Origin of the sequence: Comamonas testosteroni ATCC 11996 (assembly GCF_000241525.1) — a bacterium.
GTDB lineage: Bacteria > Pseudomonadota > Gammaproteobacteria > Burkholderiales > Burkholderiaceae_C > Comamonas > Comamonas testosteroni.
In genome coordinates, this window is the sequence record NZ_AHIL01000008.1 from 1 (window position 1) to 57,671 (window position 57,671).

General features: G+C 63.2%; 44 protein-coding genes and 1 riboswitch (1 of these 45 running past the window's edge). Of the genes, 12 read left to right on the forward strand and 32 right to left on the reverse strand.

Annotated elements, in window-relative coordinates:
* The first annotated feature begins 37 nt into the window (after positions 1–37).
* On the forward strand, positions 38–160 hold the full coding sequence (locus tag CTATCC11996_RS26450) for a hypothetical protein (protein ID WP_003058957.1): 123 nt from the start codon (positions 38–40) through the stop codon (positions 158–160).
* A gap of 87 nt (positions 161–247) precedes the next feature.
* Here the strand turns inward: CTATCC11996_RS26450 and glmS are convergent, their stop codons facing one another.
* On the reverse strand, positions 248–2,164 hold the full coding sequence (glmS, locus tag CTATCC11996_RS03185; RefSeq protein WP_003073006.1) for a glutamine--fructose-6-phosphate transaminase (isomerizing): 1,917 nt from the start codon (positions 2,162–2,164) through the stop codon (positions 248–250).
* A gap of 136 nt (positions 2,165–2,300) precedes the next feature.
* Here glmS and CTATCC11996_RS03190 point away from each other — a divergent pair, with 136 nt between their 5' ends.
* A complete protein-coding gene (locus CTATCC11996_RS03190) occupies positions 2,301–2,801 on the forward strand; it encodes an Lrp/AsnC family transcriptional regulator (protein ID WP_003073008.1) in 501 nt (166 codons plus the stop codon).
* Between the two features lie 127 nt (positions 2,802–2,928).
* A complete protein-coding gene (locus CTATCC11996_RS03195; RefSeq protein WP_034348140.1) occupies positions 2,929–4,062 on the forward strand; it encodes a sensor domain-containing diguanylate cyclase in 1,134 nt (377 codons plus the stop codon).
* Between the two features lie 4 nt (positions 4,063–4,066).
* On the opposite strand, the gene CTATCC11996_RS03200 is transcribed toward CTATCC11996_RS03195, so the two are convergent.
* Both CTATCC11996_RS03200 and glmU read right to left on the reverse strand, forming a co-directional pair.
* A complete protein-coding gene (locus CTATCC11996_RS03200; protein WP_003073014.1) occupies positions 4,067–4,864 on the reverse strand; it encodes a sensor histidine kinase in 798 nt (265 codons plus the stop codon).
* Positions 4,864–6,312 carry a bifunctional UDP-N-acetylglucosamine diphosphorylase/glucosamine-1-phosphate N-acetyltransferase GlmU gene (glmU, locus tag CTATCC11996_RS03205; protein ID WP_003073016.1) on the reverse strand — a complete coding sequence of 483 codons (1,449 nt, stop codon included), beginning with the start codon at positions 6,310–6,312 and terminating at the stop codon, positions 4,864–4,866. Before glmU ends, CTATCC11996_RS03200 begins: the two co-directional genes overlap by 1 nt.
* 104 nt (positions 6,313–6,416) lie before the next feature.
* On the opposite strand from glmU, the gene CTATCC11996_RS03210 reads away from it, so the two are divergent.
* Positions 6,417–7,397, forward strand: a complete 981-nt coding sequence (locus CTATCC11996_RS03210; RefSeq protein ID WP_034348161.1) for a LysR substrate-binding domain-containing protein — start codon at positions 6,417–6,419, stop codon at positions 7,395–7,397.
* Between the two features lie 187 nt (positions 7,398–7,584).
* Here CTATCC11996_RS03210 and tyrS read toward each other — a convergent pair whose 3' ends face one another.
* Positions 7,585–8,817 (reverse strand): tyrosine--tRNA ligase, encoded by a 1,233-nt coding sequence (tyrS, locus tag CTATCC11996_RS03215; RefSeq protein WP_003073020.1) that lies wholly within the window; start codon positions 8,815–8,817, stop codon positions 7,585–7,587.
* A 191-nt stretch (positions 8,818–9,008) separates the two neighbouring features.
* Between tyrS and CTATCC11996_RS03220 the strand changes: the two genes are divergently transcribed.
* Together CTATCC11996_RS03220 and CTATCC11996_RS03225 are read left to right on the forward strand one after the other, a co-directional pair.
* Positions 9,009–10,367 (forward strand): M23 family metallopeptidase, encoded by a 1,359-nt coding sequence (locus CTATCC11996_RS03220; protein WP_003073022.1) that lies wholly within the window; start codon positions 9,009–9,011, stop codon positions 10,365–10,367.
* Positions 10,368–10,509: 142 nt separating this feature from the next.
* Positions 10,510–11,649, forward strand: a complete 1,140-nt coding sequence (locus tag CTATCC11996_RS03225) for an anhydro-N-acetylmuramic acid kinase (protein ID WP_003073024.1) — start codon at positions 10,510–10,512, stop codon at positions 11,647–11,649.
* 27 nt (positions 11,650–11,676) lie between these two features.
* Here CTATCC11996_RS03225 and CTATCC11996_RS03230 read toward each other — a convergent pair whose 3' ends face one another.
* The 11 genes from CTATCC11996_RS03230 to rplM all read right to left on the reverse strand — a co-directional run bounded on the left by CTATCC11996_RS03230 (position 11,677) and on the right by rplM (position 24,802).
* On the reverse strand, positions 11,677–13,029 hold the full coding sequence (locus CTATCC11996_RS03230) for an LLM class flavin-dependent oxidoreductase (protein WP_003073026.1): 1,353 nt from the start codon (positions 13,027–13,029) through the stop codon (positions 11,677–11,679).
* 12 nt (positions 13,030–13,041) lie between these two features.
* Entirely contained in the window at positions 13,042–13,767 is a 726-nt protein-coding gene (locus CTATCC11996_RS03235) for an ABC transporter ATP-binding protein (protein WP_034348142.1), read from the reverse strand.
* Positions 13,764–14,621, reverse strand: a complete 858-nt coding sequence (locus CTATCC11996_RS03240; RefSeq protein WP_003073030.1) for an ABC transporter permease — start codon at positions 14,619–14,621, stop codon at positions 13,764–13,766. Before CTATCC11996_RS03240 ends, CTATCC11996_RS03235 begins: the two co-directional genes overlap by 4 nt.
* Positions 14,622–14,633: 12 nt before the next feature.
* Positions 14,634–15,617 (reverse strand): ABC transporter substrate-binding protein, encoded by a 984-nt coding sequence (locus CTATCC11996_RS03245; RefSeq protein ID WP_003073032.1) that lies wholly within the window; start codon positions 15,615–15,617, stop codon positions 14,634–14,636.
* Between the two features lie 423 nt (positions 15,618–16,040).
* Complete coding sequence (locus CTATCC11996_RS03250; RefSeq protein WP_003058992.1) at positions 16,041–17,342, reverse strand: NCS2 family permease; 1,302 nt, start codon at positions 17,340–17,342, stop codon at positions 16,041–16,043.
* 162 nt (positions 17,343–17,504) lie between these two features.
* On the reverse strand, positions 17,505–19,931 hold the full coding sequence (xdhB, locus tag CTATCC11996_RS03255; RefSeq protein ID WP_003073037.1) for a xanthine dehydrogenase molybdopterin binding subunit: 2,427 nt from the start codon (positions 19,929–19,931) through the stop codon (positions 17,505–17,507).
* Between the two features lies 1 nt (position 19,932).
* A complete protein-coding gene (xdhA, locus tag CTATCC11996_RS03260) occupies positions 19,933–21,537 on the reverse strand; it encodes a xanthine dehydrogenase small subunit (RefSeq protein WP_003073039.1) in 1,605 nt (534 codons plus the stop codon).
* 318 nt (positions 21,538–21,855) lie between these two features.
* A complete protein-coding gene (gene mdtD, locus CTATCC11996_RS03265) occupies positions 21,856–23,310 on the reverse strand; it encodes a multidrug transporter subunit MdtD (RefSeq protein WP_256682774.1) in 1,455 nt (484 codons plus the stop codon).
* A gap of 82 nt (positions 23,311–23,392) precedes the next feature.
* Positions 23,393–23,758 carry an iron-sulfur cluster insertion protein ErpA gene (erpA, locus tag CTATCC11996_RS03270; protein WP_003059000.1) on the reverse strand — a complete coding sequence of 122 codons (366 nt, stop codon included), beginning with the start codon at positions 23,756–23,758 and terminating at the stop codon, positions 23,393–23,395.
* 212 nt (positions 23,759–23,970) lie between these two features.
* Positions 23,971–24,363, reverse strand: a complete 393-nt coding sequence (gene rpsI / locus CTATCC11996_RS03275; protein WP_003059002.1) for a 30S ribosomal protein S9 — start codon at positions 24,361–24,363, stop codon at positions 23,971–23,973.
* A gap of 10 nt (positions 24,364–24,373) precedes the next feature.
* Complete coding sequence (gene rplM, locus CTATCC11996_RS03280) at positions 24,374–24,802, reverse strand: 50S ribosomal protein L13 (protein WP_003059004.1); 429 nt, start codon at positions 24,800–24,802, stop codon at positions 24,374–24,376.
* A gap of 332 nt (positions 24,803–25,134) precedes the next feature.
* On the opposite strand from rplM, the gene CTATCC11996_RS03285 reads away from it, so the two are divergent.
* Positions 25,135–26,001: a 23S rRNA (adenine(2030)-N(6))-methyltransferase RlmJ gene (locus tag CTATCC11996_RS03285; protein WP_003073044.1), complete on the forward strand. Its 867-nt coding sequence runs from the start codon at positions 25,135–25,137 to the stop codon at positions 25,999–26,001.
* Positions 26,002–26,107: 106 nt separating this feature from the next.
* On the opposite strand, the gene CTATCC11996_RS03290 is transcribed toward CTATCC11996_RS03285, so the two are convergent.
* The 12 genes from CTATCC11996_RS03290 to CTATCC11996_RS03345 all read right to left on the reverse strand — a co-directional run bounded on the left by CTATCC11996_RS03290 (position 26,108) and on the right by CTATCC11996_RS03345 (position 41,572).
* Complete coding sequence (locus CTATCC11996_RS03290; protein WP_407931668.1) at positions 26,108–26,851, reverse strand: septal ring lytic transglycosylase RlpA family protein; 744 nt, start codon at positions 26,849–26,851, stop codon at positions 26,108–26,110.
* Positions 26,852–26,924: 73 nt separating this feature from the next.
* The gene (gene metF, locus CTATCC11996_RS03295) at positions 26,925–27,752 is read right to left on the reverse strand and encodes a methylenetetrahydrofolate reductase [NAD(P)H] (RefSeq protein ID WP_003073048.1); all 828 of its coding nucleotides are present in this window, start codon (positions 27,750–27,752) and stop codon (positions 26,925–26,927) included.
* A 78-nt stretch (positions 27,753–27,830) separates the two neighbouring features.
* Positions 27,831–29,027 carry a TlyA family RNA methyltransferase gene (locus CTATCC11996_RS03300; protein WP_003073050.1) on the reverse strand — a complete coding sequence of 399 codons (1,197 nt, stop codon included), beginning with the start codon at positions 29,025–29,027 and terminating at the stop codon, positions 27,831–27,833.
* A 309-nt stretch (positions 29,028–29,336) separates the two neighbouring features.
* A complete protein-coding gene (gene ahcY, locus CTATCC11996_RS03305) occupies positions 29,337–30,767 on the reverse strand; it encodes an adenosylhomocysteinase (protein WP_003073052.1) in 1,431 nt (476 codons plus the stop codon).
* A gap of 75 nt (positions 30,768–30,842) precedes the next feature.
* A riboswitch (S-adenosyl-L-homocysteine riboswitch) is annotated at positions 30,843–30,940 on the reverse strand.
* Positions 30,941–30,958: 18 nt separating this feature from the next.
* Positions 30,959–31,666 (reverse strand): response regulator, encoded by a 708-nt coding sequence (locus CTATCC11996_RS03310; protein WP_003073053.1) that lies wholly within the window; start codon positions 31,664–31,666, stop codon positions 30,959–30,961.
* A 35-nt stretch (positions 31,667–31,701) separates the two neighbouring features.
* A complete protein-coding gene (locus CTATCC11996_RS03315) occupies positions 31,702–34,395 on the reverse strand; it encodes a sensor histidine kinase (protein ID WP_003073055.1) in 2,694 nt (897 codons plus the stop codon).
* A gap of 29 nt (positions 34,396–34,424) precedes the next feature.
* Complete coding sequence (locus CTATCC11996_RS03320) at positions 34,425–35,312, reverse strand: TorF family putative porin (protein ID WP_034348146.1); 888 nt, start codon at positions 35,310–35,312, stop codon at positions 34,425–34,427.
* Between the two features lie 87 nt (positions 35,313–35,399).
* A complete protein-coding gene (gene kdpB, locus CTATCC11996_RS03325; RefSeq protein WP_003073059.1) occupies positions 35,400–37,490 on the reverse strand; it encodes a potassium-transporting ATPase subunit KdpB in 2,091 nt (696 codons plus the stop codon).
* Between the two features lie 3 nt (positions 37,491–37,493).
* The gene (kdpC, locus tag CTATCC11996_RS03330; RefSeq protein ID WP_034348148.1) at positions 37,494–38,207 is read right to left on the reverse strand and encodes a K(+)-transporting ATPase subunit C; all 714 of its coding nucleotides are present in this window, start codon (positions 38,205–38,207) and stop codon (positions 37,494–37,496) included.
* Between the two features lie 64 nt (positions 38,208–38,271).
* On the reverse strand, positions 38,272–39,978 hold the full coding sequence (kdpA, locus tag CTATCC11996_RS03335; RefSeq protein WP_034348150.1) for a potassium-transporting ATPase subunit KdpA: 1,707 nt from the start codon (positions 39,976–39,978) through the stop codon (positions 38,272–38,274).
* Positions 39,979–40,093: 115 nt separating this feature from the next.
* Positions 40,094–40,189 carry a K(+)-transporting ATPase subunit F gene (gene kdpF, locus CTATCC11996_RS03340; protein ID WP_003061706.1) on the reverse strand — a complete coding sequence of 32 codons (96 nt, stop codon included), beginning with the start codon at positions 40,187–40,189 and terminating at the stop codon, positions 40,094–40,096.
* 108 nt (positions 40,190–40,297) lie between these two features.
* A complete protein-coding gene (locus CTATCC11996_RS03345) occupies positions 40,298–41,572 on the reverse strand; it encodes an MFS transporter (RefSeq protein ID WP_003073066.1) in 1,275 nt (424 codons plus the stop codon).
* 265 nt (positions 41,573–41,837) lie between these two features.
* Here CTATCC11996_RS03345 and CTATCC11996_RS03350 point away from each other — a divergent pair, with 265 nt between their 5' ends.
* From CTATCC11996_RS03350 to CTATCC11996_RS03370, 5 genes are all read left to right on the forward strand, one after another.
* Positions 41,838–43,466, forward strand: coding sequence for a peptide chain release factor 3 (locus tag CTATCC11996_RS03350; RefSeq protein ID WP_003073068.1), 1,629 nt, complete (start codon positions 41,838–41,840; stop codon positions 43,464–43,466).
* A 169-nt stretch (positions 43,467–43,635) separates the two neighbouring features.
* Positions 43,636–44,439 carry an HAD-IIB family hydrolase gene (locus CTATCC11996_RS03355; protein WP_003073069.1) on the forward strand — a complete coding sequence of 268 codons (804 nt, stop codon included), beginning with the start codon at positions 43,636–43,638 and terminating at the stop codon, positions 44,437–44,439.
* 248 nt (positions 44,440–44,687) lie between these two features.
* Positions 44,688–45,674: a TRAP transporter substrate-binding protein gene (locus CTATCC11996_RS03360; RefSeq protein WP_003073071.1), complete on the forward strand. Its 987-nt coding sequence runs from the start codon at positions 44,688–44,690 to the stop codon at positions 45,672–45,674.
* A 200-nt stretch (positions 45,675–45,874) separates the two neighbouring features.
* The gene (locus CTATCC11996_RS03365) at positions 45,875–46,390 is read left to right on the forward strand and encodes a TRAP transporter small permease (RefSeq protein WP_034348152.1); all 516 of its coding nucleotides are present in this window, start codon (positions 45,875–45,877) and stop codon (positions 46,388–46,390) included.
* A 157-nt stretch (positions 46,391–46,547) separates the two neighbouring features.
* Entirely contained in the window at positions 46,548–47,834 is a 1,287-nt protein-coding gene (locus CTATCC11996_RS03370; protein ID WP_003073074.1) for a TRAP transporter large permease, read from the forward strand.
* A gap of 202 nt (positions 47,835–48,036) precedes the next feature.
* Here CTATCC11996_RS03370 and CTATCC11996_RS03375 read toward each other — a convergent pair whose 3' ends face one another.
* The 5 genes from CTATCC11996_RS03375 to CTATCC11996_RS03390 form a co-directional block, all read right to left on the reverse strand.
* A complete protein-coding gene (locus CTATCC11996_RS03375; RefSeq protein ID WP_003073076.1) occupies positions 48,037–48,798 on the reverse strand; it encodes a hypothetical protein in 762 nt (253 codons plus the stop codon).
* 15 nt (positions 48,799–48,813) lie between these two features.
* Complete coding sequence (uvrA, locus tag CTATCC11996_RS03380) at positions 48,814–54,750, reverse strand: excinuclease ABC subunit UvrA (RefSeq protein WP_003073078.1); 5,937 nt, start codon at positions 54,748–54,750, stop codon at positions 48,814–48,816.
* Between the two features lie 148 nt (positions 54,751–54,898).
* On the reverse strand, positions 54,899–55,036 hold the full coding sequence (locus tag CTATCC11996_RS25850) for a hypothetical protein (protein ID WP_003059044.1): 138 nt from the start codon (positions 55,034–55,036) through the stop codon (positions 54,899–54,901).
* A gap of 220 nt (positions 55,037–55,256) precedes the next feature.
* The gene (locus CTATCC11996_RS03385) at positions 55,257–56,249 is read right to left on the reverse strand and encodes a porin (protein WP_003073080.1); all 993 of its coding nucleotides are present in this window, start codon (positions 56,247–56,249) and stop codon (positions 55,257–55,259) included.
* A gap of 259 nt (positions 56,250–56,508) precedes the next feature.
* A protein-coding gene (locus CTATCC11996_RS03390; RefSeq protein WP_003073082.1) for an MFS transporter crosses the window boundary here: on the reverse strand, positions 56,509–57,671 show its 3' portion. Its footprint extends 520 nt past the window's final position; only the last 1,163 of its 1,683 coding nucleotides appear in the window; its start codon lies off the right edge, out of view — the gene reads right to left on this strand; its stop codon occupies positions 56,509–56,511.

Genomic DNA, 57,671 nt, shown 5'->3' on the forward strand with positions numbered 1-57,671 from the left:
GTTAGATTAGTTGGGTTAGCCATCCAGACACATCGCAATGAAAGAAAAAATCAACTTCATTGAGAGGGAGCGCCTCTACCGACATGAACTCAAACGCCGCCGCGTTAAATTTCTGCCCATGCAGGTACTGCGCCGGGTCTTCAAGGCAGCAGGAGTCTAGCCAGCGCTGAAGCCAGCCATCCACCTGCCGTGCCCAAACCAAAAAGCGCTCCCTTGGAGCGCTTTTTTGTGGCACGAAGCAATAGGCTTATTCCACCGTGACCGACTTGGCCAGGTTGCGCGGCTTGTCCACATCGGTGCCGCGTGCCACCGCCGTGTGATAGGCCAGCAGCTGCAGCGGCACCACGTGCAGGATGGGGCTCAGGGCACCATAGTTCTCGGGCATGCGAATCACATGCATGCCTTCGCTGCTTTCGATATTGGTCTTGGCATCGGCCAGCACATAGAGAACACCGCCGCGGGCACGCACTTCCTGCATATTGCTCTTGAGCTTTTCCAGCAGTTCGTCGTTGGGCGCCACGGTGACCACAGGCATCTGGCTGTCCACCAGTGCCAGCGGGCCATGCTTGAGCTCACCGGCGGGATAGGCCTCGGCGTGGATGTAGCTGATTTCCTTGAGCTTGAGCGCACCTTCCAGTGCAATGGGGTAGTGAATGCCGCGACCCAGGAACAGCGCATTTTCCTTTTTGGCGAAGTCTTCAGCCCAGCTGATGATTTGCGGCTCCAGCGCCAGCACGGATTGCAGTGCAACGGGAAGGTGGCGCATGGCAGTCAGATATTGCTGCTCCTTCTCTTCGGTGAGACGACCCTTGGACTGAGCCAGCGCCAGCGTCAGCAGGAACAGACCTGCAAGCTGTGTCGTGAAGGCCTTGGTCGATGCCACGCCGATTTCCACGCCGGCGCGCGTGATATAGGCCAGCTCGCACTCGCGCACCATGGCGCTGGTGGCCACATTGCAGATGGTCAGGCTGTGCTTCATGCCCAGGCTCTGGGCATGGCGCAGGGCCGCCAGCGTGTCGGCCGTCTCGCCCGACTGGCTGATGGTCACGATCAGCGTCTTGGGATCGGGCACGCTGGTGCGGTAGCGGTACTCGCTGGCCACTTCCACATTGCAGGGAATACCGGCAATCGCCTCTATCCAGTACTTGGCCGTGCAGCCGCTGTAATAGCTGGTGCCGCAGGCCAGAATCAGGACCCGGTCAATCTCCTTGAATACTCGCCAGGCCGCCGCGCCGGTCTTGCCTTCCGAAGTGACCCCGTCAAACAGCTCGGGGGCAATGTTCTTGAGGCCTTCCAGCGTATCGCCCAAAGCGCGCGGCTGCTCGAAGATTTCCTTCTGCATATAGTGGCGATAAGGGCCCAGTTCGGCTGCGCCGCTGTGTGCCATCACGGTTCTGACCGGCCGCTGCTGCTCTGTCAGGCGCTCGCCGCTCTTGCTGATGACCCAGTAGCGTCCCGGCTGCAGATCGATCAGATCGCCCTCTTCCAGGTACACGATCTGGTCGGTCACACCCGCCAGCGCCATTGCATCGCTGGCCAGGAAGTGTTCTGCGCCGTCCTTGCCCACACCCAGAATCAGCGGCGAGCCGGCACGAGCACCCACCACACGGCGAGGCTCATCCCGGTGCATCACGCCAATCGCATAGGCGCCATGCAGGCGAGCCGTGGCGGCCTGCACCGCTTCGAAAAGATCGCCGTTGTAGAGGCTGTCCACCAGATGGGCAATGACCTCGGTGTCGGTCTGGCTGGCAAATACATAGCCCTTGGCCTGCAACTCGGCACGCAGGGCTTCGTAGTTCTCGATGATGCCGTTGTGCACCAGTGCCACCCGTGCCGGCGCATCGGCATCGGCCACGGGCGAGATGCCGGGGCCATGGCTGAAGTGGGGGTGGGCATTGCGCACCGCAGGCTCGCCGTGAGTCGCCCAGCGGGTATGGGCAATGCCGGTGAAACCTTCCACATGCTCGGTCTTGACCTGCTCCATCAGCTCGGCCACGCGGGCTGTGGAGCGCGCACGCTGCAAGCCCTGGCTCAAGCCATTGGCATCTGCTGCCTGTACAGCCACACCACAGGAGTCATAACCGCGATACTCAAGTCGCTGCAGACCCTGGACCAGAACCGGAACGATATTGCGATGAGACACCGCAGCAACAATGCCACACATAGAGGTACACCTTAGGTTGTTTGAGCGAGCATGCTAACGGTTGCAATAAGAAATTTTCAATCAATAAGAACAACGCAATGACTGAAAATTTCATCAAATCATAATATTGAATATTTATTCAATAAAATTCATTTAAATGAATGAAAATTCCATCAACCTGGACGACATCGACCTGCAACTGCTACGGCAATTGCAGCTGGATGCCAGCCTGAGCAACCAGGCCCTGGCCCGGCATCTCGACCTGTCTGCCCCTACCTGCCTGCGCCGGGTCAAGCGCCTGCAGGAGCTGGGCCTGATCGAGAAACAGGTCGCCATCCTCAGCAGCGAACACATCGCCCGCCTCACCGGTCATGGCCTGCAGGCCATTGTGGAAGTCTCGCTGGACCGGCAGGACAGCAGCTCACTGCTGCAATTCGAGCACAAAGCCGTGGCCGAGCCCGGCGTGCAGCAATGCTGGCGCGTCTCTCCCGGCCCCGACTTCATCCTCGTCATTGCCAGCATCGATATGCCAGCCTACCTGGCATTGAGCCAGAAGCTGTTCACGCAGGATGCCAATGTGCGCAATGTCAAAGCCTTCTTCAGCATCAAGCGGGCCAAATTCACTACCGCACTGCCCTTGCCCGTCCCCAATCACTAGTGACTTGCACGCCTTTATTTTTGAGCTGCCATGTGTGGTGCGGATGCCGCGCAAGCTCCTCAATAATTGATACAAATTGTATTAATTAGATTATTCTCGCAACCTTGACTTAAGCCAATTCCACCAGATGCCCTTGCATCGAGATATTCACCGCCGGACCTACCCTCTACGCGCCTCTTATATGGCACTGGGCGGAGCAGTGGTGGCTGCAAGCCTGTCATATCTCCCGACCAATCTCGCCTGGTGGGCATTCACGGCGGTCAGTGCGCTGCTATGGCCGCATATTGCTTTTTTGCATTCAAGCCGGCAACAGGATCAGTTCCATGCGGAGTATTTCAATTCTCTGATAGATGCGCTGATCGTCGGCTGCTGGATTTCTCTGATGCACTGGAGCCTGCTGCCCAGCATCTGCATTCTGGCCATCGGCGTGGCCGACCGCTTCTATACCGGTTTGAAGCGCCGCTGGCTGCCTTCCTTGATCGCGCTGCTGTGCGGCATGCTGTTCATGAGCATCGCCATAACGCCCACCCCGCAATGGGACGCACCACTGGCGGTGCAGCTCAGCCTGCTGCCGCTGATCATTTTGCACAGCGCCTATGCAAGCTGGTCCAACAGCCGAATGCTCAAGACTCTGGCCAGGCAGAACCTGCAGCTCAAGTTACTGGGGCGCATTGATCCGCTGACCACGGTATACAGCCGCGATTACTGGTGGAAAAAAGCCCGTGCCGCGCTGCACCAGCACCGCACCGTCAAGGAGCAGACCTGCCTGCTGGTGATTGACATTGACCGTTTCAAAAGCGTGAATGATCTGTACGGCCATATTGTGGGCGACGAAGTTTTGAAAATGATCGGGCTGGCGATTAGAAACAGCCTGCGCAGCAACGATATTGCAGGGCGCTACGGCGGCGATGAATTCACCGTGCTTTGCAAACACACCACGGCCAAGGAGGCATATTCGGTCGCCATGCGTATTTGCGAAAAAATTGCGCAGATACGCATTCGCGAATATCCACAGCTGCACATCAGCGCAAGCATCGGCGTTGCCGCAGCCGATGACAGTTTTGGCTCGGTGACCGAATGGATCAAAGCGGCCGACAGCGCGCTCTACAGCGCCAAGAGCGGCGGGCGCGACCAGGTGATGGATGCCACGCAGCAACCCGAGCGGCAGCACAGTCCCTCGACCATGCCCATGCGACCGGAATCCACGCGAATCAGCCCGGCGAGTTCCGGACAGGAAAGCCTGGACCGCGACGTGGTCTGACCACTCAGGGCAGGCAGGTGGGCCAGTGCATCTGCAACTGGCATCCCGCATTGAGCTGAGCCTGGATTTCCGCCTCGCCGCCATGGCGACGACAGACGTCGCGCACCAGCGCCAGGCCGATGCCCAGACCCTCGAACTCGGCTTCGCGATGCATGCGCTGAAAGACGCCAAACAGCTTGCCCGCGCGCGCCTGCTCGAAGCCGACTCCGTTGTCCGTCACCGAGACGCAGCAACCGCCTTGCCCGTCACGCTGCACATCGACCTGAATGCGTGCCAGCGGCATGGCGCGCGTGAACTTGATGGCATTGGCGAGAGCTGCGCTCAAAGCCTGCTCCAGCAGATGAGGATCTGCCAGCAACATGGGCGCTGCAGCAGGCAGACACCACTCGATGCTTCGGCCTTGCGAGTCCGCCTGCAAACGCTGCCCAATACCGAGCAGCAAGGCCTGCAAGTCCACGGGCTGCGGCTGCAGCACATGGCGCTGGGCCCGTGCCAGCTGCAGCAAACCGTCGAACATGGCCGCCATGCGCTGGGCGGACTGGTCCATGGTCTGCAAAAAGCTGCGCGCCTCTTCCAGGTCCTCGACACCAGGGCTGGGGGACTGCAGCAATTCCGCAATCAACGGGTTGAAAGCCAGCAGATGGCGCAGCGGGGCCCGCAGATCATGCGAAACCGCATGCACCCATTCCTGCTGGGCCGAGCGCAAGGCAGCCAGCTCGGCCTCGCGCCTCGCAAGCAGCGCCAGCGCCTCGTCCAAAGTCCGAGGCACCTTGCTTTCAACCACTGGCTGCATGGGTTCCATCAGGCTTTGGGCAGCTTCTCGGGGCGCTTCCAGTTGCGGATGCTGACCTGCCTGCCGCGTCCTACCGTCAACGCTCCTGCCTCGGTGTTCTTGGTCACGGTGGAGCCACCGCCCACCGTGCCGCCGGCGGCAATCGTCACGGGAGCCACCAGCACGCAGTTGCTGCCGATATGCACATCGGCCTCGATCACGGTGCGGTGCTTGTTCACACCGTCATAGTTGGCGGTGATGCTGCCTGCACCATAGTTCACGCGCTCGCCCACCGTGGCATCGCCCAGATAGGCCAGGTGATTGGCCTTGGCACCGTCGGCCAGGACGGAGTTCTTCACTTCCACGAAGTTGCCGATATGCACTTCGCGGCCCAGCCTGGCGCCGGGGCGCAGGCGGGCAAACGGGCCGACCAGCGCGCCCTGGCCCACTTCCACACCGGCCTTCTCGCCATCGATGTGGGTGAAGGGGTGGATCACGGCATCGTCGGCAATGCTCACATTGCTGAGGTGGCAGTTGGCGCCGATCCTGGCGCCGGCACCAATCGTCACCTTGCCGGCAAAGATGCAGTTCACGTCGATTTCCACATCCTGGCCGCAGCTCAGGCTGGCCTTGGTGCCGCGAGCATCGTCACGCAGGTCGAAGCGCGCAGGATCGGCCATGCGCACGCCCTGCTCCATCAGCCCACGCGCCTGGCGCAGCTGGTGAGCCCGCTCCAGCTCTGCCAGTTGCAGCGGACTGTTGACGCCCGCCACCTGCAGCGCATCGGCGATGCGGTGGCCCACCACGGGCACGCCGTCGGCCACGGCCATGGCGACGATATCGGTCAGGTAGTACTCGCCCTGGGCATTGTTGTTGTCGAGCTTGGCCAGCCATGCCGTCAGATGCCTGGCGGGCACGGCCATGATGCCGCTGTAGATCTCGGTGATGGCGCGCTCGGCTTCACTGGCATCCTTTTGCTCGACGATGCGCTGCACCGTGCCGGCATCGTTTCGCACGATGCGGCCGTAGCCCGTGGGATCGACCATGGTCACGGTCAGCAGCGCCATCTTGTCGCTGCCCGCAGCATCGAGCAGACCTTGCAGCGTGTCGGCCTGGGTCAGCGGCACATCACCCGACAGCACCACGACCAGGCCATCGTCCTTGAGCGCAGGCACGGCCTGCTGCACGGCATGGCCGGTGCCCAGCTGGGGCTCCTGGCGCACAAACTTCAGGTCCATTGCACCATGGGTGCCATCCGCGCCACTCGCGCCATTGGCAGCGGCGATGGCCGCTTCCACTTCCGCAGCACCATGGCCCGTCACCACCACGGCCGAGCGAGCCTTGAGCTGAGCAGCGGTATCCAGCACATGCTGCAACAGGGCGCGACCAGCCAGCTTTTGCAGCACCTTGGGATGGCGGCTTTTCATGCGGGTGCCTTTGCCGGCAGCCATGACGACGATGTCCAGAGGTGCAGTCATATTGATTTGTGGGATGAAAACCGCCTGATTATCGACCCATAGCCGTGCTCGGCAACTGCAAGCGCAGGCAACAGTGGCCGCAAACGCCTTATGCTTTGCCTGCCATGCCTCATGCAACCACCAGCCCCACTCCGCTGCTTCGCACCCGCGCCGTCGGCGCCGGCCATCTGCGCGCCTTTGTGGCCGTAGCCCGACACCTGAACTTTCGTGCCGCAGCCGACGAGCTGGCACTGACCCAATCTGCCGTCAGCCGCCAGATCCAGTCGCTGGAAGACGAGGTTGGCATCCCGCTGTTCCTGCGCCATTCGCGCGCCGTGGAACTGACGGGTGCCGGCGCCCAGCTGCTGCATGCCGTGCAACCTGCATTGGAGTCGATCGACGCCACCGTGCGCCAGATCCGCCAGACCGTGGGCCGCAAGAGCGTGGCCATCACCACCTGGGCCAGCTTTGCCGCCATGTGGCTGATTCCGCGCCTGGAGGCTTTCCAGCGCGCCTATCCCGATATCGACATTCGCATAGACACGGGCGATGCCGTGGTGGATCTGGATACCACCGATGTGGACCTGGCCATACGCTACAGCGCCGGAGTCTCCGATGCCGCGGCAAAGGCCCTGTTTGGCGAAGAGCTGGTGCTGGTCGCAAGCCCTGCCCTGCTCAGGAGCGGCCCCGCCGTGCGCAGCCCCGCCGATGCGGCCCGCTACACCTTGATTGAAACCGGCGACGTGCACCGCATGCCCCAGCTGGAGTGGCTGAGCTGGCAGCGCTGGTTTGCCGCCAACGGCTGCGACCAGCTGCAGCCGCCGCGCTGGCTGTACTTCAACTACGCCCACCAGATCGTGCAGGCCGCGCTGGCGGGCCAGGGTCTGGCCATCGCGCGCCTGCCGCTGGTGGCCGATGCGCTGGCGGCCGGCACCCTGATCGAGGTATTGCCAGAGCATCGCCTGGCATCGCCGCTGTCGTACTGGCTGCTGCAAGGCCCGCGCAGCAGCGAGCGGCCCGAAGTGCAGGCCTTCTGTCAGTGGCTGATGAACGAAGCCCTGCAGACCCGCAACGCCATGCAGGGTGCGAGCCAGCAGGCTCAATAAAAAAGAGAGCTACTCACGCATGATCTGCAACGATTTCAAATACAAAGTGATTTGAAACGTAGATGTATCAAGCGTAAACAGCTCTCATTTTTACTACCCCCACTTTGGGCCACGCCACAGCGGCAAAAGTCTTGCCCTGTGGCGCTCAGCACAAAAGAGGCGAACGAGGCGAGGCGCCCCTGGGCGCTCAGCTCAGCGTGACGCGTGCAAACTTGCGCTTGCCCACCTGCAGCACAAAAGTGCCGGCATCCAGCTTCAGTGCGCGGTCGCTGATGACGTTGCCGTCAACGCGCACACCTCCGCCATCGATCAGACGGTTGGCTTCGCCGGTCGATGCAGCCAGATTGGCCTGCTTGACCAGCGCACCGATGCCCAACGGAGCGCCGGGCAGGCTGATTTCAGGGATGTCATCGGGGATGCCGCCCTTGGAGCGATTGATGAAATCCTGCTCGGCCGCATCGGCAGCTTCGGCACTGTGAAAGCGCGCGGTGATCTCCTTGGCCAGAGCCACCTTGGCATGCTTGGGGTTGCCGCCGGCCTCGATCTCGGCCCTGAGAGCGGCGATCTCGGCCAGGCTCTTGAAGGACAGCAGCGTGTACCAGTCCCACATCAGCTCGTCCGAGATCGACAGCACCTTGGCGAACATGGTGTTGGCGTCCTCGGTGATGCCGATGTAGTTGTTCTTGGACTTGGACATCTTGTGCACACCGTCCAGGCCCACCAGCAGAGGCATTGTGAGCACACACTGCTGCTCCTGACCATACTCGGCCTGCAGATGCCTGCCCATCATCAGGTTGAACTTCTGATCGGTGCCGCCCAGCTCCAGGTCGGACTTGAGCGCCACCGAGTCATAGCCCTGCAGCAGCGGGTAGAGAAACTCGTGCAGGCTGATGGAGCTGCCGTCGGTGAAACGCGTATGGAAGTCGTTGCGCTCCATCATGCGCGCCACCGTGTACTTGGCCGACAGCTGGATCATGCCGCGCGCGCCCAGCTGGTCGCACCACTCGCTGTTGTAGCGCACCTCGGTCCTGGCCGGGTCCAGCACCTTGGCGGCCTGGGTGTAATAGGTCTCGGCGTTCACCTTGATCTGCTCGGCCGTCAGCGGCGGGCGCGTGGAGTTGCGGCCCGAAGGGTCGCCGATCAGCGTGGTGAAGTCGCCGATCAGGAAGATCACCTGATGGCCCAGATCCTGCAGCTGGCGCATCTTGTTGAGCACCACGGTATGGCCCAGGTGAATGTCGGGAGCTGTCGGATCCAGACCCAGCTTGATGCGCAGGGGCACGCCGGTGGCTTCGGACCTGGCCAGCTTCTGGACCCACTCGTCCTTGGGCAGCAGCTCATCGACTCCACGCAGAGTGACTTCCAGCGCCTGGTTCACTCTGTCGGTCACGGGAAAACTTGTAACAGCAGATTGATTCATAAGGGTTTTTCGGCAGGCGAGGTAGGACGCGGCCGATATACTTGGAGGTTTGGTGTTACGGTCAATTCTAGACTGCTCCCTCATAAAGACCTCTTTGGATGGACTTATGGCACGGTAGAGCTGCTGGAGACGTGTCAGTCGTAACAAATACCAACTCCACCGACACGCTTTCCCAAGGATTTGATGTTTTGATGACTGGCTTGAAAAATGCCGGCGGTGCTCTGCTTGCGCGGCTGACATCGGCTCTGCAAAAACACCCCAAGCGCGCCACGGCGGCGCTGGCGACTGTTTTGCTGACCGGTGGCAGCGGCGCCTTCGCAGTGGCCAGCCTGGGCCCCGACCCCGCCGACCTCCCCGTACGCACACTGACCGAACCCGTCACCTCCCTGGCCGCCGGCCAGGATCTGGCCGATCTGACGGATCTGCAGTCCTTCTCCCTGTACCGCTCCGAATACACCCGCAGCAACGACACCACCGAGTCGCTGCTGCAGCGCCTTGGCATTGCCGACCCGCAGGCTGCAGCCTTCATGCGCAGCAACGAAGCCGTGCGCCAGAACGTGCTGGGCCGCGCCGGCCGACTGGTGTCAGCGGAGACCACGCCCGACCAGCAGCTGAGCCAGCTGACCGTGCGCTGGGCCCCCAGCGAAGACGGCAGCTTTCAGCGCCTGACCGTGGAACGCGTGGACGGCAAGCTGCAGTCCAAGATCGAGACCGGCAAGCTCACGGCCAGCCCCCGCCTCGCGGGTGGCGTGATTCGCTCCTCCTTCTTTGCCGCCACGGATGCTTCTGACATTCCCGACAGTGTCTCCATGCAGATGGCCGACATCTTCCAGGGCGAGCTGGACTTCCGCCGCGGCCTGCGCAAGGGCGACCGTTTTGCCGTGGTCTATGAATCGCTGGAAGCCGACGGCGAGCCACTGCGCGCCGGCCGCGTGCTGAGCACCGAGTTCTACAACAATGGCAAGTCGCATCAGGCCATGTGGTTCCAGGAAGCCGGCAAGAAAGGCGCCTACTACACGCTGGACGGCAAGAGCCTGCGCCAGGCCTATCTGAACTACCCCGTGGAGTTCTCGCGCATCAGCAGCGGTTTTTCCATGCGCGTCCACCCCATCCAGAAAACCTGGCGCGCTCATCTGGGCACCGACTTCGCTGCCCCCACGGGCACCAAGGTGCGCACCGTGGGCGACGGCGTCGTGTCCTTTGCCGGCGTACAAAACGGTTACGGCAATGTGATCTTTGTCGATCACGCCAACCAGCACACCACCGTGTATGCCCACCTGAGCCGCATCGACGTCAAGCACGGTCAACGCGTGGACCAGGGCGACATCATCGGCGCCGTGGGCTCCACAGGCTGGGCCACCGGCCCTCACCTGCACTTCGAGTTCCGCGACAAGGGCGAGCAGCGCGACCCGCTGACCATTGCCCAGATCACCGATGCGGCCCAGCCCATCTCCAAGGCCGCCCGCCCGGCCTTCGAGCAGCAGGCAGCGCAGATGCGCATCGAACTCAACGCCGGCACACAGTCGTTCGCCGTGGCCAGCGTACGCTGATCCACTGCCGCGAAACAACCTGAGGGCTGCAAATTGCAGCCCTTTTTCATTGGCGCATCAGGATCGTTTGCAGCGACCGCCAGGAAAGCCGCAAACGCTACAGCTAAGATAGTAAACCGCACGCCAACCCGTCTTATCTGCCATGCCCAATGCCATTGAACAAGCCGCTCAAAGCTCCCTCTATATCGGCCTGATGTCCGGTACATCGCTGGACGGCGTCGACGGGGTTCTTGTGGACTTCAGCCAGGGAACGCGAGTGCTGCAACATGCCAGCTGCGGCTTCGACGCGGCGTTGCGCGCCGAGTTGCTGGCCCTCAACACCACTGGCGGCCAGGATGAGCTGCATCGCGCCGCCCTGGCCGCCAATGCACTGGTGCGCCACTATGCACAGGTGGTGCAGCAACTGCTGACTGCAGCCGGCGTCCAGGCCAGGCAGATCGCGGCCATAGGCGCCCATGGCCAGACTGTGCGCCACCGTCCGCAGATGTTCGATGGCACGGGCTATACGCTGCAGCTCAACAGTCCCGCCCTGCTGGCCGAGCTGACCCGCATCACCGTCGTCGCGGACCTGCGCAGCCGCGATGTGGCGGCGGGTGGCCAGGGTGCGCCGCTGGTGCCGGCATTTCATCAAAGCGTGTTTGGCAAGCCCGGGGAAACAGCCCTGGTGCTCAATATCGGCGGCATTGCCAATCTCAGCGTGCTGGGTGCCGACGGCTCGGTGCTGGGCTTCGATACCGGCACCGGCAATGCGCTGATGGACGGCTGGTGCCTGCGCCATACCGGCAAGAGCTATGACGAGAGCGGCCGGTGGGCCGCCAGCGGCAAGGTCCTGCCCGATCTGCTGGCCGCCATGCTGGGCGATCCCTATCTGGCCCAGGAGCCGCCCAAGAGCACGGGGCGCGATCTGTTTCACGCCGACTGGCTGCAGCGGCATCTGCAGCAGCATCCGGCGCAGGCCGCCGCAGTCGATGTACAGGCGACCCTGACCGAATTCACGGCCGCCAGCTGCGCCCATGCTGTGCAGCGTTTCGGCAGAGGCGGCACCGAGCTGCTGGTATGCGGCGGCGGTGCACTGAACACCTATCTGATGCAACGCCTGGCCGCCCTGCTGCCGGGCGTGAAGGTGAGTTCCACGGCAGAGCACGGCCTGCCCCCGCTGGAGGTGGAAGCCGCCGCCTTTGCCTGGCTGGCACGCCAATGCCTGCTGGGCCTGCCCGGCAATCTGGCCAGCGTGACGGGCGCCAGCGGTCCGCGCATTCTGGGCGCCATCCACCCCGCTTGAAGCGCAGACGCCGGCCCGCCTGCAGGCTCAGGCCGCTACTGCGGCATCCGCCTGCGCCTTGTGCTGCACGGCCGGCAGATCGGGCAAGCCGAAATGACCGCGCAGCGTGCTGCTCTGGTAGTCGCTGCGAAACAGCCCGCGCTTGCGCAAGATGGGCACGACCTCGCTGGCAAACAGCTCCAGCTGCTGCGTGATCACCGGTGGCATCACATTGAAGCCATCGGCGGCGCCAGTGCGGAACCAGTCTTCGATGGTGTCCGCCACCTGCTCGGGCGTGCCGGCGATCGCCAGATGCCCGCGCGCCCCTGCCAGTCGCTTGAGCAACTGGCGCAGCGTGAGCCCATCGCGCAGCGTGGTCTCCACATAACCCATGGCGCGGCTCCTGGAAGCCTCCACCTGCGCGGGGTCCGGAAAGTCGTCGCGCGTCAGGCGGCGGTCCAGCGGCAGGCCGCTGAAATCATGGCCGCCAAAGCGGGCCGACAGGCGCCCCAGTCCCACGTCGATGCTGGTCAGACTGTCGAGCTCCTCCCACACCTGACGGGCTTCGTACTCCGTGGAGCCGATCGCGGCGCTGATGCCCGGCAGGATCACGATGCCCTCGGCACTGCGCCCCAGGGACTTCGCCTGTCCCTTGATATCGGCATAAAAGCCTTGCGCCGACTCCTTGCTGCCATGCGCCGTGAATATGGCCTCGGCCCATTGCGCGGCAAAGGCCCGGCCGGTGTCGGACTGCCCGGCCTGCACCAGCACCGGACGGCCCTGGGGACTGCCTGGCACATTCAGCGGTCCGCGCGTACGGATATGCGTGCCCGCATAGTTGACGGGGCGCACCTGGCCGATGTCCAGGTACTGACCCGATGCGGCATCGTCCACCACCGCAGCGCCCGGAAAGCTGCGCCACAGCGCATCCACTGCGGCCACGAATTCCTCGGCGATGCGGTAGCGCTCGGCATGCTCCACGTTCTCTTGCAGCCCGTAGTTTTCACCGGCCCTGGGCAGCCAGGAGGTCACGATATTCCAGCCTGCCCGGCCCTTGGACAGGTGATCCAGCGTGGCGAACTGCCGCGCCAGCGTATAGGGCAGGCTGTAGGTGGTGGAAGCCGTTCCGATCAGCCCGATACGCTCGGTATGCTGCGCCAGCGCCGCCAGCAGCAGCAACGGTTCGAGCTGGCCCGAAGAGGCCATTTGCCCGCTGTCGGGCCCGACCAGCCCGTCGGCCAGAAACACGGCATCGAACTTGGCAGCCTCGGCAATGCGGGCGGCATCCACATACAGTTGCAGATCGGTCAGTGCCTTGGGATTGGCGCCGGGGTGACGCCAGGCACCTTCATGGTGGCCTCGCGTCATCAGAAACAGGTTCAGGTGTAGTTGTCGCGTCATGGCAAGCTTCTTTCAGACAAATTCGGCTTCCACTCCCAGACTGCGCAGCAAGGTCGCGCGCAGCTGCATGAAAGCGGGGTGATCGGGTCGCCGCGGATGGGCCAGATCCAGCGCATGGTCTTCGGCGATCTTTCCGTCCCTGAGCACCAGAATCCGGTCTGCCAGCAGCAGGGACTCGTCCACATCGTGGGTGACCAGGATCACCGTCGGACGTATGCGCTCCACCATGCGCCGCAGCAGGCCCTGCATGCGCATGCGGGTCAGGGCATCCAGGGCCCCAAAAGGCTCGTCGGCCAGCAGCACATGGGGCTCGCGCAGCAAGGAGCGAGCCAGTGCCGCCCTTTGCTTTTGCCCACCGGACAAAGTGGCAGGCCAGGCTGCGGCCTTGTCTTCCAGGCCGACCTCGCGCAGCAATTGCAATGCGGCGGAACGGGCCGCCTGCGCGTCCAGCCCCAGCGTCAGGTTGTCCAGCACCGTGAGCCAGGGCAGCAGGCGCGAATCCTGGAACAGGACGGAGACCTTGCCATGCGCAACTGCCGCGCCCGAACTCCGGGCCTCGGCATCGAGGCTGGCCAGCGCACGCAGCAGCGTGGTCTTGCCCGAGCCCGACTCCCCCAGCAGTGCCACGAACTGCCCGGGTGCGATATCGAGATGGACGTCATCGAGCACCTGCTTGCCTTGAAAGCTGCGACTGAAGCCGTGCAGTTGCACGGAACCGGTCAATGATGAATGGCTCATGATCCCAGCGACCTCCGGTAGGACAGCACGCGCGCCTCCAGGCGCCGCACCGCGGTGTCCGACAGCAGACCCAGCAGCGCGTAGATCAGAATGCCCACCACGATCACATCGGTCTGCCCCCAATCGCGTGCGCGGTTCATCAAGTAACCGATACCCGTCTGCGTGTTGATCAGCTCCAGCACCACCAGCGCCGTCCAGCACAGCGAGACCGCCATGCGCAGGCCGACAAAAAAGCCTGGCAAGGCTCCCGGCAGGGCCACCTTGCGAATGAACTCGGCACGCGACAGTCCCAGCGTCTGCGCAAGCTCCACATGACCGATGTCTATGCTGCGCAGCGCTGCATGCGTGTTGATGTAGATGGGAATCAGCACGGCGGTAAAGATGAGGAAGACCTTCATCGCCTCGCCTATGCCCAGCCAGATGATGGCCAGCGGAATCAGCGCCAGCGTGGGAACGGCCCGCTTGATCTGCACCAGGCCATCGATCAGGGCCTCGCCGCTGCGGCTCAGTCCGGCGACCAGCGCCAGCAGCACGCCCACCACAATGCCCAGAAACAGCCCCGTGTAGGCGCGTCCGGCCGAAGCCAGCAGATGCGGCAGCAGGCTTCCGTCGAGGGCCATTTCATAGCCTGTGCGCAGGGCCTGCGACGGTGCGGTCAGCGTCTCGGGCGAGAGATAGCCCAGGCGCGACGCCGCCTCCCATACCAGCAGCAGCAGGGCCGGCCCGGCCAGCAGCATGCCCGGCGACAGGCGGGCAGGCACCAGCGCCGGGGCTTTGCGGTGTGGCGCGGCGAGCGGCGATCCAGTCTGAGACTGCCAGCCGGCCAAGCGCGCTTCCAGAGGAATCGGTGTCATCACGGCAACTCCTCAGCGATTGGCGACGATCACGCCGTCATAGCTCGCCACAAAGGAGTCCCTGGCATCCAGACGCTGGGGCAGACTGCCGGCGCTGTGCAGGATGTCGATGAGCTTCTGGTGGTGAGGCTGAGCCTGTGCAGCGGTCTGGAACTCGAGCGGAGCCTGCGCAGCCTGGATGGCAGCCGCACTCTCGGCATCGAGACGCTGGAAGTTGCGCAGGTAATGCTGCTCCCATTCCTTGCGATGGGTATTGCTCCAGCGTCCCGCGCGCACGAAGGAGGCCAGGAATTCGCGGATGGCCTCGGCCTTCTGCGGATCGGCCAGCACCTCCGGACGGGCATAGATATAGGAAGTGGAAGGCAGCAGCTGACGCTCCAGTGGATCAGGCACCACACGCGCACCGATCTGCCTGGACAGCCGCGTGACATGCGGCTCGGCAATGGTGGCGACATCCACGGCCCGGGCGCGCAAGGCATCGTTGAGCTCGGCCACGCGCAGATGCACCAACGTGACATCCTTGAGCGTCAGGCCCGCCCGATTCAGCGCCTCGATCAGAAAAACCTGGCGCCCCGAGCCTTCGACATAGCTCACGCGCTTGCCACGCAGATCACTCAGGCGCTCCACCCCCGCGCCGGCATGCTGGAGCAAACGATATTCAGCTCTGGCCCGGGTGAAAGTCGCGATGATGGGCAGGTTCACGCCTGCGGCCCGCGCCTGTATGGGGGGCGTGTCACCGACATAAGCCATGTCCAGCGCCCCGGCGCGGATGGCCTCGAAGATGGCCGGACCGCCGGCAAAATTGGGCAGCTCCAGCTGAAAGCCGGTCTTCTTGCGTTCGCCGCTTGCATCCAGCAGATGGCGAATCAGCTCGCTCTGGTCAGCGACGACCAGCCTGGTCTTGGCGTCCACCGCAGCATGCGCAGCACCGGTGATGCCGGCTGCCGCCATTGCCAGCCATGAAGGCCCGGCCAGCAGAAATCGACGCTTGTCCACTTTCTTCTCCCATGAATGCAATGGGGCAGATGCTAGGGAGCCGTCGATCGATTCAAAAATATTGATTTCAAATTTGGAAACAACCAACTCATCCGAGCGCCGGTGCCGGTCCAGCGGACGCACATGGATTTCGCTGTGCTGTCAGGCACTTAAGACGGCAGGCGTCCATCGAGGCCAGGCGCACGAACGCACAACAAGCTTTGATTCAGCAATATGCTCATGAAATCAATGTTGTAGAAGCCCGGGGAAATGGGCGCCCGCCCGGGCCTCTGCCCATCAAGGCACAGGCCATCGGCAGGCCTGATGCTCGCAATGCAAAAAAGCAGCCCGACCCACCAGTAGCCGGACTGCTTTTTCGCATCTTGGATGTCCTGCCCGGCTGGCTCCTTCGAGCCATGCCGGGTTCGATCAGCGCCTGAAGACTCAGTGACCGCCGACGTAGATGAACTTGAACAGGAACAGGGCAGCAATCACCCACATGATCCAGTGCACCTCCTTGACCTTGCCCGTGAACAGCTTGAGCACGGCATAGGTGATGAAGCCGAAGGCCAGACCGTTGGCGATGGAGTAGGTGAAAGGCATCATCAGCGCGGTGACGACTGCCGGTATGGCTTCGGTGGTTTCATCCCACTGCACTTCCGTCAGATCACGCAGCATCAGGCAGGCCACGAACAGCAGCGCAGGTGCGGTGGCATAGCCGGGCACCACACCGGCCAGCGGCGCGATGAACAGACAGGCCAGGAACAGCATGGCAACCGTGAGAGCCGTCAGGCCCGTACGACCGCCAGCCTGCACACCGGCAGCGCTTTCCACATAGGCGGTGGTGCTGGAAGTACCCAGGATGGAGCCCACGAAAATCGCGCCCGAATCGGCCAGCAGCGAGCGGTTGAAACGTCCCATGCGCTCAGGCACCAGCAGGCCGGCGCGGCGCGCCACGCCCATCAGCGTGCCGGTGGCGTCAAACAGCTCCACCAGGAAGAACACCAGCACCACATTGAGGAAGCCCGTGGTCAGCGCCGTCTTGATGTCGAGCTTCATGAAGGTGGGCTCGATGGAGGGAGGCGCCGAGAAGATGCCGTGGAAGGTGTTGCCGCCAAAGAAGAACGAGGCCACGGTCACGGCCAGAATACCGATCAGCAATGCGCCCGGCACCTTGAGGCGGTCCAGCACCACGATCAGCAAAAAGCCCAGCAGCGCCATGATGACCTCGGGCTTGTGCAGATCGCCCAGCGTCACATAGGTGTTCTGGTCGGCAGCAACCACACCGGCGGTCTTGAGCGCGATCAGCGCCAGGAACAGTCCCAGCCCGACGGTGATGGACACACGTATGGACTGCGGTATGCCCTTGATGATGAGCTCACGCAAGCCCAGCATCGTGCAGATCAGGAACAGACATCCCGAGACGAACACCGCACCCAGGGCAGCCTCCCACGTATAGCCCATCTTGAGCACCACCACGTAGGCAAAATAGGCGTTCAGCCCCATGCCCGGCGCCAGCGCAATCGGGTAGTTGGCATACAGCGCCATGATGGTCGAGCCCAGCGCTGCGATCAGGCAGGTGGCGACAAAGACCGAGCCCTTTGGCATGCCCGCATCCCCCAGAATGGAGGGGTTGACGAACATGATGTAGGCCATTGAAAGAAAGGTCGTCAGCCCTGCGACCAGTTCCGTGCGCACATTGGTGTTGTGCTCCCTGAGTTTGAATATCCGCTCTGTCCAGTTCATTGCATAGTCTCCGTGTTGTTTTGCATGCGAGGCGCAACGCGAGGAACGCGCCCGGTCCTGCGCCGCCAAATGAGCGGCGCAGCACATGGCCTTGCCCCGCGGCAAACAGCCATGACTCAAATGGCTGCCGCCCCGCAAGGCGACAACACCTGTGAGGAAAAACTAGCCAGTGTGCCCTTGAACGGCTTCCACTGCGCGCAGGATGGCTTCTGACGTGGCAGGCGCCTGCAGTGGAGGGTTCATGCGGTGCTCTCCGGCGGCCGACACCGCATCGCGAATCGCGAAGAACACCGAGAACGGCAGCAGCAGCGGCGGCTCGCCAACGGCCTTGCTGCGGTGGATGGAGTCTTCATAGTTGTCACCCTCGAACAGGCGCACATTGAAGACCGGCGGGCAGTCATTGGCAGTAGGAATCTTGTAGGTACTGGGCGCGTGGGTCGTGAGCTTTCCGGTTTGCGGATGCCAGACCAGCTCTTCGGTGGTCAGCCAGCCCATGCCCTGGATAAAGGCGCCCTCCACCTGGCCCACATCGACGGCCGGGTTCAGCGAGCGGCCCACGTCATGCAGCACATCGGCGCGCAACAGCTTCCATTCCCCCGTCAACGTATCGATGACCACTTCGCTGACGGCCGCGCCATAGGCAAAGTAGAAGAAGGGGTGGCCCTTCATGCGCTTGCCGTCCCAGTGCAGACCGGGCGTCGCATAGAAGCCATCCGACCACAGCTGCACACGCTGCAGATAGGCGGCGCGCACCAGCTCGGCAAACGGCACATTCTGGCCATTGACCTGCACCGCATTGTTGGCAAAGCGCACGTCATGCGCTTCGCCGCCATGCAGGCGCGCGGCGCATTCGGCCAGACGCTCGCGCAGCTGGCGTGCGGCATCCTGTGCGGCCTTGCCGTTGAGGTCGGCCCCCGTCGAGGCCGCCGTGGCCGAGGTGTTGGCCACCTTGCTCGTATCGGTGGCCGTCACGCGCACATTCTCGAAGGCCACGCCCAGCTCATGCGCCACCACCTGCGCCACTTTGGTGTTCAGGCCCTGGCCCATTTCGGTGCCGCCATGGTTGACGAGAATCGAGCCATCGGTATAGATATGGACCAGTGCGCCGGCCTGGTTGAAGTGGGCCACATTGAAGGAGATGCCGAACTTCAGCGGTGTCAGCGCCAGGCCGCGCTTGAGCACGGCACTGCCGGCGTTGAAGGCATTCACGGCCGCTCGGCGCGCACGGTAGTCGCTGGACTCCTCCAGCTCGGCCACCAGCTCGTGAATCACGTTATCGGTCACGACCTGCTCATAGGGCGTGATGTTGCGCTCGCCCTTGCCGTAGAAGTTGACGCGCCGCACATCAAGCGGATCACGCCCCAGACTGCGGGCCACCGTATCCAGAATGTTCTCGATGGCAATCGCGCCCTGAGGTCCGCCAAAGCCACGGAAAGCCGTATTGCTCTGGGTGTTGGTCTTGCCCATATAGCCGTGCATGAGCACATCGGGCAGCCAGTAGGTATTGTCGAAATGGCACAGCGCACGCGTCATCACCGGCGCCGAAAGATCGGCAGAGTGACCGGCACGCGAGACCATGGAGATCTCGGCTCCCAGCACGCGGCCTTCATCGTCATAGCCCACTTCGTACTCATACCAGAAGCAGTGACGGCGACCGGTGATCATGAAGTCGTCGTCGCGGTCCAGGCGCAGCTTGACCGGCTTTTGCAGCCGGGTGGCCGCCACGGCCGCCACGCAGGCAAACAGCGCCGACTGCGATTCCTTGCCGCCGAAGCCGCCGCCCATGCGCCGGCATTCCACATGCACGCTGTGCGAAGCCACGCCCAGAGCATGTGCCACCAGATGCTGCATCTCGCTGGGATGCTGGGTGGAGCAATGAATATGCACGGCCCCGTCTTCCTTGGGCGTGGCGTAGCTGATCTGTCCTTCCAGATAGAACTGCTCCTGCCCGCCCACATCGAAGGAGCCCTTGAGGCGGTGCGGCGCGGCATCCATGGCGGCGCGCGCGCCGCCTTCGCGGGTGCTGCGCTCCAGGTGCATGGGCGGCATCACATACTGCCCCAGCTCATGGGCCTTGCGCGGCGTCAGCACGGGCGCCAGCTCGCTGATGGTGGCCGCAGCCTTGGCCAGGGCGGCCGCACGTCTTGCCGCATCCCGCGAGCGGGCAATCACGGCGAACAGGGGCTGGCCTACGTAGCGGATCTCGCCATCGCAGAGGATGGGGTCGTCATGAATGATGGAGCCGCAGTCGTTGACGCCGGGAATATCTGCCGCCGTGATCACGTCCACCACTTCGGGCATGGCCCGCACGGCCTCCAGCGCCAGCGCCGTCAAACGGCCGTGGGCCACGGGAGAGAGGCCCAGGGCGCAATGCAGCGTGCCTTCCAGCTCGGGCAGGTCGTCGATATAGGCGGCCTCGCCGGCCACATGCAGGTGTGCGGACTCATGCTTGCGGCTGACACCCACGCGCGCGCCCTGATCGTGAGCCTTGGCCTCGGTCACTTCGTCGATACGATAGGCCTGATTCTTGCGGTAATCGGCAAAGGCTTCCGCCACCAACTCATTCGTCAATTCGAGGGGGTTGTTCATTTCAGACTCCTTGCTCCACGGCGGCGGGAACGACATGGGGCATCACGCTCCAGACACTGGTTGCATCAGTGCCCTGCGGCTGATCGGCGCGGGTTTCCAGCCACAGACGCTGGATCAGGTTCTGCGCCACCTTGAGGCGGTAATCGGCGCTGGCGCGCATATCGCTCATGGGCTTGAAATCCTGGGCCAGTGCGGCCTGCGCGGCCTTCACGTTTTCAAGGCTCCAGGGCTTGCCCAGCAGGGCCGATTCGGCGGCCGCCGCTCTTTTGACCGTGGCGGCCATGCCGCCAAAAGCCAGTCGGATGGATTGCACGATCTCGCCATCGAGCTCGATGGCAAAGCCGGCGCACAGGGCCGAGATATCGCAGTCGAAGCGCTTGCTGATCTTGTAGCCGCGCACCTGGCGCTGCATGGCCGCCAGCGGCACCGCCAGGGCCTGCACGAACTCGCCTGCCTCCAGCTGGTTCTTCATATAGTCCAGATAGAACTCCGTCAGCGGCATGCGGCGCACGCGCTCGCCCTTGCGCAACTCGATCTGGGCATCCAGCGCCATCAGCACCGGCGGCGAATCGCCGATCGGCGAGCCGTTGGCCACATTGCCGCCCATGGTCCCCGCGTGGCGGATGGGCGTGGAGGCAAAGCGCAGCCAGACATCGGTCAGACTGGGCCAGCGCTGCACCAGCGCGCTCCAGGCCGATTCCAGCGAAGCCCCGGCACCGATGTACAGCTCGCCGCCCTCGGCGTCGGGCCGCACTTCGATGCGCTTCATCTCGGCCACGTCGCCGACGTAAATCATGTCGCCCAGATCGCGGAACTGCTTGTTGACCCAGAGCCCCACATCGGTGGAGCCTGCCACGATGCGCGCCTTGGGCTTGGCCTCGCACAGGCTGGCCAGATCCGCCAGCGTGCGCGGAGCATGGAAGAAGTCGGTGCGCAGGCCCTGGGGCGCCGCATAGTTCAGCCCTGCATTGCCGGCCTGCAGGCCTTGCAGTGCAGCCACCACGGGCGCCGTATCCAGACGCACGGCAGGCAGATCGAACATGCGCTGACCGGCATCGAGAATCGGGCGGTAGCCCGTGCAGCGGCACAGATTTCCCGAGAGCTCGTCGGCCAGTTGCTGACGCGTGGGCTCGCTGCCCTGCTGCTGGTGATGCTCATAGGCCGACCACAGCGTCATCACGATGCCTGGCGTGCAGAAGCCGCATTGCGAGCCATGGCACTCCACCATGGCCTGCTGTACCGGATGCAGACTTTGCGGGCCTGCGGGCTTGCCGGCGCAGGCAGACTTGCCCGCGCACTGGCTCTTGAGGTCTTCCACCGTGAACAAGGCCTTGCCATGCAGGCTGGGCAGAAACTGAATGCAGGCATTGACGGTCTGCAGGCGCAGGCCGTTGACGGCCTCGGTATCGCCGGCTTCGGCCAGCTCGCCGATGACTACCGTGCAGGCACCGCAGTCGCCTTCGTTGCAGCCTTCCTTGGTGCCGGTGCAATGGGCATCCTCGCGCAGCCATTGGAGCACGGAGCGTGTGGGGTGCGGGCCTTGCACCTCCACCACCTCGCCGCGGTGGAAGAAGCGTATCGGTTGAGAGTTCTGACTGGTGCTCATGATCGTGGGACAGGGTGAGATTGAATGCCTGCATGCAAGATGCATTCCAAACGCAGCATTCGTCAAGATCGAAGGCTACGCCTGCAGGGGCAGCTTCTCATACAGACGCGCTCATAGGGGCTATGTAGCGCGTCATATATCCGTGACCAAAATCAAGGGAGAACCCGTACAAAACCCGGCTCCCTACGGGTAACTACCAGGAAGTGGGAGCCGAGTCGCGCTACTTAATCAATAGCTAATAGCGCCTTCCAATAAACAATTTCATAGATAAAACTATCTTAAATCGTTTATTGACAATCGCTATAAGCTATCAAATTTTCAGGCGTCGCCACCATCCGGAGCCGGGCGCACGGGCTCGTCGGCATCGAGCTGACTGAACACCAGTGTTGCCGCCAGCGTCATCAGCGCCACCGTCACAAAGGTGGCGCGAATGGCCTGCATGCGCTCGTCGCTGTGCGCCGGCCACATATCGCTGAAGCCCGTCAGCAAGGCGCCGGCCAGGGCCACGCCCATGCTCATGGCCAGCATCTGCACCATGGACAGCAGGCTGTTGCCGCTGCTGGCAGACTCGCCCTCCATATCCTTGAGCGTGACCGAATTCATGGCCGAGAACTGCATGGAGTTGAAGCCGCCGAAGATGAACAGCTGCACCAGAAGCAACCAGACCGGCGTTCCCGGCACCACCAGCCCGAAGGAAGCCAGCATCACCGCCAGCATCACCGAGTTGACCTGCAGCACGCGCTTGTAGCCAAAGCGCTGCACCGTGCGCACGGCAATGCGCTTGACCAGCATGCTGCCGGTGACGGTGGCCAGCATCATCAGACCCGCGTTCATGGGCGACATCTTGAGGCCGACCTGCAGCATCAGCGGGATCAGGAACGGCGCGGCGCCGCTGCCGAAACGGGTGAACAGATTGCCCAGCAGACCCACTCGCAGCGAGCGCACCTTGAACAGGCCTGGCGGGAACAGCGGCTCATCCACGCGCAGCGCATGCATCCAGTAGCTGGCCAGGCTGGCCAGGCCGAACACCATGAGCACCACCACCAGCGCCATGCCCAGCCCCATGCCGGACAGGCCGTCCAGCGCGATTGAAATAGCCACCATGCCGAAGGCCAGCATGGCATAGCCCGTGCCGTCAAAGCGGTGCACGGCCACGGGCGCGCTGCGCGGGAACCAGCGCCAGGTCGCCCACAGCCCGATCAGTCCCACGGGCACATTGATCCAGAAGATCCAGTGCCAGCTGGCGTACTCCACCATCCAGCCGCCCAGGGTAGGCCCCAGCAGCGGGCCGACCTGGCCCGGTATGGCAATAAAGCTCATGGCGCGGATGAACTCGCCACGCGGATAGGTGCGCAGCACGGCCAGCCGCCCCACGGGCAGCATCATGGCCCCGCCCACGCCCTGCACCACGCGTGCCGCGATCAGAAACGGCAGGCTGGGCGAGAGCGCGCACAGCACCGAACCCAGCACAAACAGGCCGATCGCCCAGCCGTAGACGCGCCGCGTGCCAAAGCGGTCGGCCACCCAGCCCGTGGCCGGGATCAGCATGGCCGTGGTCAGCGCATAGGCCACGATGACGGACTGCATCTTCATCGGGCTCTCGCCCAGCTCGGTCGCCATCGCCGGCAAGGCCGTGTTGAGAATGGTCGCGTCCAGCGACTGCATGAAAAAGCCTATGGCCACCAGCCACAGCAGTCTTTCTTTGTGGGGGGCACTATGGTGCGCGGCGGGCATCTCACCCATGGGCAGCTCCGGAACAAGGCGGCACGGCAACAAAAAAGCCGCTGACTCGCAGCGGCTTAAGCAATATGCGAACGCCAGACCACAGCGGCCGGCGCGCAGACAATCATTCGACTCAGACCGAGAAGCTGGAACCGCAGCCGCAGGTGGTCGAGGCGTTGGGGTTCTTGATCACGAACTGAGCGCCCTGCAGATCTTCCTTGTAGTCGATCTCGGCACCCACCAGGTATTGATAGCTCATGGAGTCGATCAGCAGCGAGACACCGTTCTTGGTCATGGTGGTGTCGTCGTCGTTGGTGATCTCGTCGAAGGTGAAACCGTACTGGAAACCGGAGCAGCCACCACCTTGCACAAAAACGCGCAGCTTCAGATCGGGATTGCCTTCTTCGGCAATCAGGTCGGCCACCTTGGCAGCAGCGCTGTCGGTGAAGACGATGGGGGAAGGCATTTCGGTGGTCGTGGTTTCAGCAACGGCGCTCATGGCATTACTCCGTAGTTTCTTGATTGCCTGAAATGGTACAGCAAGGGGCTCGGGAATACCGGCCGTATCTCTTTGTCGCCAGTGCAAGTGGGGGCTTTGCGCAAGCGCTGGACAAGGCGCATGCCGCCCATGAAAAAACCGCCAGGAACTTGCATTCGAGGCGGTTTTTTCGTGAAAAGACTCCGAAGAGTCTTTCCTGCAGGGGACGCGGATTAACGCTTCGAGAACTGCTTGGCGCGGCGTGCGGAGTGCAGACCGACCTTCTTACGTTCGACTTCACGAGCGTCGCGAGTCACGAAGCCGGCTTGGCTCAGTGCAGGCTTCAGAGCTGCGTCATAGTCGATCAGGGCACGAGTGATGCCGTGACGGGTTGCACCGGCTTGACCGGATTCGCCGCCGCCATGGACGTTCACTTGAATGTCGAAAGTCTCCAGGTTCTCAGTCAGAACCAGGGGTTGCTTTGCGATCATGATGGAGGTTTCGCGACCGAAGTACTGCTGAATGTCCTTGCCATTCACAGTAATCTTGCCGGAGCCCTTCTTCAGAAACACGCGAGCGACGCTGGACTTGCGACGGCCTGTGCCATTGTTCCAATCACCAATCATCTAGGTCTCCTTAGATTTCCAGAGCCTTAGGCTGCTGTGCGGTATGGGGGTGCTCAGCACCGCCGTAAACCTTCAGCTTCTTGATCATGGCGTAGCCCAGAGGACCCTTGGGCAGCATGCCCTTGACGGCCTTCTCGAGAGCACGGCCAGGGAACTTGGCTTGCAGGTCGCGGAAGTTGGTAGCAGTGATGCCACCGGGGAAACCGGAGTGACGGTAGTACACCTTGTCCAGGTTCTTGGTACCAGTGACCTTGAGCTTGGAGGCGTTGATGATGACGATGTAGTCACCGGTGTCAACGTGAGGTGTGTAAATGGCCTTGTGCTTGCCGCGCAGACGGAGTGCCACTTCGCTGGCGACACGTCCGAGCACCTTATCGGTGGCGTCAATCACAAACCACTCGTGTTGCACCTCAGCGGGCTTTGCGCTGAATGTAGACATGAGTTTTCTCTTTCAAGAAGGTTTGGCGGTCCCTTTTCCGCGGTCGGTGCTTCTTCTTGAAAAAGACAGGTCTTTTAAAGGAAGCCTCTTAGGCGGGGTTACTCGGACCAATTTAAACTTGGCCCAAGCCTTCGCCGCGGGAACCATAAAATCGCTGCGAAGCCCGCCATTATACAAAAACGCCAGAATCTGCGTGTTTTCGTGCAGCAGCCTGTTGTGAAACAGCCCCTAGCGCCTGTTTCTCCCTCTGCACCCAGGCGCCGACAGCCTTTAAAGACCACAGGGTAAAAAGTGCTGTTCCCCTCTTGCCCTGCTGGTTACCATCCATCTCTATGTTCAGTTACCGCCACGCCTTCCATGCAGGCAATCACGCCGATGTGCTCAAGCACACTGTTCTGATTGCCACCGTGCAATACCTCACGCAAAAAGAGGCTGCGCTGACGGTGCTCGACACCCACGGCGGAGCCGGCCTGTACCGCCTGGACGGCGACTACGCCAGCAAGAGCGGCGAGGCCGAAGAAGGCGTGCTGCGCCTGGCCGCCACCAAGGAGGCCGAGCTGGCCCCGGTGCTGCAGGACTATCTGCAGATGGTGCGCCGCTTCAACCAGGGCAATGCCATCCGCAACTATCCCGGCTCGCCCTTCATCGCCCAGGCACTGCTGCGCGGTCATGACCGTCTCAAGGCCTTCGAGCTGCACCCCACGGACATGCGCTCGCTGACCGGCAACATGGCCCAGCTGGAAGTCAGGCGTCAGGTCGCCATCCTGCACGAGGATGGCTTTGAAGGCGTGAAGAAATTCCTGCCTCCACCATCGCGCCGTGCCTTGCTGCTGTGCGATCCGAGCTACGAATTGAAGACCGACTACGGCCGCGTGCTGGACATGGCGGCGGACGGCCTCAAGCGCTTTCCCACGGGCACTTACGCTGTCTGGTACCCCATCATCCCGCGCCCCGAAGCCCATGATCTGCCCAAGCGTCTCAAGACCATGGCCACCAAGGCCGGCAAGAGCTGGCTGCATGCCACGCTCACGGTCAAGAGCAACAAGACCTCGGAACGCGGTGGTCTGCCCGCCAGCGGCATGTTCCTGATCAACCCGCCGTTCAATCTCAAGGATCAGCTCAAGCCCGCCATGCCGCAGCTGGTCAAGCTGCTGGGTCAGGACAGCAATGCAGGATTCACGCTGGAGTCTGGCGGCTGACTGCGCGGCTGCGGGTCGGCTCTTGCCGACCTTTTTTGCCGGCCCTCTGCAGTCCGGGCGCACCGGCTTTGCAGGCGGCGCGTCGCCTTCAACCAGCAATAAAGATTCAGCGCTTGCGCTTGGCGGTCTGGGAGACCTTGCGCGCGGGCTGATTCGCGGACGCCGCGCGCGTCTTGGCGGCTGCAGCGCCCTGCGCCACACTGGGGTGACGCTTTCGGCTTGACGCATTGAGCGTGGCCGGGCACTCGTCTTCGTCGGCGTCCAGCTGCCACAGCTCCACGGGCTTGATGCCCAGGCCGAGCATGCCCAGCTCCTGGGCCGCGGCCTTGCTCAGGTCGATGACGCGACCGGGCGCGAAGGGGCCTCGGTCATTGATACGCACCACCACGCTCTTGCCGGTCACGGAGCTACGCACGCAAACGCGCGTCCCGAAAGGCAGGGTCTTGTGCGCTGCCGTCATGTCCATGCTGTCAAAGCGCTCGCCGCTGGCCGTCTTGCGGCCGTGGAACTGCTCGCCATACCAGGAGGCCAGGCCCGCCTGGTCGCTTTCACGCGGAGGGCTCAGTTCGTACTTGCTGCTGTCTTCTGGCAGGTCTGCCTTGTCGGCATCCGCAGGCTTGTTGGCCTTGACGCCCAGGCCTTTGTCGCGATAGTTGCTGCGCGCATAGGCGTCGGGCAGCAGGGGGGCGGAGACACTGGGCTGCGCGCCCTTTTTTCGGGGCTGGCTCTGAACGACGGGGGGCTGCTCCTCGGGCTTTTCCTGCAGTGGAGCACAACCGGCCATGGTCGCGGTAACGACGGCAAGACCTATCCACTGACAACAACGCAAGCGCCAAAATTTCGGTTGCACGGGCGCAATCTCCTTGAAAGCTCAAGTGAGAGCCGCCCAAGACCGGCCGCCTCGCGGCCGGCAAGCTTTTGGCTTACAGACCCAGACGGTCGCAGATCTCCAGAGTGGCGACGCTCTGGTTCATCGTATAGAAGTGCAGCCCGGGAGCACCCTGGCTGCGCAACTGCTCGCATAGATGAGTCACGACATCCAGACCGAACGCACGAATGGAAGCGGTGTCATCTCCGAACGCCTGCAGACGCAGACGAATCCAGCGCGGAATCTCGGCACCACATGCATCCGAGAAGCGCATCAGCTGTGTAGAGCTGGTAATAGGCATGATTCCTGGCACGACCGGCACGTCGAGCCCCAGAGCCCTCACCTCATCGACAAAGCGCATGTATGCGTCGGCATTGTAGAAGTATTGCGTGATGGCGGAATCTGCACCAGCGCGCACTTTAGCAACAAATGCGTCCAGATCGCTGCGAGGGGACTTTGCTTGAGGGTGAGTTTCGGGATAGGCGGCCACTTCGATGTGAAACCAGTCGCCGAACCCCTGACGCACGAAAGCCACCAGATCGCTGGCGTACTGGAACTCGCCGCCCAGGCCGTAGCCGCTGGGCAGGTCGCCGCGCAAGGCGACGATACGCTTGACGCCCATGGCCTTGAGTTCGTTCAGCTCGGCGCGCACTTTTTCATGCGTGGCGCCGATGCAGGAGAAGTGCGAGGCCGCGCCCACACCCTCGTTCTGAATGTCGCGCACCATGGTGAAGGTGCCGGCCTGGGTGGAGCCGCCCGCGCCATAGGTCACGGAGCAGAACTCGGGCTTGCGCGCATACAGGGCCTGGCGCACGCCCACATGCTTGGCAGCGCCTTCGGGCGTCTTGGTGGGGAAAAACTCGAAGCTGACGGGAAAGCTCATGGCGGTCTATGTCTCTGAATCCTGGGTCATAGGCGGGCTCCGAAGGCTCGGCACCCGCCACGCTTTTTTACTCAACGCTCAACGTTCGTTGCGTTTTTTCTGCTTGCTGCGGCCCGGGCCGGGCTGACCGAAGCTGGCCACCTCGGGGTCCTCATACAGTTCCTGCTTGGCGCGCTGGGCCTTGATGTCGGCACGCGAAGGGCGCTTGGCGGCCGCCTTGACAGCAGGCCTGGCCGCAGCCGATTCGTCTGCAACAGCCGGGGCCGGCGCCTTGACTTCAGCGCCCTGCTGGGCCCAGACAAAGAATTCGTGATTGCCGTCGCCGCCTTCAATGGACGAGTCCAGCCACTGCTTGACGCTCAGCCCCAGATCGCCGAGGCAGTCGCGAATGCGCTTTTCGACCTCGGCGTACAAGGCCGGGTCGCGCACGATGCCGCCCTTGCCGATCTGGCCGGGCTGCAGCTCGAACTGGGGCTTGACCAACATCAGCAACTGGCCATGGGGCTTGAGCACCTGCACCACGGCAGGCAGCACCAGGGTCAGCGAGATGAAGGACAGATCGCCGGTCACGAAATCAAATGCCGGGGTGATGTCGATATTTTCGGTGCCGGGCTTGCGGCGCAACTCCACCGGAGCCAGCCCTTCGGCCCGGGCCTTGGCCTTGGCGGCGCGCTCGGCCTTGAAGCTCTCGACATCCTGCTCCTTGGCATCGTCGCTGTCGTCATAGTCCTCATCGACCTGACCGCCGTTGCGCATCCAGGCATAGGGGGCGACGGGCTGGGTGTCGTTGTCCTCTTCTTCCTCGATGACTTCGCACAGCGCTTCGTCGCAGGCCTTTTCCAGCAGCTCGGGCGTCAGCGCGCGGGCATTGAAGCCCTCGACGCAGACCACGCGCTCGTCATTCTTCAGGCGCTCGTGCAGCTGGCCATGACCCACGTCGATGCCGATGACCTGGGTCGCACCGGCCTGCAGCAGGCAATCGGTAAAGCCGCCCGTGCTCTGGCCCACGTCCAGACAGCGCAAGCCCTTGACGCTCAGGCCGGTCGCGGCCAGCGCGCCCTCGAGCTTGAGTCCACCGCGCGAGATGTATTTGGCCTCGGCGGCGTCCAGCAGCTGCAGCTCGGCACCGGCAGGAATCTCGTCGCCGTTCTTGGCCACCTTCTTCCATGGCGCCAACGGCGTCAGGCGCCACTCCACACCCGAGGCGATCAGGCGCTGGGCCTGGGAACGGGTGGCAGCATGACCTGCTTCAACCAAAAAAACATCTGCGCGCATAGCGTCGCTTCCTTTGAAATAAACCGGCGCCAGGCGCTGCACAAAGATGCAGCGGGCAAAAGAAATCTTTTTAGATAGCTGCATTCGCTTGATACATCTTGATTTCAGATAAATATTCACCTGAAATCTATATATGACGTGCGCAAGAAGCTATTAAATTTAAACCACGACAGCCGCTCACTAATACTGGCAGAGCCTAGCAAAGTGACAGCGAGCAAGCGCCGCCGCGCAGCAAAGCTGTCGTCCCCCTCCCCTAGCGCGCAGCGCGTAGAGAGAGGGGGAAGGCGCAAAGCGCCTCAGGGGGTGCTATTAATAGCGATAAGTTTCAGGCTTGTAAGGGCCTTGCTTGCTCACGCCGATATAGGCGGCTTGCTCGTCGCTCAGCTCGGTCAGCATGGCGCCCACCTTCTTCAGGTGCAGGCGTGCGACCTTTTCGTCCAGCACCTTGGGCAGCACATAGACCTTGCCCACTTCGTAGGCGTCGGGGCGGGTGAACAGCTCGATCTGCGCCAGGGTCTGGTTGGCAAACGAGTTGGACATCACGAAGCTGGGGTGGCCGGTGGCGCAACCCAGGTTCACCAGACGGCCCTTGGCCAGCAGGATGATCTTCTTGCCGTCGGGGAAGGTGATGTGGTCGACCTGGGGCTTGATCTCTTCCCACTCGTACTTCTCGATCGAAGCCACATCGATTTCGTTGTCGAAGTGACCGATGTTGCAGACGATGGCCTCATCCTTCATGGCAACCATGTGCTCGTGGCGGATGATGTCCTTGTTGCCGGTGGTGGTCACGAAGATGTCGCACTTGTCGGCGGCATATTCCATGGTCACTACACGATAGCCTTCCATGGCGGCCTGCAGTGCATTGATGGGGTCGATCTCGGTCACCCACACTTGAGCGCGCAGCGCAGACAGCGCCTGGGCGCAGCCCTTGCCTACGTCGCCGTAACCGGCGACCACGGCAACCTTGCCGGCGATCATCACGTCGGTGGCGCGCTTGATGCCGTCCACCAGCGATTCACGGCAGCCGTACAGGTTGTCGAACTTGGACTTGGTCACCGAGTCATTCACATTGATCGCGCGGAACAGCAGGCTGCCGTTGGCAGACATTTCGTTCAGGCGGTGCACGCCAGTGGTGGTTTCTTCGGTCACGCCCAGGATCTGGGCCGACTTGCGGCTGTACCAGGTGGGGTCCACGGCCAGCTTGGCCTTGATGGCGGCGAAGACGATGCGCTCTTCTTCCGAGCCGGGGTTGGCCAGCACGGACAGGTCCTTCTCGGCGCGCTTGCCCAGGTGCATGAGCATGGTGGCATCGCCGCCGTCGTCCAGGATCATGTTGGGGCCTTCGCCTTCGGTGCCGGCGGCGCCGAATTCAAAGATGGAGTGGGTGTAGTTCCAGTAGTCTTCCAGCGACTCGCCCTTGATGGCGTAGACAGGCACGCCGGTTTCGGCGATGGCAGCTGCTGCGTGGTCCTGGGTCGAGAAGATGTTGCACGAAGCCCAGCGCACTTGTGCGCCCAGAGCCGTCAGCGTCTCGATCAGCACGGCCGTCTGGATGGTCATGTGCAGCGAGCCCGTGATGCGCGCGCCCTTCAGGGGCTGGGCAGCAGCGAACTCTTCACGCACAGCCATCAGACCGGGCATTTCGGTTTCGGCGATCTTGATTTCCTTGCGGCCCCAGGCAGCCAGGGAAATATCGGTAATGGCCGAATCAGCGGGGTTGAAGCGCACGGCAGCGTTCATGGTTTTCTCCAAATCTTGAATGAAAAACCACGTTCTGCAGCAGAGGGGGAATGAACCGGCTCACCGCACAGAAAGCGTGGGCGAGCGTCGTTGCGGGATGAAATCCGAGCCTCACGCCCCGCGCAGACCAGCTCATGGCTGGCCGGGGGAACGCTGCAACGCTCCTCGGATGGACGGCGATTATAAAGGAATCAGCCTTCCAGGCCCACCAAGCGATAACCGACTTGCAACTCGGTTACCAGATGCCGGGGCTGGGCCGGATCGCTCTCCAGCTTCTGGCGCAGATTGGCCATGTGCACGCGCAGATAGTGAGGGCGATCCAGATATTCTGCCCCCCATACCTGCAGCAGCAGCTGGCGATGCGTCAGCACCTTGCCATGGCCGGCAATCAGGGCCGCCAGCAGACGAAACTCTATGGGTGTGAGGTGCACGGCCACACCGTCACGCCTGACATCGTGCGTCGCCAGATCCACCACCAGAGCACCGAAACGCGCACAACTGCCGGGCTTGTCTGACGCCGACGCCTGCTGGCGGCGGCGCAGCATCACGCGCAGCCTGGCCAGCAGCTCTGGCACGCCAAAGGGCTTGGTCAGGTAGTCATCAGCCCCGGCGTCCAGCGCCGCCACCTTTTCCTCCTCCCGCTCGCGCGCGGACAGGATCAGAATCGGCAGCTGGCTCCAGCTGCGCAGCTCGGCAATCACGGTCTTGCCATCCGCATCGGGTAGGCCCAGATCCAGCACCACGGCATCGGGCTGGCGGCTGGCGGCCTCGATCAGGCCGCGCCTGGCGGTTTCTGACTCGAATACCTGCCAGCCTTCGTCCTCCAGTGCCAGGCGCACAAAGCGGCGGATGCTGGCGTCGTCTTCAATCAGCAAGATGCGGGGTGCGGCGCTTGTCATGTTCGGATTTGCATGTGATGCACGGGATTGTCGGCTCATTCGTCCATGGCCGGCTGCTCCGGCACGGGCAGATGTACGCTGAAAATGGTGCCCGGCCCGGGGTCTGCCACCGCCACCCGCAATCTGCCGCCATGGGCCTGCACGATGCGCTGCGCCAGCGCCAGTCCGAGCCCCATGCCGAACACGGCACTCTCCGCCTGCCCGCGGGTAAAGGGTTCGAACAACTGCTCGGGCGAAAGATGCACTGGCAGGCCCGGCCCCGCGTCCTGCACGCTCAGCACACAGTCGCCATCGGCCACGCTCGCTGTCACGGTGATCGTCGTGCCTTCGGGCGTGTACTTGATGGCGTTGTCCAGCAGATTGACCAGCACACGCTCCATGAGCACGGCATCGAGCTGCAGCAAGGGCAGATCGGCCGGCAGCGCGGTCTGCAGCGCATGAGCGGCCAGTCGCTCGCGCATCTGCGCCAGCGCGCTGCCCACCAGCTCGTCCACCGGCAGCCATTCACGCTTGAGCTGCACGCCGCCTTGCTGCAGGCGCGCCATGGCCAGCAGGTTGTCCACCAGTTGCTGCAGCGCCTGCGCCTGATTGCGGATCTGCACCAGCATGTGATGCGCCGGCCCCTGGGGCGCATGCGGCAAGGCCGCCTGGGCCGCGCCCAGGATGCCCGTCAGCGGCGTGCGCAGATCGTGCGAGACGGCCGAGAGCAAGGTGTTGCGCATGCGCTCGCCCTCCATGGCGATCTGGGTCTGCTGCGCCACCTCCACAAAATGCACACGCTCCAAGGCCAGGGCGATCTGGCTGGCACAGGCATCGAGCAGGCGGCGCTCCTCGGGCACCCGCAACTTCTGCGGCGCACGCAGCTGCAGCACCAGCACGCCGCGCGAGCGCACGGGCGCCATCAGCGGCACATAAAGCGCCGGCGCGGCGGCCAGGGTATCGGTGCCGTGGCCGGCCATCTGGCCATGCTCCATGCTCCAGCGGCCCACGCTGGTGTCGATCTGACCTTCGCTGCCCTGCACCAGCTGCAAGCGCTCATCGGCATCGGGCACCAGCAGCCCGGTCTGGGCATCAAAAACGCCTGAAATCGTAGCCAGCGCGATCTGCGTGACCTGCTCCTGCGTCAGCGCACCCGACAGGTCACGCGCCAGCCTGGCCAGCGCGCCGGCCCGCCTTTCGCGCTCTGCGGCCACGCGCGCCTCGTGGCGCAGCCGCGCCGTCAGCTGGCCGCAGACCAGGGCCACACCCAGCATCAGGCTGAAGGTGAACAGGTATTGCGTATCGTTGACGCTGAAGGAGTTTCGCGGCGGCACAAAGTAGAAATCGAACAGCAGCACCGACAGCAGGGCCGCCCATGCACCAGGGCCGCGCCCCCAGCGCACGGCGGACAGCACCACCACCAGCAGGAAAAGCATGACCACATTGGCCGGGTCGAACACCTGCAGCAGCAGCTCCGCCACCGCTGTAGCGGCCAGGCATGCCAGGGTCACGCCTGCATAGCCCTTCCACGGAATGGCCTTTTCACGCGCCACCGGCAATCGCAAGGTGCTGTCGTTCTTGCTTTGCTTGACCGACAGCAGCAGCACGTCCAGGCCGGGATCCAGCGCCGCAATCTGTTCGGACAGGCTGGGGGCACGCCAGCGCAGCCAGCGGCTCAAAGGTTCATGCACACGCGCCAGCACCAGATGACTGGCATTGCGCTCGCGCGCAAAGTCCACCAGAGCCTGGGCCACATGGGCACCGGGAATGGTGGCCGTTTCCGCGCCCAGACGCGCGGCCAGCGCCAGGGTCTTGAGCACGGCCTCCTGCGCTGCCCGAGGCCGATGCTGGCGTTCCGGCGCATCCACATAGACCACCACCCAGTCAGCCTCCAGCCGCCTTGCCAGGCGTGCCACCTGGCGCACCAGGGCATCGTCACCGGCGCGGCCGCCCACGCCCACCAGCAGGCGCTCGCGCGTGGGCCAGACATCGCCGATGGAGCGCTCGCGGCGATAGTCGCGCATGTCTTCATCGACACGATCGGCCGTGCGGCGCAAGGCCAGCTCGCGCAGCGCCAGCAAATTGCCCTGGCGAAAGAAATTGCGCGAGGCCCGCTCGGCCTGCTCCAGCGGATAGACCTTGCCCGACTTGAGGCGCTTGAGCAGCTCCTCGGGCGGGATATCGACGACGATGACCTCGTCGGCATCGTCAAAGATATGGTCGGGCACGGTCTCATGGACCTGTATGCCCACAATGCCGCCCACCACATCGTTGAGGCTTTCCAGATGCTGAACGTTGAGCGTGGTCCACACCTCGATACCCGCCTCCAGCAGCTCCTGCACATCCTGCCAGCGCTTGGGGTGGCGTGAGCCGCTCACATTGCTGTGCGCCAGCTCGTCGAGCAGCAGCACCTCCGGGCGGCGTTGCAAAGCTGCATCGAGGTCGAACTCGTCCAGCTGCCTGCCCTGGTAGGCCAGCGTGCGACGCGGCAGCAGCTCCAGGTCATGCAGTTGCTGCTCGGTCTCGGCACGGCCATGCGTCTCCACCAGCCCCACCAGAACCTTGCGCCCGGCCTGCCGCTCGCGCTGCGCGGCCGCCAGCATGGAATAGGTCTTGCCCACTCCGGCATTGGAGCCAAAGTAGATGCGCAGCTTGCCGAGATGAGCGCGCTGCCGATCTGCCTGCAGTTGAGCGACCAGCGCATCGGGGTCGGGGCGCTGCGCGGCGGATGAGGGTGTGGATGAAGGCATCAGGCGATCAGCGTATCACTCAAGTGCGGTCAGAACCCGGCACTCAGGCCCAGCAGCCAGCCGCTGCGCGCCAGATCACGCCATTGGCCGCGACTGTTGACGGCGCTGTAGTACCTGGCATCGGCCGAGGTACCCGCGTAGGCAAGCGATGCTGTCCATGGACCCCAGGCCCTGGATAGCGAGATGCGCCAGTCGGCATAGGAAACATCGCTGTAGTTGCGCACCCAGGTATAGCCGCCATGCAGGCCCAAGGTGGCGAGATCGCCCAGCGGATGCTGATAGTTCAGATCCAGATACTGGCTGCCGCGGCTGCTGCCTGCTGGTCGCAGCGCAGTGGCGAACGCCGAGTCGGCGGTACTCTCGCCCAGTCCGAAATAAGGCGTCAGTGCCACAGACCATTTGAGGCTCAGGCCACCATGAGTCGCCCCCAGATAGAGCTCGGTGGTGTCAAAGCGTTTGCTGCTGCCATCGCTTGCGCCCAGGCGGGCGCCGGGATAGCGGTACTGCAAGAGCCCGGCATCCAGCAGCCAGTCAGGCACAAGCTCGCCGCGCCAGCCACCATAGATATCGTGCTCCAGTCCCTGGCCCCGGCCGTAGCTGTTGGTAGAGACATTGGACAGCGACGTGCCCACATAAAAGCCCTTGGGCAAGGCCAGCTCCACTGCGCCCTGAACTGCCGCACCTTGCCAGGTCTGCGAGATGCCGCGAAAGCGGTAGTCACTGATCAGGCTCAGCGAGCCGGTCAAGGAAGACTTGCTGTCGGCCTGCACAGCAGCTGTGACTTCAGCAGCAGATGGCGCTTTTGTTTCCTCGGCAGCAGAGGGTTTTACACAGCTCAAGGCAATCATCAGCAACGCGGAGCTGACGACCCAGGAACGCGATGCGTGAAATGTTTTTTGGGGATGGGAGAAACGCATGATGATGAAGCAAACAGATCAGACTTGCCGCGCCCGCAGGGAACGCGGACAAGCCACAAAGACGAGAAAGCAAGGCCTGAATAGGACCTAGACGAGGCCCAGCACGGTCAGCAGCATGTCGATGAGCTTGATGCCCACAAACGGCACGATCAGCCCGCCCAGGCCATAGATCAGCAGGTTTCGGCGCAGCAGCAGGGCCGCACCCACGGCGCGATACTGCACACCACGCAAGGCCAGCGGCACCAGGGCGATGATGATCAGTGCATTGAAGATCACGGCGCTCAGGATGGCGGAATCTGCGCTGTGCAGCTGCATCACGTTGAGCGCAGCCAGTTGCGGATAAGTGCCCACAAAGGCGGCAGGAATGATGGCGAAGTACTTGGCCACATCATTGGCAATGCTGAAGGTAGTCAACGCGCCGCGCGTCATCAGCATCTGCTTGCCGGTTTCCACCACCTCAATCAGCTTGGTGGGGTTGGAGTCCAGATCCACCATGTTGCCGGCCTCTTTGGCAGCCTGGGTTCCGCTGTTCATGGCCACGGCCACATCGGCCTGGGCCAGGGCCGGAGCATCGTTGGTGCCGTCCCCCGTCATGGCTACCAGGCGGCCCGCCGCCTGGTGCGAGCGGATCAGCTGCAACTTGTCTTCGGGCCGGGCCTCGGCCAGGTAATCATCCACCCCTGCCTCGGCGGCAATGGCGGCTGCCGTCAGCGGGTTGTCGCCCGTCACCATCACTGTCTTTATGCCCATGCGGCGCAGTTCGGCAAAGCGCTCGCGCATGCCTGGCTTGACGATGTCCTTGAGCTCGATCACGCCCAGCACCTTGGCGCCATCGGCCACCACCAAAGGCGTGCTGCCCTTGCGCGAGACGTTGTCCACGGACAGTTGTACCTGAGCCGGGAAGCTGCCTCCCAGCGCCTCGACATGCCGGCGCACGGCATCGGCGGCGCCCTTGCGCAAGCTGCGCAAGCCTTGCGGGCTCTGCAGGTCCACCCCACTCATACGCGTCTGTGCGGTAAAGGGCACGAACTCGCCCGGGAAATCCGCACTGCTGCGATCGGGCAGGCCATGGCGCTCCCTGGCCAGAGCCACCACGCTGCGGCCTTCAGGTGTCTCATCTGCCAGAGACGACAGCTGTGCGGCTTCGGCCAGTTGCGCGGCGTTCACTCCGGGGGCCGGCAGAAACTCGCTGGCCTGGCGGTTGCCCAGGGTGATGGTGCCGGTCTTGTCCAGCAGCAGCACGTCCACATCACCGGCAGCCTCCACGGCCCGGCCCGAAGTGGCGATGACATTGGCCTGCATCATGCGGCTCATGCCGGCCACACCGATGGCCGACAACAGGCCGCCAATCGTGGTCGGAATCAGGCAGACCAGCAGCGCAATCAGCACGGCAATACCGACCACCGAGCCCGTTCCAGCCTGTGACACCGCAAAGGCCGAGAAGGGCCACAGCGTGACAATGACCAGCAGGAAGACCAGCGTCAGCCCCACGAGCAAAATCGTCAGCGCCATCTCGTTCGGAGTCTTCTGGCGCTTGGCCGACTCGACCATGGAGATCATGCGATCCAGGAACGACTCGCCGGGGTTGACCGTGACTTCCACCACCAGCCAGTCCGACAGCACGCGCGTGCCGCCGGTCACCGACGAGAAGTCGCCTCCGGCCTCGCGGATCACGGGCGCGGATTCGCCGGTGATCGCGCTTTCGTCCACCGAAGCAACGCCCTCGATCACCGTGCCGTCAAGCGCAATCGTGTCGCCGGCTTCCACAAAGATGACCACGCCCTTGCGCAGTTCGCTGGCGCGCATGGGAATCCATGAACTGCCGAAATGCGGTTGCTGCAGCAGCTTGGCCACGGTATCGCGCTTCATGCCGCGCAGGCTGGCGGCCCGGGCGCGGCTGCGGCCCTCGGCCAATGCTTCGGCAAAGTTGGCAAACAGCACGGTGAACCACAGCCACAGCGCAATCGCCAGAACAAAGCCGCTGTTCTCGCTGCCCGGCTCCATCAGGCTCTGCCACCACAACAGACTGCTCAGGATCGCACCCAGATACACCACAAACATCACTGGGTTGGCCCACTGCGTACGCGGCGAGAGTTTGCGCACCGCATCCCACAGCGCCGACTTCACCAGCCTGGCATCGAGCAGGCTGCGGCCCGCCGTCATTTTCTTCGTGCTCATGGCTTACTCCTTCACTGCGCTGGTGGCGGGCTGCAAGGCGTCCAGCGCCAGATTGAGCTGCAGCACATTCACACGCGGCTCGCCCAGCAAGCCCAGCGTGCGCTGCTCTGTTTCCTGCGCCAGCAATGGCTGCACCTGGTCTGGCGAGAGCCCTCGCGCCTTCGCCACACGCGGCAGTTGCAGCAGCGCATTGGCCATCGAGATATGCGGATCCAGGCCAGATGCCGACGCAGTGACCGCATCCACCGGCACCGCCTGGTCTGCGGCCAGAGCGTTATCGGCGCGGTACTGCGTGACACGCTGCGCCACGGCTTCGGACAAGTCCTTGTGCGTTGCCCCCTGGTTGCTGGCACCAGACAGGCCGGCGTTGTAGGGCGCAGCAATGTTTGCCCCTTCCTGGCTCGGGTCGGGAGCGACTGTGGCGCTGGGACGGCCATGGAAGTACTGCGGCCCGGTGAATTGCTGGCCGATCAGTGCAGAGCCCACGATCCGGCCCTGGCGTTCGATCAGGCTGCCATTGGCAGCATGGGCAAACAGTGCCTGCGCCACGCCCGTGGTCAGCAAGGGATAGGCAATGCCCGAGACCGCCATCACCAGCAGGGCGGCGCGCACGCTGGAGCCCAGCAGACGTGACCAGGAGGCGGATTGCGCCTCGGGCTGCGCTTGTGCATGGCTTGGCAGCACTGAAGCGCAAAGAGTTTGAGTCGATGTTTTCATGATTTGCTCCCTGGTCTGCAGCCGTGCATGGGCTGCAGAGCATTGGCATCAATTGGATAGAACGTTAGGCGTACAGCTGAGCCGCGAGCATTTGCAGGTGTTCGATCACGGGCCCCAGGGCCAGCGCCGGCAAAAAGGTCAGACCGCCCACCACCAGCACGACAAACACCAGCAGCCCCATGAACAGCGGTGTGGCCGTGGGGAAGGTTCCCGGGCCTGCGGGCACGGTGGCCTTGGCAGCCAGGCTGCCGGCCACGGCCAGCATGGGCACAAGCGTCAGAAAGCGTCCCGCCAGCATGGCCAGGCCCGTGGTGGTGTTGAAGAAGGGCGTGTTGGCATTCAGCCCTGCAAAGGCGGAGCCGTTGTTGGCCGTGGCCGAGGCATAGGCGTAGAGAATCTCCGAGAAGCCATGCGGGCCGCGGTTGTTGAGACTGGCTGCGGCATCCGGCCAGAGCGCGGCCAGCGCCGTGAAGCCCAGAATGCAGGCCGGCGGCACCAGCACCGCAAGCATGACCAGCTTGATCTCGCGCACCTCGATCTTCTTGCCCAGGAATTCAGGGGTACGACCAATCATCATGCCGGCCAGAAACACCGTGAGGATGGCGTACTGAATCAGGTTGATCAGTCCCACGCCGTCGCCGCCGAAGACGCAGTTGAGCATCATCTGCGCCAGCGGCGTGATGGAGCCCAGCGGGGTCAACGAATCATGCATGGCATTGACCGAGCCCGTGGTGGCAGCCGTGGTGGTGGCCACGAACAAGGCCGTATCGGCAATGCCGAAGCGCAGCTCCTTGCCCTCCATATTGCCGCCGCTCTGGGTCAGGCTGTATTGCTGATCGGCTCCGGCGCGCGCCAGCAACTGGCTGCCGTTTTGCTCGGCCACGAAAACCAGGCTCAGAAAGCCGACGAACATCACCATGCAGGCAGCGAACATCACCCAGCCCTGCTTGCGGCGCAGCAGCATGGAGCCAAAGGCATAGGTCATGCCGGCCGGGATCAGCAGCATCGAGAGGATGTGCAGCAGGTTGGTCAGCGGCGTCGGATTCTCGAACGGATGGGCTGCATTCATGCCGAAGAAGCCGCCGCCATTCGTGCCCAGATGCTTGATGCTCTCCAGGCTGGCCACGGGCCCCATCAGCAGTTGCTGCCGGCCTCCTTCGAGCGTCGTCGCCACGGCTTCGGCGTGCAGGGTCTGCGGGATGCCCTGCCAGACATAGACCAGGGCCATGATGAAGGAAAGCGGCAGCAGCACGCGCCAGAAAACGCGCACGAAGTCGACCCAGAAGTTGCCGATATCCTGGGCGCTAGACCGCGCCAGACCGCGCACAAAACCGGCGCCTGCGGCGACACCGGTGGTGGCACCGGCAAACATCAGGAAGGTGATGACCACCATCTGCGTCGCATTGCTCAGGCTGTTCTCACCCGCGTAGGCCTGCCAGTTGGTATTGGTGATGAAGGAGGCTGCGGTATTGAAGGCCAGGTCGGGCGCCTGCGCCGCAATCTCCAGCGGGTTCAGCGGCAGGGCGCCCTGCAGGCGCAGCAGCAGATAACCCAGCAGCATCATCAGCGCATTGCTCAGCACCAGAGCGGCGCCATAGCGCCTCCAGCCCATGCGCTCCTGCGGATTCACGCCCATGACCCGGTAGCTCAGGCGCTCCAGCCAGCCATGGCGCTCGCTGGTAAAGCAGCGCGCCAGCCATTGGCCCATGGGAATCGTCAGCAAGGTTGCCGCAGTCAGTACGGCGGCAAATTCCATCCAGGGTAACCACATGATGTACCCCTTTCACAGACGCGCCAGGGCGCGCACAAAGCCCAGCAGTCCGACAAAGCAGACCACCGTCAGGCTCACAAAAATCAGGTCTTGCAGCACTTGCATGGCGCCCCCTTCAGAATTTCTCGGGGCGCAGCAGCGCATAGCCCAAATAGGCAAACAGCCCCAGCGCCGTCAGGGCGGCCAGGGCTTCAATCCAGGTGATGGTCATTTCATTCCTCCCGCAAGCCGTTCACGCGGCTTGATTGCGATGGAGGAACTGTAGAAATTCGCCCGTCAAGAACGGGTAGAGATTGGACGTGTCGGTATCAAGACGGCATCAAGAAGCGGCCCGATTCGCGGCCGCAGCCTTGGCCAGCCACTGAACGCGCCAGGCCAGCATGCTGACCAGCGCCAGCACAGCCAGGGCCACGGAGCCCACGCCCGTCCAGCCCCAGCGCGACCAGAACCAGCCCGCCCCGGCCCCCAGTACGCTGGAGCCCATGTAGTAGCCCCAGAGGTATAGCGACGATGCGTGCCCCTTGGATTGCGTGGCCAGCCGTCCCACCCAGCCGCTGGCCACCGAATGCGCGACAAAGAAGCCGGCCGTCAGCAGGACCATGCCGGCCACGATGGCAGCCAGGGGCTGCAACAGGGTCAGAACCACGCCGGCGGCCATCAGCAAAGTGCCTGCAATCAGCACCGGGCCGCGACCCAGCCTGTCGGCCAGCCCCCCGGCAATCGGCGACGCCGCCGTGCCCAGCAGATAGGCATAGAAGATATGGCTGATCTGCAGCTGGCTCAGACCATAGGGCGATGCGCTGAGCAGAAAGCCGGCATAGTTGTAGATGCTGACAAACACGCCCATCAGGCCGAAGGCGATCAGGAACAGCAGCGGCAGGCCCGGGTGGCGCAGATGCCGGCCCCAGGCCTGCAGGTGGTAACGGGCACCCAGCCCGGTCTTCTTGATGAAGTTGCGCGAGTTGGGCAGCAGCCAGACAAAGCCCAGGGCCGCCAACAGGTCAAGCACCGAAAGCGCAGCCATGGCGTGGCGCCAGCCCCAGAACTCGGTCATGGCGCTCATGCCGACCCGGCCCAGCATTCCGCCCAGCGCCGTGCCGCCCACATACAGGCCCATGGCAAAGCCCAGGCCGGGCGGATCGATCTCTTCGGACAGATAGGCCATGGCCACGGCGGGCACGCCGCCCAGCAGCAAGCCCTCCAGCGCGCGTGCGGCCAGCAGCGCATGCCACTGCGGCATAAACGAAGCCAGCAGATTGCACAGCGCCGCCAGGGCCATGGAGATGAACATCAGCTTGCGCCGCCCCAGCCCCTCGGACAAGGCCCCTGCCAGCACGATGGAGCCGGCCAGGCAGGCCGTGGATACCGACAGCGCCAGCGCGCTCTGGGCCGGACTGACGGCAAAGCTGTGGGCCAGCTCGGGCAGCAGCGGCTGCACGCAGTACAGCAGGGAGAAGGTGGCAAACCCCGCCAGGAACAGCGCCACGCTGACCCGCCAGTACTCGGGCGTGCCGCGCTTGATCCATACCGGGGCGGCAGAAGCTGGAGGCTGGGCGGGTAAGGATGTGTTCACATCCTGCGGGGCGCTGTTCATGAGGGAAAGATGAGGGCCGAAGACTAGGCCCCTATTGTGCTGCGCATCTGCCAGTTTCCGGAGCCAGCGGCCTTGGGCAATGACGTCGCCCGGCCCGCATTTCCGCAGCATCTCCAAGAATTGGCCCTGCCGTTAAAATAAGCGCCCTCAAGACTTATTCACAGGTCTGCCCTGCATGGGTGCGGGCCTGGTGCGGCAAACGAACCGCCGCACCTTTTGTTGTCACAGCCGGCGTTCTCCGGCTGTATTTACAGCTCTCAATACTGTGTCATACGCCCCAGAAACCCGGCGCCGTCGTACGTTCGCCATCATCTCCCACCCGGACGCGGGTAAGACCACGCTGACCGAAAAGCTGCTGCTGTTCTCGGGCGCGATCCAGATTGCCGGCGCCGTCAAGGGCCGCAAGGCTTCGCGCCACGCCACCTCCGACTGGATGGAAATCGAGAAGCAGCGCGGCATCTCGGTGGCCTCGTCGGTGATGCAGATGAGCTACCGCGACCATGTGATCAACCTGCTCGACACTCCCGGCCACAAGGACTTCTCGGAAGATACCTACCGCGTGCTGACGGCCGTGGACTCGGCGCTGATGGTGATCGATGCGGCCAACGGCGTGGAATCGCAGACCCGCCGCCTGATCGAGGTCTGCCGCCAGCGCAACACCCCCATCATCTCCTTCGTCAACAAGTTCGACCGTGAAGTGCGCGACCCGCTGGACATCATGGACGAAGTCGAGCGCGAACTGGGCATGCCCTGCTGCCCCATCACCTGGCCCGTGGGTCAGGGCAAGAGCTTCGGCGGCATCATCAATCTGCGCACGCAGAGCATGACGGTGTTCACGCCCGGCAGCGACCGCGGCCCCAAGGACTTTGAAGTCATTCCGCTGAGCGAAGGCGACAAGCTGCGCGCGCGCTTTGGCAAGGCTTTCGACGATGCCCTGGAATCCATGGAACTGGCCGTTGGCGCCTCGGCCGAATGGGACCACGAGGCCTTCCTGGCAGGCAAGCTGACCCCCGTGTTCTTCGGCTCCGGTGTGAACAACTTCGGTGTGATGGAAGTGCTGGACGCCGTGGTCGACATGTCGCCCCCGCCCGGCCCGCGCGTTGCCTTCACCGAAGTGAACCGCCAGCGCGCAGAAGTCACCATCAACCCCGAAGACAAGACCTTTGCAGGCGTGGTGTTCAAGGTGCAGGCCAATATGGACAGCAACCACCGCGACCGCATTGCGTTCGTGCGCGTGGCGTCCGGCAAGTACACCCCCGGCATGAAGATGAAGGTGCAGCGCACCGGCAAGGAGCTGCGCCCCACATCCGTGGTGACCTTCATGAGCCAGCGCCGCGAGGCCGTCGACGAGGCCTATGCGGGCGACATCATCGGCTTCACGATTCACGGCGGCGTGCAGCTGGGCGACTCCATCACCGACGGCCCCAATCTGCAGTTCACCGGCCTGCCCTTCTTCGCACCCGAAATGTTCATGACCGTGGTGCTCAAGAACCCGCTGCGTACCAAGCAGCTGCAGCAAGGCCTGATGCAGCTGGGCGAGGAAGGCGCGATCCAGGTCTTCAAGCCCGATGTCGGCGGCAATATGCTGCTGGGCGCTGTGGGTCAGCTGCAGTTCGAAGTGGTGCAGCACCGCCTCAAGACCGAGTACGACTGCGACGTCCGCCTGGAAGGCTGCCAGTACACCGGCGCGCGCTGGATCACGGCCGACTCGCCCGCCGAGCTGCGCGAGTTCGAGAACGCCTACCCCATGCGCCTGGCGCATGATGCGGCCGACACCCTGGCCTATCTGTGCACCAGCCCCTATGACGTGCGCCTGGCGCAGGAGCGTTTCCCCAAGATCCATTTCCACCCGCTGCGCGAGCATGCGGGATTGGCACTGGGCTCAGCGAACTGAGCGTGATCACCCCCTGAGCGGCTTTGCCTAGGTGGCCCCGCCGCTTCCCCCTCTCTGGCGCTACGCGCCGGAGGGGGACGACATCCTCGCTGCGAGGCGGCTCTTGCTCGATGTCTCTGAGTTGGACCGCGCTAGCTTCAGGCGAGGATCAACATCGAGAGAGTTTTCTGTGAGCCAAGAATTTCTGCGTCCTTTGTCTGAACTGCAGACACCTGCCAAGCTGCTGGGCGTGCTGACCGATATCGACGACACGCTGACCACCGACGGCGTGGTGCCCGAGCATGTGGTGGCCGCCATTGCGCGCCTCAAAGATGCGGGTCTGAAAGTGGTGCCCATCACCGGCCGTCCCGTGGGCTGGAGCGTGCCGTTTGCATCGGCCTGGCCCGTGGACGCCATCGTGGCCGAGAACGGTGCCGTGGCCCTGCGCCGCAACGCCCAGGGCGGCCTGGACAAGCTCTACCAGCAATCTGCCGATGAGCGCGCCCGCAACTTTGCCCGTATGCAGCAGGTACTCGAGCAGATCGAGGCCACCGTGCCCGGCGCCAGCCGCGCCACTGATTCGGCCGGCCGCGAATGCGATATCGCCGTGGATCACAGCGAGTTCACGAACATGCCCCAGGCACAGATCGATGAATGCGTGGCCATCATGAAGGCGGCCGGCATGAATGCCACCGTCAGCTCCATCCACATCAACGGCTGGTTCGGCGAGCACAACAAGCTCGAAGGCGCGCGCTGGATCACACGCGAGCTGTTCGACATCGATCTGGACGCCACGCTGGCGCGCTGGGTGTATATCGGCGACTCGACCAACGACCAGCAGATGTTCGAGCACATGCCCCACAGCGTGGGCGTGGCCAATATCGCGCGCTTCGTGCCCCAGCTCAGGCATCTGCCGCGCCATGTGACCACGGCCGAGCGCGGCGACGGCTTTGTGCAGCTTGCCGATCAACTGCTGGCTCAGCAAAAAAAGTAGCTGTAGCCGCTTATTGTTTAATGATTTCAATATCAAAACAATCTGAAATCGTTTGAGAACAAGCGCAAGCAGCTCTCATTTTCAAAGGCCTCCGTGCTTGCCGGCACAGAGGCCTTTTTTGACGCCCATCCATCGCCAAACACGATGCACCCACCCGTACAAGACGACCCCCGGATGCGTAAAAACCCACGGTTGGCACTCACTACAATTTTTGATTCATTTCAAAACATTTCTGAGAGACCAACACCATGCGCATGATTCGCCGCACCTTCGTCGCCACGGCCGTGGCAGCAACAGCCGCCCTGACCGCAGGCACTGCATTTGCCCAGGGCAAGGAAGTCAAGATCGGCTATGCGCTGGCCGTCAACTCCCACTACGGCGCTGCCGCCAACGCCTGGGCCGAAGGCGTGGAAAAAGGCACCAACGGTGCCTACAAGTTCAAGCAGTTCCCCGCCTCCGCCCTGGGTGGCGAGCGCGAGCTGATCGAAGGCCTGCAGCTGGGCACCGTGGAAGCTGCCATCGTCTCCACCGGCGCCCTGAGCAACTTCGTGCCCGATGTGGGCGTGGTGGACATCCCCTTCCTGTTCCGCGACACCCAGCACGCACGTGCCGTGATGGACGGCGCCTTCGGTCAGGACCTGCTGGCCAAGTTCCAGAAGCGCGGCCTGATCGCGCTGGCCTGGGGCGAGCAGGGCTTTCGCCATCTGAGCAACAACAAGCATGCCGTCAATGGCGTGCCCGACCTCAAGGGCCTGAAGATCCGCGTGACCGAGAACCCCGTGCACATCACGGCCTTCCGTACCCTGGGTGCCTCGCCCACCCCCATGTCCTGGCCCGAAGTCATCGGTGCGCTGCAGCAAGGCACGATCGACGGCCAGGAGAACCCCATCTCCGTGCTGGTGTCCGCCAAGCTGTGGCAAGTGCAAAAGCACCTGACCCTGACCTCCCACGTCTATGCCCCCATGGCCCTGATCGTGTCGCCCTCGTTCTGGGGATCGCTGAACGCCGCCCAGAAGACCGCCTTCACCGAAGCCGCCAAGAAGGGCGCGCTGGCCTCGCGCGCCTTTGTGGACAACGTGGAGAAAAAGGGCGTTGAAGAAGCCAAGGCCAACGGCATGAAGGTCGTGGAGAAGGTCGACCAGACCGCCTTCCGCACCGCGCTGGAGCCCGCGTACAAGGAATACGCCAAGAAGTTCGGCCAGAAGACGCTGGACTCCATCACCGCCGTCAAGTAAGCACTGCCAACATGGGCCGGCCTCCGCGGAGGCCGGCCCGTGCATTTTCTCCCTCCTGGGCAAGGCAGATCCTTGCCCGGCTGCGGTCAGCACGAATGGACTTGCGCCAATTCCTGCCGATGATGATGCAGCTCTCAACTTTGTGATGCAGCCAGCTCCTGCGGCGTTCCGTGCCGCTGCCTCTGCTCACCCCCACTCCTATGCTTGATCGTATCGAACGCATTCTCGTGGCCGGCAATCGCTGGCTGCTGATCTTGCTGCTGCTGGCCATGGCCTGCATCGTCTTTGCCAACGTGGTGCTGCGCTACACCACGGGCGACTCCATCGTCTGGGCCGAAGAAGTGGCCCGCCACATGATGATCTGGGTCACTTTCCTGGGCGCAGGCCTGGTGCTGCGCTTTGGCGGCCATGTGGCCATCGACAATCTGCACCGCAGCGTGAGCGCCCGCAAGGCACAGGCCATGCGCGGCTTTGTCGTGCTCATTCTGGCGATCTTCTTTGCCGTGATGACCGTGACCTCGTCGCAGTATGTGTACGCCACGCGCTTTCAGACCACGGCGGCCACGGACATTCCGATCTCCTATATCTACGGCGCCATGCCCGTGGGCTTTGTGCTGATGCTGATCCATCTGCTGTTCATCGCACGCGGCTACATCACCGCTGGCAACTTCGCCGAGTCCGATGAAATGGATGCGGATGCTGCAGCGTCTATATGAAACACCCCCTGAGTCGCTGCGCGCCTTCCCCCTGGAAGGGGGACGACAGCCTAGCTGTGGGGCGGCGCGGCCGGCATAGGCCCTTGCTCGCTGTCCCTGGCTTGGGTCAGCCCAGTTTTATGCGTTGCGCCACGAATCACTGATCGATTGAAACATCATGGGTATCACTTTATTTGTTGCCATCATCGCCCTGCTCACGCTGGGCTTTCCGGTGGCGTTTGCGCTGGCCATCTCGGCAGCCCTGGCGGTCTTTGTCGGCGGACGTTATCCACAGCTGATCGTCTTCAAGGAAATGTTCACGGGCATCGACAGCTTTCCGCTGATGGCCGTGCCCTTCTTCATCCTGGCCGCAGAGCTGATGTCGGGCGGTGCGCTCACGGCCGTGCTGCTGCGCTTTGCCGCCCAGTTCGTCGGCCATCTGCGCGGCGGCCTGGGCTATGCCAATGTGCTGTCGCTGACCATGTTCTCGGGCATCTCGGGCTCGGCCCTGGCCGATGCGGCCGGACCCGGCTCCATGATGGTCAAGATGATGGACAAGGCCGGCTACAGCCGCCCCTATGCGGCCGCGCTGACGGCCAGCACAGCCATCGTCGGCCCCATCATTCCGCCATCGGTGAGCATGATCATCTATGCGCTGCAGGATGAGAACGTGTCCGTGGGCGGCCTGTTCATGGCTGGCTTCATTCCCGGCATTCTGATCGCGCTGGCCATGGCGGCCGTCAACTGGTGGGTCTGCAAGAAGCGCGACTACCGCAGCACCGAGCCGCGCCCCTCGGCGCGCGAGATGTGGAGCACCAGCTTCAAGGCCATCCCCGCACTGATGCTCATCGTGCTCATCGTGGTCGGTATCCGCTTCGGCATCTTCACGCCCACTGAAGCCTCCGTCGTGGCCGTGTTCTATGCGCTGGTCTGCGGCAAATGGGTCTACCGCACGCTCAAGTGGTCGGCCCTGCCCGGCATCCTGGCGCGTTCGGCCATGCTCACGGCCTCGGTGCTGCTGGTGATGGCGACCTCGGCAGCATTTGCCTGGGTGCTCACGGTGGAAGGCATTCCGCAGTATCTGTCCGAGCTGATCGTGAGCTGGGAACTCTCGCCCGTCATGTTCCTGATTGCCGTGAACATTCTGCTGCTGGTCTTCGGCATCTTCATGGAGCCACTGCCCGGCGTGATGATTCTGGTGCCCATTCTCGCGCCCATCGCCTTCAGCCTGGGCATCGATCCCACGCACTTCGCCATGGTGGTGATCGTCAACCTCACGCTGGGCATGATCACGCCGCCGGTCGGCGGCCTGCTGTTCGTGACCGCCGTGTCCACGCGCGTGTCCATCACCGAGCTGACGCGCGAGATGCCGCTGTTCCTGCTGGCCCACTTCGTCGTGCTGTGCCTGCTGACCTTTATCCCCGAGCTGTCGACCTGGCTGCCGCATACGCTGGGCTTTCAGTAAAGCGGACTGTGCTGGACCACAAGGCCTGCGTGCATCACGTGGGCCTTTTTTTCGATCAAATAATCGGTGCTGCGGCTCCATGAACACCATGCACCTGCCTTTGCTGAAATGGCGCGGGTGATGCGTGATGATGGTGGGGGCTGTTTTGGAAGGACGCGCTGCATGTGCTGCATGCGCCATATCGGCCGCCCTTGCGTGCGCGCTACAAGCGACGCTCGCTCACTTCCACGCGCGCCCCCAGCCCCCCGAAATGCTGCACCAGGCGGTCCTTTTGCAAGGCGCTGACGCTATCGTCGAGCAGCGTCAGCGGCAGCCGGGTCTTGAGTTTCAGCAGCTCCTGCGCAGACAGCGTCGTGAAGATTTTCCTGAGCGCCAGCATGACCCTGGCCGGATCGGGTCCCAGCTCCAGCAGGCGCACGGTGTAGAAGATGGTGGAAGAGCGCGTTTCACGCGGCACCAGTGGCGCTTTGGCTGCCTTGGCCTGCACATGCGCCATCAACTCCTCGAGCGAGGCGAACAATGGCCTGGCCGCGCGGTGCGGCTCGTCATGCCACTTCCACAGCACAGGCACTTCGGGCCGGCTCATGTCACCGATCAGCGGGTCGCCATCCAGGCCATGGGTCAGCACCAGCCAGTGCGGGCTCCAGCCATCCGCCACCGCACCGTCGATCCAACGCAGATCACCGGGCGTGCTGGCCTTGAGGTCCAGGCCGAAGCGGTACTCACCAGTCTGAGACCACAGCCCGGCCGTATCGGTGGCACGCTGCATAGCGAGCCAGTTGCCTGCGCCTTCACGCCATGCAGGAAGCTGCAACCACGGCAGCACATCCCTGCAGCCACGCGCCCAGGTCATCCAGGTCTGCACCGCCGGCGGCAGCGGTGGGCGCGCGATCTGCGCCATCCACGCGACACGCGAGGCCGCCAGCTCAGCCGGTGCAGGAAAGTTGCTACGCGAGAAGGACATGGTGCGCGCCGCCTCTTACCGCGCCAGCACCGGCGCCAGCGCCTTGCCGGTATGGGTGCCGATCTTCACCAGCTCCTCGGGAGTTCCCGTGGCCACGATGCGCCCGCCGTCCTTGCCGCCTTCGGGGCCCAGATCGATGATCCAGTCCGCCTCGGCAATCACGTCGAGGTCATGCTCGATGACCACCACGCTGTGGCCGCCGTCGACAAGGCGGTGCAGCACATGGATGAGCTTGTCCACATCGGCCATGTGCAGGCCCACGGTGGGCTCGTCCAGCACGTACAGCGTGTGCGGAGCCTTCTGCCCGCGGCGGCCGATATCATCGCGCACCTTGGTCAGCTCGGTCACCAGCTTGATGCGCTGGGCCTCGCCACCCGACAGCGTGGGCGATGGCTGGCCCAGGGTCAGATAGCCCAGGCCCACGTCTTTCAGCAACTGCAGCGGATGGGCAATCGAGGGCATGGAGGCGAAGAACTCCACGGCCTCGTCGACCTCCATCTTCAGCACATCGCCAATGCTCTTGCCCCGCCAGCTCACGGCCAGGGTTTCGGGGTTGAAGCGCGCACCGTGGCAGACCTCACAAGGCACTTTCACATCGGGCAGAAAGCTCATCTCGATGGTGCGCACGCCCTGGCCTTCGCAGGCCGGGCAACGGCCTTCGCCGGTGTTGAACGAGAAGCGGCCGGCCGCATAACCCCGGGCCTTGGCTTCCAGGGTCTCGGCAAACAGCTTGCGAATCGTGTCCCAGAAGCCGATATAGGTCGCAGGGCAGGAGCGCGGCGTCTTGCCGATCGGTGTCTGATCGACCTCGAGCACGCGATCGATGGTCTCGAAGCCCTTGAGCCCCTTGCAGCCCACGAGCGCCGGCGACTTGCCGTCATCCATGGCATCGCGGCCGGCCTTGGTCGAGCGCTGCTGCACCCAGGCCGCCACATTGCTCAGCAGCACATCGCGCGCCAGCGTGGACTTGCCCGAGCCGGAAACTCCGGTGACGGCTACCAGCCGCTTGAGCGGAACCCGGGCCTCCACGCTCTGCAGATTGTGCAGATTCGCGCCCAGCACCGTGAGCCAGTGCAGTGCGTCGCTGCCCTGCTGCACCACATTTTCAGTAGCAGCTACCGCTTTCTTCTTCTTGGCTTTGGATAGTTTCGTATCTGAAACCTCCTTATCACCGGCGCTAGCAGCTTCTGTATTAATAGCATCTGGCTGCACAGGTGGCTCGCCCTCTCCCACCCACAGACGTGGCTTGAAAGGGTGGCGCATGGCGTGCAGCAGATAGCGCCCCGTGACCGAGTCCTTGGCCGCCATGATGTCATCCACCGTGCCCTCGGCCACCAGACGGCCGCCGCGAATGCCGGCGCTGGGGCCGATGTCGATCACGTGGTCGGCGCGGCGAATCGTGTCTTCGTCGTGCTCCACCACCACCAGCGTGTTGCCCTTGTCGCCTAGCTTGTGCAAGGCATTGAGCAGGATCTGGTTGTCGCGCGCATGCAGGCCGATGGTGGGTTCGTCCAGCACATAGCAGACGCCTTGCAGATTGCTGCCCAGTTGCGCAGCCAGGCGGATGCGCTGGGCCTCACCCCCGCTCAGCGTGGGTGCTCCGCGGTCCAGCGTCAGATAGTTGAGACCGACTTCTTCCAGGAATTCGAGACGGCTCTGGATCTCGGGAATCAGATCGCGTGCAATATCGGCTTCGCGGCCCGTAAGCTCCAGGCCCTGTATCCATTGGCGCACATCGCTGACTGACAGCTGGGCAATATCGGTGATCGCCTCGTCGTGAAACTTCACGGCTCGCGCCACAGGGTTCAGACGTGTGCCGTGGCACTTGGGGCATTCCACCTCGGCCAGATCTTCCACCTCCTGGCCCTCGAACTTCACCTCCCGGCCACGGTTGTCGTCGGCCAGCAAGGTGTCGTCATAGACCTTGCGCTGGTCCTTGGTCAGCTTCACGCCCGTGCCCACGCAATCAGGGCACCAGCCATGCTTGCTGTTGTAGGAGAACAGACGCGGGTCCAGCTCGGCATAGCTGGTGGCGCAGACCGGGCAGGCACGCTGGGTGGAGAAGACCTGCAGCGCGCCGATGCCTGCCGTGCTCTGGCCGCCCTGCATGGCGTCGGCCAGATTCTCGATGCCGGACAGCACATGCAGCACGCCCTTGCCGATTTCCAGCGCCTGGCGCAGATGACCGCGCAGCTCTTTCTCGTTGGCCGCGGTCACCGTCACGCTGGCCACGGGCAGCTCGATGGTGTGTTCCTTGAAGCGGTCAATACGCGGAAAGCCCGTGGTCGGCAGAAACTCGCCGTCCACGCGCAGATGCGTGTAGCCCTTGGGTCTGGCCCAGTCAGCCAGCTCGGTATAGACGCCCTTGCGGTTGACAACCAGCGGACTCAAGAGGCCTATGGTCTGGCCACGGAAATTCGTCATCAGCTGCGCGGCAATGCTTTCCTCGGTCTGCGGCTGCACGATGGCATCGTCATGGATGCAGTGCTGCACGCCCAGCTTCACATAGAGCAGGCGCAGAAAGTGCCAGACCTCGGTGGTCGTTCCCACCGTGGACTTTCGACCGCCACGTGACAGGCGCTGCTCGATGGCCACCGTGGGCGGTATGCCATAGACCGCATCGACCTCGGGACGGCCCGCTGGCTGCACGATGGAGCGCGCATAGGCATTGAGCGATTCGAGATAGCGGCGCTGGCCTTCGTTGAACAGGATGTCGAAAGCCAGCGTGGACTTGCCCGAGCCCGACACCCCGGTCACCACATTGAACTTGCCGCGCGGCACATCCACGCTCAGGGACTTGAGGTTGTGTTCCTTGGCATTGACGATCTCGATCGCGTTCTTGGCCTGCGGCGCCTTTTCGGCCTGTGCCTTGCGCTGGGGCTTGTAGAGCATGGGAGCGACTTCGCGCACCGCCTCGCCGCCCACACCCATGGCCAGGTCGTATTCGCGCAGGGCCTGGGCCGTGTGCGATTCCTTCACATGGCGCACCTCCTCGGGCGTGCCCTCCGCGACGATCAGACCGCCGCCATCACCGCCTTCAGGGCCCAGATCGATCAGCCAGTCGCTGGCGCGAATCACGTCCAGGTTGTGCTCGATGACGATCAGCGAGTGGCCAGCCTCCAGCAGCTTGCGCAATGCGCGCATGAGCTTGGCAATGTCCTCGAAATGCAGGCCGGTCGTGGGCTCGTCGAACAGGAACAGCGTGCCTTTCCTGGCCAGCGACTGCTTGGATTTGGACTGCGCCTTGGCCGCCTCGGCCAGGAAGCCTGCCAGTTTCAAGCGCTGCGCTTCGCCACCCGACAGCGTGGGCACCGGCTGGCCGAGCTTCACATATTCCAGGCCCACATCGACGATGGGCTGCAGCGCGCGGATCACGTCGCGGTCCTGCGCAAACAGCAGCGCGGCCTCGGCCACCGTGAGCTCCAGCACATCGGCCACATTCAGCGGCTGGCCGTTGCGCTCGATTTTCACTTCCAGAATCTCGGGGCGATAACGCGTGCCGTTGCAGTCCGGGCAGCGCAGATAGACGTCCGAGAGGAACTGCATCTCCACATGCTCGAAGCCCGAGCCGCCGCAGGTCGGGCAGCGGCCGTCGCCGCTGTTGAAGCTGAACTTGGCAGCGGTGTAGCCGCGCTGGCGCGACAGTGGAGCCACGGCGAACAGCTCGCGGATCGCATCCCAGGCGCCCACATAGCTGACCGGGTTGGAGCGCGCCGTCTTGCCGATCGGCGACTGGTCCACGAACATCACATCGGCCAGATGGTCCGCGCCCAGCAGGCGCTCGAACGCGCCCGCCGCATCGGTGGGCTTGCCGAAGTGACGCATCAGCGCAGGCACCAGCACATCCTGAATCAGCGTGGATTTTCCCGAGCCCGAAACACCGGTGATGGTGACCAGGCGCTGCAGCGGAAAGTCCACGCTGATGTCCTGCAGATTGTGCTCGCGCGCGCCTTCTAGAATCAGGCGCGGCGTGCTCTCGGTCACCATGCGCTTGAGACCGAAGCCCACCTGCTTGCGGCCGCCCAGATAGGCGCCGGTCAGGGTATCGGCCTGGCGCAGATCTTCGGGCGTGCCGTCGAACACGATCTGGCCGCCGCGTGCACCAGGGCCAGGGCCCATGTCGATCATGCGGTCGGCGGCAAACATCACGGCCGGGTCATGCTCCACCACCACCAGCGTATTGCCCGCATCGCGCAGGCGCTGCATGGCTTCGGTGATGCGCTCCATATCGCGCGGGTGCAGGCCGATCGAAGGCTCGTCAAGCACAAACAAGGTGTTAACCAGCGAAGTGCCCAACGCGGTGGTCAGGTTGATTCGCTGCACCTCGCCGCCGCTCAGCGTGCGGCTCTGGCGGTCCAGCGTGAGGTAGCCTATGCCCACATCGCACAGATACTGCAGCCGCGTCATGACTTCTGCATGCAGCATCTTCAATGCCTGGGCTTCGCCATCATTTTTGACGGCATCGTTGTCTGGCGCCAGCTGCGCAAAGAAGTCGCGCAGGCGCGTGATCGGCAGACGCATCAGATCATGCAGACACAGGCCCGGCAGGCTGTCGAGCTGCTCACGGCTCCAGCCCACCGCCTGCGGCATGAAGCGCTGGTATCGCCCGCCTTCATCGCCGGGCGGCAGCACGGCATCCGCTGCCTGCTTGCCGCCAATACGCCAGAGCAGGCTTTCCGTCTTGAGGCGGGCGCCTCCGCATGTCGGGCATTCGGTGTAGCTGCGGTACTTGGACAACAGCACCCGGATATGCATCTTGTAGGCCTTGCTTTCGAGGTACTCGAAAAAGCGGCGAATGCCATACCAGGTCTGGCTCCACTTGCCGTTCCAGTTGGGCGAGCCTTCGATCACCCAGTCCTTCTGCTCCCGGGTCAGCTTGGACCAGGCCGTATCGCGCGGAATGCCTTCGGCCTCGGAATGGCGCATCAGGTCGTCCTGAATCTCCTTCCAGGCCGGCGTCTGAATCGGCTTGATGACACCGGTGCGCAAGGTGAGCTTTTCATTGGGAATCACCAGACCCCAGTCGACCCCGATGACGCGGCCGAAACCACGGCAGGCATCGCAGGCGCCCACCGCGGAGTTGAAGGAGAACAGCGAGGGAATCGGCTCCTGATAGGTCAGATTGCTCTCGGGGCAATGCAGACCCAGCGAGAACTTCCACAGCTCGGGCTCGGCCGCCTCGGCCGCGCTCTCGGGCAGCACATACACCGTGAGCCTGCCGCTACCGCGCTTGAGGCCCACCTCGATCGCCTCCATGGCGCGGGCGCGCTCGGCCTTGCCGAGGCGAAAGCGGTCGGCAATCACATCCAGCACCTTGATCTTCTCGGGTGCTGGCCTGGATTTTTTCTTGCCCTTGGCGGCCTCGTCAGCTGCTGGGTGAGCGCGCTCCACTTCGCGCTCGGCCTGCACCTTGGTGAAACCGCTGGCAGACAGCCATTGCTCCACCTCTTCGGCCGAGGTATTGGCCGGCAGCTCCACCGGGAAGGTGATGGCAATGCGCGGGTCCCCCGCAGCCTCGCAGCGCTGGGCCAGTTCGGCATAGATGCTGTCCGCCGTGTCGTGGCGCACCGGCAGGGCCGTCCTGCTGTCGAACAACTGGGCCGCGCGCGCAAACAGCAGCTTGAGGTGATCGTTGATCTCCGTCATCGTGCCCACGGTGGAGCGCGAGTTGCGCACCGGGTTGGTCTGATCGATGGCAATCGCTGGTGGCACACCCTCGACCTTGTCCACGGCCGGCTTGTCCATGCGATCGAGAAACTGGCGCGCATAGGCGGAGAAGGTCTCGACATAGCGGCGCTGACCTTCGGCGTACAGCGTGTCGAACACCAGACTGGACTTGCCCGAGCCGCTGGGGCCGGTGACTACGGTCAGCTCACCGGTACGGATATCGATGTCCAGATTGCGAAGATTGTGCTGGCGAGCACCACGGATACGGATCAGGCCCTGCGTCATGTTCTGCGGTCTTTTCTATGGAGGCCAAACATTCTAGGCAGTCCTGGCATGAGCCTTGGGTGCGCATGTGCATTACCGTTTCAGCGTGCAGCCAGGGCCACCACAAAAAAGCCCCGGCTGGCGGGGCTTTGATCGAGTGCTGCTGCCTTCATTTGGACTCTGCCGGTGCATGAATCGCATCCGCACCATGCTTTTCTCCACTCATATCCACCTTGTCACCCGCCTTCATGATGACAAACAGAGCCACGGCAGCAAACACCACAAAACCAATCGCCAGCTTCCACATATCAGTCTCCAGAGTGTTATGAATAAGCAGCTGGTGCAGCCGCTCGTGCCACGCCAGTCAGCACGACCATTGAGCCTGAGCGAGTTTGCGCGTGGCTTACTGCCAGACAGGCTGCACATAAGAAAAAACCCCATGCCTTGCGGCATGGGGTATGAACTTGGAGTAATGGTCTGCATTATCAGCTGCAGCTGCTGGAGACACCGCTTGCGCGGTGCACAAATTAGAAGTTGTGACGGATACCCACGGCGATGGAGCTGAAGTCCTTGCCAGCTGGTGCGTTATATGCAGCACCGCTGTCGTTGTTCACACGGGTGTAGTAACCGTAAACCTTGGAGCGCTTGCTCAGGTTGTAGTTGTAGCCCAGAGTCCACTGGGTAGCTGCGGAGTCGGAAACCTTGCTCCACTTGCTGGCGTGACCAACGTTCACGTGGAACTCGGAAGCACCCATGGCGTACATACCGGACAGGCGGAAGTTGTTGCGTGTGCCGATCAGGTCTTGGTCGTTGCGCTGGTAGTAGGCGCCAACCGTGAATTGACCGAATGTGTACAGACCACGCAGTGCGGCTTGCCAGTTGTCGCCCACCTTGCTGAAACCGGCGCCCAGGTGCAGAGGACCGGTGGCGTAGTTGGCGGCCAGGTCGTAGCCGTTCTTGCGAGGACCGACCGTGGGATCCTTCTCGTGCATCGACACGGAGGCATCCACCGTCAGGCCGCCCATGTTGGGGGTGCGATAGCCGACCTTGTTCTTGGTGCTCAGACCGCCGAACCAGACGGGATCGTAGTACAGCGCATCGGAAGAAGAACCGGTGTCGTGGTTGTGCATGCTGATGTAGTCAGCAGTTGCGTAGTAGGACTCGGGAACGAAGTTGCCCAGACGGATCATGCCGAAGCCGCCGGACAGGTTCACTTCGCTCTGACGCGCAAAGGACATGCCGGAGGTGGGGTGAGTCCAAGCGGAACCGGTACCGGTGTCGGAGTTGAAGCCGGACTCCAGGGTGAAGCCTGCCTTCAGGCCGCCACCCAGATCTTCAGTACCGCGAATGCCCCAGCGGGAAGCATTGTTGTACAGGCCGGACACCGACTCATCGCCCACCTTCTGGCGTTCGACGGTGGTGTTGATACGGCCGTACAGCGTCACGCTGCTCTGTGCCATTGCGGTGGTTGCGCCCATCACAGCCAGTGCGGCCAGTGCGATGCGAGTCATCTTGGTCATTCAGTGCTCCTATGTCCTGGGATAGTGTTTTTTGCACCGCATTGGCTTGTAGGTTGTTGGCCCTCTCGCGGCTAGGTGTGATTCTAGGTTGGCCCCTCTCAAAAGCATGATTTCTATCGCAAAAAAGTAACGCAATGATGCTTTGTTGCCACACTGCTGTAACCCACTAGTGCTGAGACAAATAAAAAAGACCTGCAAAGCACAAGCCTTGCAGATCTTTGGTTCGATGCTGCATAAATTGCAGCATCAGCGCCTGGCATCAGTCTTCGGCGTAGATGTCGCGATCCTTGGTTTCGGGCACGAACAGCGTGCCGATCACGGCCGTCACACCAGCGATGATGATGGGATACCAGAGACCGTTGTACATATTGCCGGTCTGCGCCACGATGGCAAAGGACATGGTGGGCAGCAGACCCCCAAACCAGCCGTTGCCGATGTGATAGGGCAAGCTCATCGAGGTGTAGCGGATGCGTGTCGGGAACAGCTCCACCAGCATGGCCGCGATGGGGCCGTAGACCATGGTCACCAGCAGCACCAGATAGGTCAGGATCACGACCATCATGACCTTGTTCATCTTGGCGGGGTCAGCCTTGGTGGGATAGCCATCCTTGGCCAGTTCTGCCGCCACAGTCTTCTTGAACGCACCGTCCTTGGCCTTGGCGTCTTCAGGGCTCAGGCCCTTGAGCGAGAACGAGGGGATCTCGGTCGCGCCGATACGGATCATGGCCTGCGTGCCTGCAGCCGCATTTTCGGTTTCATAGCTCACGGAACCCGCAGCCAGCACCTGCTTGGCCACGTCGCAGGAGCTGGTGAACTTGGTCGTACCTGTGGGGTTGAACTGGAAGGAGCACTCCGCAGGATCGGCCACGATGACCACCTTGTTCTTGGCCTGAGCCGCAGCCAGATCGGGGTTGGCAGCTTCGGTCAGCGCCTTGAAGGCGGGGAAGTAGGTCAATACGGCCAGAATGCAGCCCAGCATGATGATGGGCTTGCGGCCGATCTTGTCGGACAGCGTGCCGAAGATCACAAAGAAAGGCGTACCGATCAGCAGTGCGGCGGCAATCATCAGATTGGCCGTCACGGCATCGACCTTGAGCTGCTGCGTCAGAAAGAACAGCGCATAGAACTGGCCGGTATACCAGACCACAGCCTGGCCGGCGGTCAGGCCGACCAGCGCCAGAATCACGATCTTGAGGTTCTTCCACTGACCGAAAGACTCAGTCAAAGGCGCCTTGGACACCTTGCCCTCGGCCTTCATCTTCTGGAAGGCAGGAGACTCGGACAGCGTCATACGAATCCAGACCGAGATGGCCAGCAGCAAAATGGAAACCAGGAATGGAATGCGCCAGCCCCAGTCGGCGAACTTCTCTTCGCCCATCGAGGTACGCACGCCCAGAATCACCAGCAGCGACAGGAACAGAC

Excerpts from the sequence above, each read along its gene's own strand:
- CTATCC11996_RS26450 (WP_003058957.1), top strand. The coding sequence starts at position 38 with ATGAAAGAAAAAATCAACTTCATTGAGAGGGAGCGCCTCTACCGACAT.
- glmS (WP_003073006.1), bottom strand. The coding sequence starts at position 2,164 with ATGTGTGGCATTGTTGCTGCGGTGTCTCATCGCAATATCGTTCCGGTT.
- CTATCC11996_RS03190 (WP_003073008.1), top strand. The coding sequence starts at position 2,301 with ATGAATGAAAATTCCATCAACCTGGACGACATCGACCTGCAACTGCTA.
- CTATCC11996_RS03195 (WP_034348140.1), top strand. The coding sequence starts at position 2,929 with ATGCCCTTGCATCGAGATATTCACCGCCGGACCTACCCTCTACGCGCC.
- CTATCC11996_RS03200 (WP_003073014.1), bottom strand. The coding sequence starts at position 4,864 with ATGGAACCCATGCAGCCAGTGGTTGAAAGCAAGGTGCCTCGGACTTTG.
- glmU (WP_003073016.1), bottom strand. The coding sequence starts at position 6,312 with ATGACTGCACCTCTGGACATCGTCGTCATGGCTGCCGGCAAAGGCACC.
- CTATCC11996_RS03210 (WP_034348161.1), top strand. The coding sequence starts at position 6,417 with ATGCCTCATGCAACCACCAGCCCCACTCCGCTGCTTCGCACCCGCGCC.
- tyrS (WP_003073020.1), bottom strand. The coding sequence starts at position 8,817 with ATGAATCAATCTGCTGTTACAAGTTTTCCCGTGACCGACAGAGTGAAC.
- CTATCC11996_RS03220 (WP_003073022.1), top strand. The coding sequence starts at position 9,009 with ATGACTGGCTTGAAAAATGCCGGCGGTGCTCTGCTTGCGCGGCTGACA.
- CTATCC11996_RS03225 (WP_003073024.1), top strand. The coding sequence starts at position 10,510 with ATGCCCAATGCCATTGAACAAGCCGCTCAAAGCTCCCTCTATATCGGC.
- CTATCC11996_RS03230 (WP_003073026.1), bottom strand. The coding sequence starts at position 13,029 with ATGACGCGACAACTACACCTGAACCTGTTTCTGATGACGCGAGGCCAC.
- CTATCC11996_RS03235 (WP_034348142.1), bottom strand. The coding sequence starts at position 13,767 with ATGAGCCATTCATCATTGACCGGTTCCGTGCAACTGCACGGCTTCAGT.
- CTATCC11996_RS03240 (WP_003073030.1), bottom strand. The coding sequence starts at position 14,621 with ATGACACCGATTCCTCTGGAAGCGCGCTTGGCCGGCTGGCAGTCTCAG.
- CTATCC11996_RS03250 (WP_003058992.1), bottom strand. The coding sequence starts at position 17,342 with ATGAACTGGACAGAGCGGATATTCAAACTCAGGGAGCACAACACCAAT.
- xdhB (WP_003073037.1), bottom strand. The coding sequence starts at position 19,931 with ATGAACAACCCCCTCGAATTGACGAATGAGTTGGTGGCGGAAGCCTTT.
- xdhA (WP_003073039.1), bottom strand. The coding sequence starts at position 21,537 with ATGAGCACCAGTCAGAACTCTCAACCGATACGCTTCTTCCACCGCGGC.
- erpA (WP_003059000.1), bottom strand. The coding sequence starts at position 23,758 with ATGAGCGCCGTTGCTGAAACCACGACCACCGAAATGCCTTCCCCCATC.
- rpsI (WP_003059002.1), bottom strand. The coding sequence starts at position 24,363 with ATGATTGGTGATTGGAACAATGGCACAGGCCGTCGCAAGTCCAGCGTC.
- rplM (WP_003059004.1), bottom strand. The coding sequence starts at position 24,802 with ATGTCTACATTCAGCGCAAAGCCCGCTGAGGTGCAACACGAGTGGTTT.
- CTATCC11996_RS03285 (WP_003073044.1), top strand. The coding sequence starts at position 25,135 with ATGTTCAGTTACCGCCACGCCTTCCATGCAGGCAATCACGCCGATGTG.
- metF (WP_003073048.1), bottom strand. The coding sequence starts at position 27,752 with ATGAGCTTTCCCGTCAGCTTCGAGTTTTTCCCCACCAAGACGCCCGAA.
- CTATCC11996_RS03300 (WP_003073050.1), bottom strand. The coding sequence starts at position 29,027 with ATGCGCGCAGATGTTTTTTTGGTTGAAGCAGGTCATGCTGCCACCCGT.
- ahcY (WP_003073052.1), bottom strand. The coding sequence starts at position 30,767 with ATGAACGCTGCCGTGCGCTTCAACCCCGCTGATTCGGCCATTACCGAT.
- CTATCC11996_RS03310 (WP_003073053.1), bottom strand. The coding sequence starts at position 31,666 with ATGACAAGCGCCGCACCCCGCATCTTGCTGATTGAAGACGACGCCAGC.
- CTATCC11996_RS03315 (WP_003073055.1), bottom strand. The coding sequence starts at position 34,395 with ATGCCTTCATCCACACCCTCATCCGCCGCGCAGCGCCCCGACCCCGAT.
- CTATCC11996_RS03320 (WP_034348146.1), bottom strand. The coding sequence starts at position 35,312 with ATGCGTTTCTCCCATCCCCAAAAAACATTTCACGCATCGCGTTCCTGG.
- kdpB (WP_003073059.1), bottom strand. The coding sequence starts at position 37,490 with ATGAGCACGAAGAAAATGACGGCGGGCCGCAGCCTGCTCGATGCCAGG.
- kdpC (WP_034348148.1), bottom strand. The coding sequence starts at position 38,207 with ATGAAAACATCGACTCAAACTCTTTGCGCTTCAGTGCTGCCAAGCCAT.
- kdpA (WP_034348150.1), bottom strand. The coding sequence starts at position 39,978 with ATGTGGTTACCCTGGATGGAATTTGCCGCCGTACTGACTGCGGCAACC.
- kdpF (WP_003061706.1), bottom strand. The coding sequence starts at position 40,189 with ATGACCATCACCTGGATTGAAGCCCTGGCCGCCCTGACGGCGCTGGGG.
- CTATCC11996_RS03345 (WP_003073066.1), bottom strand. The coding sequence starts at position 41,572 with ATGAACAGCGCCCCGCAGGATGTGAACACATCCTTACCCGCCCAGCCT.
- CTATCC11996_RS03360 (WP_003073071.1), top strand. The coding sequence starts at position 44,688 with ATGCGCATGATTCGCCGCACCTTCGTCGCCACGGCCGTGGCAGCAACA.
- CTATCC11996_RS03365 (WP_034348152.1), top strand. The coding sequence starts at position 45,875 with ATGCTTGATCGTATCGAACGCATTCTCGTGGCCGGCAATCGCTGGCTG.
- CTATCC11996_RS03370 (WP_003073074.1), top strand. The coding sequence starts at position 46,548 with ATGGGTATCACTTTATTTGTTGCCATCATCGCCCTGCTCACGCTGGGC.
- CTATCC11996_RS03375 (WP_003073076.1), bottom strand. The coding sequence starts at position 48,798 with ATGTCCTTCTCGCGTAGCAACTTTCCTGCACCGGCTGAGCTGGCGGCC.
- uvrA (WP_003073078.1), bottom strand. The coding sequence starts at position 54,750 with ATGACGCAGGGCCTGATCCGTATCCGTGGTGCTCGCCAGCACAATCTT.
- CTATCC11996_RS25850 (WP_003059044.1), bottom strand. The coding sequence starts at position 55,036 with ATGTGGAAGCTGGCGATTGGTTTTGTGGTGTTTGCTGCCGTGGCTCTG.
- CTATCC11996_RS03385 (WP_003073080.1), bottom strand. The coding sequence starts at position 56,249 with ATGACCAAGATGACTCGCATCGCACTGGCCGCACTGGCTGTGATGGGC.